52 protein-coding genes (2 of these 52 running past the window's edge) are annotated in these 56,455 nt (G+C 72.0%); 24 read left to right on the forward strand and 28 right to left on the reverse strand.

The features are described from left to right. Window positions 1–127, reverse strand: partial view of a hypothetical protein gene (locus tag PV419_RS16665; RefSeq protein ID WP_319689360.1) — the beginning only. It extends 164 nt beyond the left edge of the window; only the first 127 of its 291 coding nucleotides appear in the window; it begins with the start codon at window positions 125–127; its stop codon lies beyond the left edge, outside the window. A gap of 168 nt (window positions 128–295) precedes the next feature. Between PV419_RS16665 and PV419_RS16670 the strand changes: the two genes are divergently transcribed. Further along, a complete protein-coding gene (locus PV419_RS16670; RefSeq protein WP_319689362.1) occupies window positions 296–1,126 on the forward strand; it encodes a helix-turn-helix transcriptional regulator in 831 nt (276 codons plus the stop codon). Further along, window positions 1,123–1,347, forward strand: a complete 225-nt coding sequence (locus tag PV419_RS16675) for a DUF397 domain-containing protein (RefSeq protein ID WP_319689364.1) — start codon at window positions 1,123–1,125, stop codon at window positions 1,345–1,347. The genes PV419_RS16670 and PV419_RS16675 overlap by 4 nt, the downstream gene beginning before the upstream one ends. A gap of 33 nt (window positions 1,348–1,380) precedes the next feature. On the opposite strand, the gene PV419_RS16680 is transcribed toward PV419_RS16675, so the two are convergent. Continuing rightward, entirely contained in the window at window positions 1,381–2,379 is a 999-nt protein-coding gene (locus PV419_RS16680; protein WP_319689366.1) for a GlxA family transcriptional regulator, read from the reverse strand. 53 nt (window positions 2,380–2,432) lie between these two features. Here PV419_RS16680 and PV419_RS16685 point away from each other — a divergent pair, with 53 nt between their 5' ends. After that, a complete protein-coding gene (locus PV419_RS16685; RefSeq protein ID WP_319689368.1) occupies window positions 2,433–2,828 on the forward strand; it encodes a cupin domain-containing protein in 396 nt (131 codons plus the stop codon). A 61-nt stretch (window positions 2,829–2,889) separates the two neighbouring features. On the opposite strand, the gene PV419_RS16690 is transcribed toward PV419_RS16685, so the two are convergent. The 3 genes from PV419_RS16690 to PV419_RS16700 form a co-directional block, all read right to left on the reverse strand. Beyond that, window positions 2,890–3,063 (reverse strand): hypothetical protein, encoded by a 174-nt coding sequence (locus PV419_RS16690; protein WP_319689369.1) that lies wholly within the window; start codon window positions 3,061–3,063, stop codon window positions 2,890–2,892. 216 nt (window positions 3,064–3,279) lie between these two features. Further along, the gene (locus PV419_RS16695) at window positions 3,280–3,576 is read right to left on the reverse strand and encodes a hypothetical protein (protein WP_319689371.1); all 297 of its coding nucleotides are present in this window, start codon (window positions 3,574–3,576) and stop codon (window positions 3,280–3,282) included. A gap of 71 nt (window positions 3,577–3,647) precedes the next feature. Further along, complete coding sequence (locus tag PV419_RS16700) at window positions 3,648–4,313, reverse strand: hypothetical protein (protein WP_319689373.1); 666 nt, start codon at window positions 4,311–4,313, stop codon at window positions 3,648–3,650. Window positions 4,314–4,372: 59 nt separating this feature from the next. On the opposite strand from PV419_RS16700, the gene PV419_RS16705 reads away from it, so the two are divergent. Next, a complete protein-coding gene (locus PV419_RS16705) occupies window positions 4,373–5,092 on the forward strand; it encodes a copper homeostasis protein CutC (RefSeq protein ID WP_319689375.1) in 720 nt (239 codons plus the stop codon). Between the two features lie 57 nt (window positions 5,093–5,149). Here PV419_RS16705 and PV419_RS16710 read toward each other — a convergent pair whose 3' ends face one another. Beyond that, the gene (locus PV419_RS16710; RefSeq protein ID WP_319689377.1) at window positions 5,150–7,141 is read right to left on the reverse strand and encodes a hypothetical protein; all 1,992 of its coding nucleotides are present in this window, start codon (window positions 7,139–7,141) and stop codon (window positions 5,150–5,152) included. A gap of 344 nt (window positions 7,142–7,485) precedes the next feature. Further along, entirely contained in the window at window positions 7,486–8,790 is a 1,305-nt protein-coding gene (locus tag PV419_RS16715; RefSeq protein WP_319689379.1) for an MFS transporter, read from the reverse strand. Between the two features lie 58 nt (window positions 8,791–8,848). Here PV419_RS16715 and PV419_RS16720 point away from each other — a divergent pair, with 58 nt between their 5' ends. Beyond that, entirely contained in the window at window positions 8,849–9,271 is a 423-nt protein-coding gene (locus tag PV419_RS16720; protein WP_319689381.1) for a transcriptional regulator, read from the forward strand. Window positions 9,272–9,281: 10 nt separating this feature from the next. On the opposite strand, the gene PV419_RS16725 is transcribed toward PV419_RS16720, so the two are convergent. Further along, complete coding sequence (locus PV419_RS16725; protein WP_319689382.1) at window positions 9,282–11,339, reverse strand: HelD family protein; 2,058 nt, start codon at window positions 11,337–11,339, stop codon at window positions 9,282–9,284. A 244-nt stretch (window positions 11,340–11,583) separates the two neighbouring features. On the opposite strand from PV419_RS16725, the gene PV419_RS16730 reads away from it, so the two are divergent. Next, complete coding sequence (locus PV419_RS16730) at window positions 11,584–12,162, forward strand: TetR/AcrR family transcriptional regulator (RefSeq protein ID WP_319689383.1); 579 nt, start codon at window positions 11,584–11,586, stop codon at window positions 12,160–12,162. A 66-nt stretch (window positions 12,163–12,228) separates the two neighbouring features. Here PV419_RS16730 and PV419_RS16735 read toward each other — a convergent pair whose 3' ends face one another. Then, on the reverse strand, window positions 12,229–13,875 hold the full coding sequence (locus PV419_RS16735) for a DNA repair helicase XPB (protein WP_319689386.1): 1,647 nt from the start codon (window positions 13,873–13,875) through the stop codon (window positions 12,229–12,231). Between the two features lie 117 nt (window positions 13,876–13,992). Here PV419_RS16735 and PV419_RS16740 point away from each other — a divergent pair, with 117 nt between their 5' ends. Beyond that, on the forward strand, window positions 13,993–15,555 hold the full coding sequence (locus tag PV419_RS16740; RefSeq protein ID WP_319689388.1) for a recombinase family protein: 1,563 nt from the start codon (window positions 13,993–13,995) through the stop codon (window positions 15,553–15,555). A 214-nt stretch (window positions 15,556–15,769) separates the two neighbouring features. Here PV419_RS16740 and PV419_RS16745 read toward each other — a convergent pair whose 3' ends face one another. Further along, window positions 15,770–16,441 (reverse strand): alpha/beta hydrolase, encoded by a 672-nt coding sequence (locus tag PV419_RS16745; RefSeq protein WP_319689390.1) that lies wholly within the window; start codon window positions 16,439–16,441, stop codon window positions 15,770–15,772. 328 nt (window positions 16,442–16,769) lie between these two features. Between PV419_RS16745 and PV419_RS16750 the strand changes: the two genes are divergently transcribed. Both PV419_RS16750 and PV419_RS16755 read left to right on the forward strand, forming a co-directional pair. Further along, the gene (locus PV419_RS16750; protein WP_319689392.1) at window positions 16,770–17,336 is read left to right on the forward strand and encodes a hypothetical protein; all 567 of its coding nucleotides are present in this window, start codon (window positions 16,770–16,772) and stop codon (window positions 17,334–17,336) included. Between the two features lie 148 nt (window positions 17,337–17,484). Beyond that, window positions 17,485–17,838 carry a Uma2 family endonuclease gene (locus PV419_RS16755; RefSeq protein ID WP_319689394.1) on the forward strand — a complete coding sequence of 118 codons (354 nt, stop codon included), beginning with the start codon at window positions 17,485–17,487 and terminating at the stop codon, window positions 17,836–17,838. 23 nt (window positions 17,839–17,861) lie between these two features. Here the strand turns inward: PV419_RS16755 and PV419_RS16760 are convergent, their stop codons facing one another. After that, window positions 17,862–20,822 carry a helicase-associated domain-containing protein gene (locus PV419_RS16760; RefSeq protein ID WP_319689396.1) on the reverse strand — a complete coding sequence of 987 codons (2,961 nt, stop codon included), beginning with the start codon at window positions 20,820–20,822 and terminating at the stop codon, window positions 17,862–17,864. 115 nt (window positions 20,823–20,937) lie between these two features. Here PV419_RS16760 and PV419_RS16765 point away from each other — a divergent pair, with 115 nt between their 5' ends. Then, window positions 20,938–22,200 carry a hypothetical protein gene (locus PV419_RS16765; RefSeq protein ID WP_319689398.1) on the forward strand — a complete coding sequence of 421 codons (1,263 nt, stop codon included), beginning with the start codon at window positions 20,938–20,940 and terminating at the stop codon, window positions 22,198–22,200. A 47-nt stretch (window positions 22,201–22,247) separates the two neighbouring features. Here PV419_RS16765 and PV419_RS16770 read toward each other — a convergent pair whose 3' ends face one another. Next, window positions 22,248–23,930, reverse strand: coding sequence for a transposase (locus PV419_RS16770; RefSeq protein ID WP_319689973.1), 1,683 nt, complete (start codon window positions 23,928–23,930; stop codon window positions 22,248–22,250). Window positions 23,931–24,397: 467 nt separating this feature from the next. On the opposite strand from PV419_RS16770, the gene PV419_RS16775 reads away from it, so the two are divergent. Further along, a complete protein-coding gene (locus PV419_RS16775) occupies window positions 24,398–25,024 on the forward strand; it encodes an HAD family hydrolase (RefSeq protein ID WP_415925316.1) in 627 nt (208 codons plus the stop codon). A gap of 36 nt (window positions 25,025–25,060) precedes the next feature. Here the strand turns inward: PV419_RS16775 and PV419_RS16780 are convergent, their stop codons facing one another. Further along, window positions 25,061–25,426, reverse strand: coding sequence for a hypothetical protein (locus tag PV419_RS16780; protein WP_415925321.1), 366 nt, complete (start codon window positions 25,424–25,426; stop codon window positions 25,061–25,063). 127 nt (window positions 25,427–25,553) lie between these two features. On the opposite strand from PV419_RS16780, the gene PV419_RS16785 reads away from it, so the two are divergent. Next, window positions 25,554–25,937 carry a cold-shock protein gene (locus PV419_RS16785; protein WP_319689403.1) on the forward strand — a complete coding sequence of 128 codons (384 nt, stop codon included), beginning with the start codon at window positions 25,554–25,556 and terminating at the stop codon, window positions 25,935–25,937. On the opposite strand, the gene PV419_RS16790 is transcribed toward PV419_RS16785, so the two are convergent. The 4 genes from PV419_RS16790 to PV419_RS16805 form a co-directional block, all read right to left on the reverse strand. Continuing rightward, window positions 25,934–26,824 carry a 1,4-dihydroxy-6-naphthoate synthase gene (locus tag PV419_RS16790; RefSeq protein ID WP_319689405.1) on the reverse strand — a complete coding sequence of 297 codons (891 nt, stop codon included), beginning with the start codon at window positions 26,822–26,824 and terminating at the stop codon, window positions 25,934–25,936. The two genes, PV419_RS16785 and PV419_RS16790, sit on opposite strands and share 4 nt — an antisense overlap. Beyond that, window positions 26,821–27,561 carry a futalosine hydrolase gene (locus tag PV419_RS16795; protein ID WP_319689407.1) on the reverse strand — a complete coding sequence of 247 codons (741 nt, stop codon included), beginning with the start codon at window positions 27,559–27,561 and terminating at the stop codon, window positions 26,821–26,823. The genes PV419_RS16790 and PV419_RS16795 overlap by 4 nt, the downstream gene beginning before the upstream one ends. A gap of 66 nt (window positions 27,562–27,627) precedes the next feature. Next, window positions 27,628–28,140: a hypothetical protein gene (locus PV419_RS16800; protein WP_319689409.1), complete on the reverse strand. Its 513-nt coding sequence runs from the start codon at window positions 28,138–28,140 to the stop codon at window positions 27,628–27,630. Between the two features lie 26 nt (window positions 28,141–28,166). Continuing rightward, window positions 28,167–29,780: an MFS transporter gene (locus PV419_RS16805; RefSeq protein ID WP_319689411.1), complete on the reverse strand. Its 1,614-nt coding sequence runs from the start codon at window positions 29,778–29,780 to the stop codon at window positions 28,167–28,169. A 379-nt stretch (window positions 29,781–30,159) separates the two neighbouring features. Here PV419_RS16805 and PV419_RS16810 point away from each other — a divergent pair, with 379 nt between their 5' ends. Together PV419_RS16810 and PV419_RS16815 are read left to right on the forward strand one after the other, a co-directional pair. Beyond that, window positions 30,160–31,071 (forward strand): DUF3027 domain-containing protein, encoded by a 912-nt coding sequence (locus PV419_RS16810; RefSeq protein WP_415925317.1) that lies wholly within the window; start codon window positions 30,160–30,162, stop codon window positions 31,069–31,071. Between the two features lie 259 nt (window positions 31,072–31,330). Further along, window positions 31,331–34,759: a sacsin N-terminal ATP-binding-like domain-containing protein gene (locus tag PV419_RS16815; RefSeq protein ID WP_319689980.1), complete on the forward strand. Its 3,429-nt coding sequence runs from the start codon at window positions 31,331–31,333 to the stop codon at window positions 34,757–34,759. A 64-nt stretch (window positions 34,760–34,823) separates the two neighbouring features. Here PV419_RS16815 and PV419_RS16820 read toward each other — a convergent pair whose 3' ends face one another. Continuing rightward, complete coding sequence (locus tag PV419_RS16820) at window positions 34,824–35,642, reverse strand: SAM-dependent methyltransferase (protein WP_319689415.1); 819 nt, start codon at window positions 35,640–35,642, stop codon at window positions 34,824–34,826. 175 nt (window positions 35,643–35,817) lie between these two features. On the opposite strand from PV419_RS16820, the gene PV419_RS16825 reads away from it, so the two are divergent. Next, a complete protein-coding gene (locus PV419_RS16825) occupies window positions 35,818–36,579 on the forward strand; it encodes an Ig-like domain-containing protein (RefSeq protein ID WP_319689416.1) in 762 nt (253 codons plus the stop codon). A gap of 35 nt (window positions 36,580–36,614) precedes the next feature. Here the strand turns inward: PV419_RS16825 and PV419_RS16830 are convergent, their stop codons facing one another. Then, entirely contained in the window at window positions 36,615–36,863 is a 249-nt protein-coding gene (locus PV419_RS16830; RefSeq protein ID WP_319689418.1) for a DUF2530 domain-containing protein, read from the reverse strand. Between the two features lie 236 nt (window positions 36,864–37,099). Here PV419_RS16830 and PV419_RS16835 point away from each other — a divergent pair, with 236 nt between their 5' ends. The 4 genes from PV419_RS16835 to thpR all read left to right on the forward strand — a co-directional run bounded on the left by PV419_RS16835 (window position 37,100) and on the right by thpR (window position 41,248). Then, entirely contained in the window at window positions 37,100–38,566 is a 1,467-nt protein-coding gene (locus tag PV419_RS16835; protein WP_319689420.1) for an NCS2 family permease, read from the forward strand. 215 nt (window positions 38,567–38,781) lie between these two features. Further along, window positions 38,782–39,225, forward strand: coding sequence for a MarR family transcriptional regulator (locus tag PV419_RS16840; protein ID WP_319689422.1), 444 nt, complete (start codon window positions 38,782–38,784; stop codon window positions 39,223–39,225). Window positions 39,226–39,258: 33 nt separating this feature from the next. After that, the gene (locus PV419_RS16845; protein ID WP_319689424.1) at window positions 39,259–40,653 is read left to right on the forward strand and encodes an MFS transporter; all 1,395 of its coding nucleotides are present in this window, start codon (window positions 39,259–39,261) and stop codon (window positions 40,651–40,653) included. Window positions 40,654–40,684: 31 nt separating this feature from the next. Next, window positions 40,685–41,248 (forward strand): RNA 2',3'-cyclic phosphodiesterase, encoded by a 564-nt coding sequence (thpR, locus tag PV419_RS16850; RefSeq protein WP_319689426.1) that lies wholly within the window; start codon window positions 40,685–40,687, stop codon window positions 41,246–41,248. A 184-nt stretch (window positions 41,249–41,432) separates the two neighbouring features. Here the strand turns inward: thpR and PV419_RS16855 are convergent, their stop codons facing one another. The 3 genes from PV419_RS16855 to PV419_RS16865 form a co-directional block, all read right to left on the reverse strand. After that, on the reverse strand, window positions 41,433–42,428 hold the full coding sequence (locus PV419_RS16855) for an aldo/keto reductase (RefSeq protein WP_319689428.1): 996 nt from the start codon (window positions 42,426–42,428) through the stop codon (window positions 41,433–41,435). A gap of 56 nt (window positions 42,429–42,484) precedes the next feature. Further along, window positions 42,485–42,958, reverse strand: a complete 474-nt coding sequence (locus tag PV419_RS16860) for a hypothetical protein (RefSeq protein ID WP_319689429.1) — start codon at window positions 42,956–42,958, stop codon at window positions 42,485–42,487. A gap of 210 nt (window positions 42,959–43,168) precedes the next feature. Further along, window positions 43,169–43,702 carry a hypothetical protein gene (locus tag PV419_RS16865; protein WP_319689431.1) on the reverse strand — a complete coding sequence of 178 codons (534 nt, stop codon included), beginning with the start codon at window positions 43,700–43,702 and terminating at the stop codon, window positions 43,169–43,171. Window positions 43,703–43,974: 272 nt separating this feature from the next. Here PV419_RS16865 and PV419_RS16870 point away from each other — a divergent pair, with 272 nt between their 5' ends. Next, window positions 43,975–44,982, forward strand: coding sequence for a hypothetical protein (locus tag PV419_RS16870; protein WP_319689433.1), 1,008 nt, complete (start codon window positions 43,975–43,977; stop codon window positions 44,980–44,982). Between the two features lie 20 nt (window positions 44,983–45,002). Here the strand turns inward: PV419_RS16870 and PV419_RS16875 are convergent, their stop codons facing one another. Beyond that, window positions 45,003–45,770, reverse strand: a complete 768-nt coding sequence (locus PV419_RS16875) for a TetR/AcrR family transcriptional regulator (RefSeq protein ID WP_319689435.1) — start codon at window positions 45,768–45,770, stop codon at window positions 45,003–45,005. 141 nt (window positions 45,771–45,911) lie between these two features. On the opposite strand from PV419_RS16875, the gene PV419_RS16880 reads away from it, so the two are divergent. Then, window positions 45,912–46,994 carry an ATP-binding cassette domain-containing protein gene (locus PV419_RS16880; protein ID WP_319689437.1) on the forward strand — a complete coding sequence of 361 codons (1,083 nt, stop codon included), beginning with the start codon at window positions 45,912–45,914 and terminating at the stop codon, window positions 46,992–46,994. After that, the gene (locus PV419_RS16885; protein ID WP_319689439.1) at window positions 46,991–47,833 is read left to right on the forward strand and encodes an ABC transporter permease; all 843 of its coding nucleotides are present in this window, start codon (window positions 46,991–46,993) and stop codon (window positions 47,831–47,833) included. Before PV419_RS16880 ends, PV419_RS16885 begins: the two co-directional genes overlap by 4 nt. A gap of 15 nt (window positions 47,834–47,848) precedes the next feature. Here the strand turns inward: PV419_RS16885 and PV419_RS16890 are convergent, their stop codons facing one another. After that, complete coding sequence (locus tag PV419_RS16890; protein ID WP_319689441.1) at window positions 47,849–48,826, reverse strand: helix-turn-helix transcriptional regulator; 978 nt, start codon at window positions 48,824–48,826, stop codon at window positions 47,849–47,851. A gap of 132 nt (window positions 48,827–48,958) precedes the next feature. On the opposite strand from PV419_RS16890, the gene PV419_RS16895 reads away from it, so the two are divergent. Beyond that, complete coding sequence (locus tag PV419_RS16895; RefSeq protein WP_319689443.1) at window positions 48,959–49,693, forward strand: NIPSNAP family protein; 735 nt, start codon at window positions 48,959–48,961, stop codon at window positions 49,691–49,693. Window positions 49,694–49,774: 81 nt separating this feature from the next. On the opposite strand, the gene serC is transcribed toward PV419_RS16895, so the two are convergent. From serC to PV419_RS16910, 3 genes are all read right to left on the reverse strand, one after another. After that, entirely contained in the window at window positions 49,775–50,893 is a 1,119-nt protein-coding gene (gene serC / locus PV419_RS16900) for a phosphoserine transaminase (protein ID WP_319689445.1), read from the reverse strand. Window positions 50,894–51,229: 336 nt separating this feature from the next. Further along, window positions 51,230–52,906: a hypothetical protein gene (locus PV419_RS16905; protein WP_319689447.1), complete on the reverse strand. Its 1,677-nt coding sequence runs from the start codon at window positions 52,904–52,906 to the stop codon at window positions 51,230–51,232. Between the two features lie 120 nt (window positions 52,907–53,026). Further along, window positions 53,027–53,269 carry a hypothetical protein gene (locus PV419_RS16910; RefSeq protein ID WP_319689448.1) on the reverse strand — a complete coding sequence of 81 codons (243 nt, stop codon included), beginning with the start codon at window positions 53,267–53,269 and terminating at the stop codon, window positions 53,027–53,029. Between the two features lie 125 nt (window positions 53,270–53,394). Here PV419_RS16910 and PV419_RS16915 point away from each other — a divergent pair, with 125 nt between their 5' ends. Further along, complete coding sequence (locus PV419_RS16915; protein WP_319689450.1) at window positions 53,395–56,403, forward strand: FAD-binding and (Fe-S)-binding domain-containing protein; 3,009 nt, start codon at window positions 53,395–53,397, stop codon at window positions 56,401–56,403. Window positions 56,404–56,415: 12 nt separating this feature from the next. Here PV419_RS16915 and PV419_RS16920 read toward each other — a convergent pair whose 3' ends face one another. Beyond that, window positions 56,416–56,455, reverse strand: partial view of an SMP-30/gluconolactonase/LRE family protein gene (locus PV419_RS16920; protein ID WP_319689452.1) — the 3' end only. The gene runs 896 nt beyond the window's last position; only the last 40 of its 936 coding nucleotides appear in the window; its start codon lies beyond the right edge, outside the window; its stop codon occupies window positions 56,416–56,418.

The following is a 56,455-nucleotide window of genomic DNA, read 5'->3' on the forward strand; positions in this document are numbered from 1 at the left end:
CCATGTCGAGTTGCAGTGCCTCGATCTCGTCTGCTTTCCGGCTCAACGGGCTGTCGCCGCTGTCGGCCGCCAGGTAGCACGGTTTGCCGTCCGGGTCGGACCACGGCAGCAGGCGCAGGCCCCTCATCGCGTCACCTCTCTCATTCCGGTGCCCGCTAGACGTAGGCACCGTGTGTAGTCAATTGGTCACCCCGGCAACGCGGTTGCCAATAGAATGAGGTGGGTTGAACCGAAGCCTGCAAGTCGGCGACCTGCTGCAATGCGCACTGCGACCATTTGGCGAGAGGTCACGGCAATGGACGAGACGACCCCATCCGCGCACTTGAACCCCCTCCAGCGCTTCGGCCGCGACGTCAAGCAGGTCCGTCTCGCCCGCAAGCTCACGCAGAAGAACCTGGGCAGGGCCACCGGTTACTCCGAGGCGTACGTCAGCAGGGTGGAGGCCGGGAAGCTCCTGCCCAGGCCGAGTGACAGGTTCGCGAAGGGGTGCGATGTCGCCTTCGGCACGGGTGAGTTGTTCGCGGGCATGCTGCGGCGGATCGACGAGGGCGACCACCCGTCGTGGTTCGTGCCCTATCTCAATCTGGAGCGGAAGGCGTCGCGCGTACTGGGCTGTTCGACGACCGTCGTGATCGGCATTCTTCAGACAGAGGAGTACGCACGGGCCATCTTCCGCTCGTACTTCTCGCGGGAAGAGGATGAGGTGATCGAGGGAAAGGTCGCGGCTCGTCTGCGTCGGCGAGAGGTGTTCGAGCGGGACGCTCCGCCTTTCCTGTGGGTCATCCTGAACGAGTCGTGTCTGCGGACGGTCGTAGGCGGTGCGGAGGTCATGGCCGGGCAACTTGAGTACCTGCTGGCGGCAGCTGCGTCCCCGAATGTCACGCTTCAGGTGATGCCGTTCTCGGCGGGCGCTCCAGCCGCCTCCACGAAGCCATTCACTCTGCTGCATTTCCCGGACTCACCCACGGTGCTGTACACCGAGACCCGGGTAGGTGGCAGGATGCACGACTCCGCTCGGACGGTCGCCGCCGCCGTGGATGACTATGATCTGCTCAGGGCGCACGCGCTGTCCCCGGACCGGTCACTGATCCTGATCAAGTCTCTGGTGAAGGAGTACCGCGCATGAGTGCCGACTTGGATCTCACGGCTGCCGAGTGGGTCAGATCCCCCTACAGCGACGCCAATGGCGGCGAGTGCGTGGAGTTCTCCCGCGCTTTCACCCAGACCCACGGCGCCGTCCCGGTCCGTGACTCCAAGGACCCCCAGGGCCCGGCGCTGATCTTCTCGGCCGAGGGCTGGTCGTCGTTCGTCTCTGCCCTCATACGCGGGGAGTTCCCCGCCGTCTGACCCGAACGAGTCCTCTGCCTCGTGGCGGGCCGCTCAGCAAGCCACCGCCGGGCCGAACCGGCGCCGGTATGCCGACGGAGTGAGACCGATCTCGCGACGCATGAGCGCACGCAGATTGGCGGCGGTGCCGAGCCCGCTGCTCCGTGCGACCACCTCGAAGCGTGAGTCGCCCCGCTCGATCAGCCGGCACGCCAGGGTGAGCCGTTCCCCCGTGAGCCACGCCAGCGGTGTCGTGCCCAACTGCGTCCGGAAGCGCCGGTGCAAGGTTGCCGGGCTGACCGCGGCGCGCGCCGCGAGGTCGGACACCGTGAGTGGCGCGTCCAGCCGTTCCTGGGCCCAGGCCAGGACGGGCGCCAGGGACTCGTCCGGGAGGTCGGGCATCGGGCGTTCGATGAACTGCCGTTGCCCACCGTCCCGGTGTGCCGCGAAGACCAGCCGTCGGCTGACCGAATTGGCCACTTCCGCGCCGTGGTCGCGGCGGACGATGTGCAGCCCGAGATCGAGCGCGGCCGCGCTCCCGGCGGCGGTGAGGATGTCGCCGTCGTCCACGAACAGAACGCCCTCCTCGAGCCGGACGGAAGGGAAACGGGCCCGGAAGGAGCCCGCCCACTGCCAGTGCGCGGTGGCCCGGCGCCCATCGAGGACTCCGGCCTCGGCGAGGGTGAAGGCGCCGCTGCAGAAACCGACCAGCCGAGCCCCGCGCCGGTGCGCCCGCCGCACGGCGGCCAGTACGGCCGGGCGGCGCGCCACCTCGACATCGGGCCGGTTGGGGACGATCAGGGTGTCCGCCGTGTCGGCCGCGCCCAGTTCGGCGACCCCCGTGAGCGTGAAGAAGCCGTCCCGCATCAGCGTGCGGGGCTCGGGCGAGCACAGGCGGAAGTCGTAGAGATACCGGCCGATCTCGGGGCGATGCAGTCCGAAGACCTCGGTCGCGCAGCCGAGCTCGAAGGGGTTGGAGTTCTCGTCCACGATCACCACGACCCGGTGCGGGCCCACCGCTCCACGAGCCTCATGCGAGGAATCTTTCGCCATGCGCAATTCCTAGCACTCACGTCGGCCGTGCTCAACCGACGAGGATTCCCCTCATGAGCAACGAACCCATCGCCCTCAGCAAGGCCCTCGCGTCCTTCGACGCGCTGTGGAGCCCGCGCATCGTCACGCGCGTCAACGACTACGACGTACGCGTTGCCAAGGTCGAGGGCGAGCACATCTGGCACGTCCACGACGACACCGACGAGTTCTTCCTGGTGCTCGACGGCGAGCTGTACATCTCCCTGCGCGAGGCCGCCGGGGAACGTACGGTCCGGCTTCCTCGGGGTGCGGTCTTCACCGTCCCCCGTGGCACGGAACACAAGCCGTTCGCCCCGACCGGCGCCGCGATCCTCCTCTTCGAGCCCGCCGGGACACCGACGGTCGGCGACCGCCATGAGGAGATCCCCGACCATGTCGACGTGACGACGGGACACGCGCTCGACGCCTGAAGTATTCAGATGGCCACGTCGATGTCGTGGGTGGAGGCGCGGGTGAAACCGGAGCGCGCCATCAGACGTCGATGACTGCGACTCCGGGGCCGCAGAGCTGTTTGAGGTCTTCCGTGTCGGAGGTCATCGGGACGACCGGCGGGTGCGCGGCGCGGGCGGTCGCGGCGACGATGGCGTCAAGCGCGTACTTGTGGCCTCCGCGACTGTCGATGTTGCTCAGCAGGCCGACGGCCACCGCCGCGATCTCCTTCGTGACCGGCTCGGGGCCAGCGGGGAGAGCGCCCAGGAGGCACGGGCCTTGTGGGCTCCCTTCGGGTCGGCTTCCACGATCGTCACGGCGCTGACTGTGACCCGGACGTTGTCCTGTCGGGCTGCCTCCATGCGGGCCGCATGGCGCGGTCGCCCCGCAGGTAGAGGGAGAGGCCTTCGGAGTCGAGTACGAGGGTTCCGCTCACGCGGCCCGCTCAACGTCGGTGCTGCCCTGGGCGGCGCGGTGCCGGGCCTCGCGCAGCTCGGCGCGTGCGGCTTCGATCTCCTCGGAGGTCAGGGGGCCGTGGACCTCCTCGTTCGCCGCGACCAGTTCGGCAAGGTTGTCCCGCTCGATCTGGCGCTGTACGGCCTGCTCGACGTACGCGGAGAATCCGCGGGCGCCGACGCGGGCGTTGACGGCCTCGGACGTGCCGACATGGAAGGACACGGACCTGGTGTGTGTGGGCCCCTCGCCGGGGCTGTACGTCGTTTCGCTCACGTTCCAATTCCAACAGAATTTCCATTAGAGGCTGTTCTCGGTCCAAGCCCACGGCGCGGTCCGGTACGTGACTACGCCTCCAGCAGCGCCAGCTCCGTCGCGAGATTCCGGCGCGCCGCGTCCTCCCAGCGGTCGTGGGCCTCCGGCGTGCGGAACAGCCTCGGCAGGGCCAGCAGTTCGCGCAGTACGCCTGCCCGGCCCTCGCGGAAGGCGTCGTCCGGGACGAAGCCGTACTCCTCGCGGACGGCGGCGGCGTACGCGGCGTAGTCCTCGGGGGTGCTCGCCAGGATCGACAGGTCGGCGTCGCACAGCACTTCGCCGTTGGTGTCGCCGGGGGCGGGGTCGTGGGTGCGGGTGAGGCGGACCAGGCGGGCCACTTCGGTGGTGCGGGGTTCCGGTACGCCCGCTTCGGGGAGGGCGCGTTCGGCGAGGCGGGCGCTGCGGTCCTCGTTGGTGGAGCGCTCGGGGAGGTAGACGGCGTCGTGGAACCAGGCGGCGAGGCGGACGGCGGCGGGGTCGGCGGCGTGGGTGATCAGTTCGTCGACCCGGTCGAGGATGGCGAGGAGGTGGTCGGTGGTGTGGTAGCGGCGCTGGGGTTCGGCCCAGCGGGCGAGGAGGTCGTGGCCGTACGGCGCGGGGGAGGGGGCACGTACCGGCTCGCGGGCGCTGTTGAGGTGGATCGCCCAGCGGGTGAGGAGTGTGTCGTGGGCGGGGTGGCGGGGTGCGGGGTCGGCCATGGGGCCAATTGTGCGGGGTGAGGGTGTGGGGGCGTGCGGGGTGTGGCAAGCTGTTCAGCATGTCTAGACCAATTCTCGAGGTGATCGCCCTCGACGTGACGGACGCGGTCGCGGCGCAGGCCGGAGGGGCGGACCGGCTCGAACTGGTCACCGATATCGCCGCCGACGGGCTCAGCCCCTCCCGCGAGACCTTCGCCGCCATCCGCTCGGCCGTGGACATCCCACTGCGGGTGATGCTGCGCGCGTCCGACGGCTTCGGATGCGGTGGCGCCGCCGCGCTCGACGCGCTGTGCGCGCGGGCGGCTGCGCTGCGGGCCGAGGGGGCGGACGAGTTCGTCCTCGGCTTACTGGCCACCGACGGCCTGGCCGACCTGGCCGCCATCGGCGCGCTCATGGACGTCATCGGCGCGGGTCGCGGGCTCGACGAGAGCCGGTGGACCTTCCACCGGGCCATTGACCGGGCCGCCGACCGCGATGTGCTCCGGCGGCAGCTCGCGGGCCTTCCGGGGCTGGATACGTATCTCACCGCCGGGTCGGCCGCCGGGGTCGACGACGGGCTTCCGACCCTGGTGGACGAGGCAGCGGCCGGGGCGTCGGCGCCCCGGATCATGGTGGGCGGCGGGCTGCGGCTCGACCACCTGCCCGCGCTGCGCGCCGCCGGGATCGACGCCTTCCACATCGGCGGCGCGGCGCGGCCCTCGGGGTGGGACGGGCCGGTGGACATCGCATCGGTCGAGCAGTGGCGGGCCGCGCTGGACGAAGTGGTGCCGGTGGGGTGACGCTCCCAGACCCCGGCCCCGGCCCCGGCCCGAGGCCGGGGCCGGGCCGGGGACCGCTCAGTCGGTGGCGGCCAGGTCGGTGGCGGAGGAGCCGATGGTGGTCCATGTGGTGCCGTGGCCGCTCCAGAGGGACACGGTTTTGCGGTCGCTGGAGACGCGGTACACCTTGCGGTCGGTGACGACGAGATCCGCGCCGGCGGTGCCGATGAGGGTCCAGGAGAAGGGCTTCTCGTTGTACTTGAGGATCTGCCCGGTGGACTCGCGGACGATGAACATCCCGGCACCGCCCGCGTAGATCTTGTCGGCGGCGTCGCCGACCGGGAACCAATGACCGGGCTCCGCGGACCATTCGAAAACCATGTCGCGTTCGGGGTTGATGCCCCATACGCGCTCGCCGACCGCGAAATCCGCGCCCGGGCCGCCGACTTCGGTCCACTTCTCCGGGGTGCCGCTGTACTGCCAGATGTTCCCGGTGTCCGGGTTGATCGCGAACAGTCCGGCCGGGCCGGCGTAGAGCTTCGCATACGCGAGCCCGACGCGGGTCCATTTGTCCTTGTGAGGGTCCCAGCGCATGACCGCGTCGCGCTGCGGCTTGAGCGCGTAGAGCGTGCCGGCTTGCTGGATGAACTGGAAGCCGGAGGAGCCGATCGCTTTCCAGCTGCGCGAGGCCGGACGGTACTGGGAGATCCAGCCGTCGGATTCATTGATCCGGAACAGGCCGGCCCCTCCCGCGACGATGCTGTCGGCGTCGCCGCCGATGGACCGCCACGATGTGCCGGTTCCGCTCCATTGCAGCACCTTGCCGTCCTTGGAGACGGCGTAGACGCCGGCCGGGTCGGTGACGTCCGAGTCCTCGACGGCCTCCGAGGACTCGGTGTCGGGCCGGGTGTCCTTGTGCCGGGGTGAGGAGGCCGACGGGCTGGGGGTCGGGCCGCTGCTCCGCGAGGCGGAGGAGGGGCCGGGCGCGGCCGGACCGGAGGAGGGCGGCGGCTGCGGGGCCGAGGACAGAGCGCGAGCCGGGGCCCCGTCGTGGCGGTCGGTGGAGGCGTAGTGGATCACGCCCGCCGTGGCGGCCGCGACGGCGACCGCGACTCCGGCGGCCAGGATCGCCTGATTGCGGCGGCGGTGTGGACGGGCGACCACGGACTGGCTCGTGTCGGCAGGTGGGTTGGAGGCGGGATCGGCTTTGGTGCTGGTGCTGGTGCTGGTGCTGGTGCTGGTGTTGGTGGCGGGGTCGCTGTCGCTGGTCGACGGGGTGTCCCGGCGTTCCAGGACGATGCCCTGGATGATGTCCGACCCGGCCGGGTCGGGGGAAGCCGGGCGGATCTGCTGCCACAGGAGGGCGACTTCGGTTCGCTGCTCCTCCACCTCGTCGTGCACCCGAGCCGACTGGAGGATGAGCGCCCCGCGGGCCGACACGGCCGGCAGGCGGTCCTCATCGTGGCTCTCGTCGCGATTCTCGTCGCCGTCCTGGGCTTCCTCTTCTCCGGGTGCCCTGTCTTCAGGAGGTGGGGGCGCCTGGGTCTCGGCCAGGACCCGCTCCGCGGCCTGTTGGACCTGCCGTACGACGCCCAGCCGGTGGCGTGCCGCGGCCAAGTGCTGCTGCTCCAGCGCCGCGTCGGCTCCGGCGCCGACGGGCTCGTCCGGGTCCGTGAGAGCGGCGATGATCTGCAGCAGGGCCTTGACGAGCTTCTCGGATTCGTCGCGGTCCGCCTCGGCCTGACGGCGCGCCGCGTCGGGGTCGGCCGCCGTGTGGATGTTCTGCTCGGCCGTGTTGGCCGCCTCGTACAGGGCTCGTGCCTTCGCCAGCATCGTGGTCCGCCCGCGCTCGTCCCGGACGCGGTCCTTGACCACGGTGTTGAGCCGGCCCAGCGGGATGATCCGGGCGCCGGACCGGTACTCACTCCACAGGGTCTTGCTGGTGCCGTAACGCTCGGCCAGCTCACGTACGGTCATCCCGGCGGTGAGGTCCCGCAGGAACCCCGCCAGAGCATTCGCTTCTCCTGTGCCGCCCTTCGGCGCTCCCTGCGGCCGCCCGGCTCTCCCCACGCGTCCCCCTGTCCGCGGACAACCGCCGTTGTCCGCCTGGTCTCATCCGCCTGCCCTGTGGCGGTGCGCCGCGCCGCGGGCGGACAACTCCCAGCGCCCGCAGCGTACTGTCACCACCCGATCACACCACCTCGGAGGCCGCGGTGGCAGCCGCATCCGCGAAACGCCCGCCGATCGCACGGACATCAACCGACCGTGACGACCGGCGGCCTGACGGACGGACAGGCCGCCGGCTACCGGAACATGCAGGCCCGCTAACGCAAGGGAATGGTCACGCTGACCTTCCCCGACCACGAGACCGAGGGCGGGGCCCGGGTCGTCACCTGTACCCGGCTCGGCACGCGTCACAGGGACCGGCCTGCCTCTGCCGCGGCCTTCCCGTGGGCGGGGGGCGAGGGCGCCGGGGGCTCAGGCGCGCGCGGGGTGCGCGTCGTGGCGAGGACCGTGGCCGTGGCGAGCAGGGCCAGCAGCATCGCCGTCAGCGGGAACCACCGGTCGCCGAGGAGCGCGACGGACACGCTGCCCGCGCCGCCGCCCGCCGCCATCCCCAGATACAGCGCGCTGCTGTTGAGGGAGATCAGCAGGGGCGCGTTCGGCGGGTCGAGGGAGGCCAGCCGGTGGGGGAGGGCGACCGAGGCGGACCAGCCGGCGACCGGGGTGACCAGGGCGTAGAGCAGCGCGCCCGGCATGGTCCGGCCGAGCCAGGGGAGGGCCAGGAAGGCGAGGGCCGTGACCGCGCTCCCGGTGAGCAAGACGCTGCGTACGCCCCAGTGGTCCACCGCCCGGCCGCCCAGCCAGCTGCCCGCCACCGATGCGACGCCCATCACCAGCATCACCAGGCTCAGCCGCCCGGCCTCGCCGCCCGTGGCCGGGCGCACGGCCGTGGCGACGTAGATGTACACGGAGTTGAAGGCGAGGAAGAAGAGGAAGGTGGTGGCCGTGGCCCCGACGACGCGCCGGTCGCGCAGCGGTGCCAGCCGCTCGCGCAGCCCGGGCGGCGCGAGCGGGGTGGGTGGGGTGGTCGGGGCGCTTGGGGTGCCGGCCTCGGCACCGGCACCGGCCGCAGCACCGGCCGAGCCACCAGCGGCGGGCCGGCCCGGCAGGCCGGGCAGGTCGCGCAGCAGCAGGGCCTGGCCCGCGAGGGCCGCCGCGCCGAGGGCGACGACCAGCCACATCGTCAGCCGCCAGTCGGCGCGCCCGATCCAGGTGCCCAGCGGTACGCCGAGCGCGGTGGCCACCGTCATGCCGCCCAGCACGGTGGCCAGCGCCCGCCCGCGCCGCTCGGGTGGGACGAGCGAGGTGGCGACGGCGTTGGCGGTCGGGGTGTAGAGCGCGGCTCCGGCGGCGGCCAGCACACGGGTGGCGAGCAGCAGGGGGTACGTGGGGGCGAGCGCGCTCAGCGCGTTGGCCGCGGTGAAGAACGCGAGCGCGGTGAGCAGCAGCCGGCGGCGCGGCCAGCGGGCGGTGACGGTCGCGAGGACGGGCGCGAGCAGGGCGTACGCGAGCGCGAAGACGGTGACCATCTGCCCGGCCGTGGGGACGGATACGTCCAGGTCGCGGGAGATCAGGCCGAGAATTCCGGCCATCACCATGGAGTCGGTGCCCACCGCGAAGGTGCCGAGGGCGAGCAGGAGCAGGCGTAGCCGCACGGGTTTCCTCCCCGAGAGATTGTTTGACGTAAGCCCAACAATAGGGATGGTTGGACAGGTGTCAAACTGTCTCGCGTGGACGGATGTCAAACTGTTCCCGGGGGACGAGACGGGCGGGGAAGAGAAGACAGAGAGGGAGGAGGGCGTGGTGGACGAACGGCTGCCCCAGCCCGATGCCGAGGACATCGAGCTGGTCAAGGTCATGCACGCCCTCGGCGACCCGGTGCGCCTGTGGCTCCTCTGCGTCTACGGCGACGGCGAGGAGCACAGCTGCGCGCCCGAGGCGGTGAAGCTCGAGCATTTCCACAAGTCGACGGTCTCGCATCACATGCGGGTGATGCGCGAGGCCGGGATCACCACGACGCGGGTCGCCGGGCGCAACCGCTATGTGCGGCTGCGCCGCGACGAACTCGACGCCAGGTTCCCCGGACTCCTCGACGCGCTGCTCAAGTCCATGCCGTGGAGCAGGCCCGAGTCGTAAGCGGGCCCGCTCAGGCCAGCTGCTCCGGGAGCGGCGCCGCGTGGACCACCGTGAGTCCCGACACCGCCCGGGTCAGCGCCACGTACAGGCGGCGCAGGCCGGTGCGCTCGTCCGGCTCGCCGTCGACCACCGCGGCCGGCTCGTCCAGCACCACGTAGTCGTACTCCAGACCCTTGGCGAGCGTCGCCGGGACGAGCGTCAGCCGGGCCTCGGCGCTCGTCTCCTCGCCGGGGGAGAGATACGCCAGGCCCGCCGCGTCCAGGGCGGCCGCCAGCACCGGGATCCGCGCGTCGGCCGCGATCAGGCCGATCGAGCCCTCGTGGCCCAGCGCCTCGTGGCAGGCGGCGATCACGGCGGAGTCGAGGGCGGCGGGGTCCACCGCCCGTACGGAGAAGTCGCCCGCCGCCTCGCGGATCGAGGTGGCCTCCGACAGGCCGGGGGCGATCGCGGGCAGCAGCCGCGAGGCGTACGCGATCACCTCGCGCGGCACCCGGAAGCCCTGGGTCAGCTCCTCCACCGTGGCCCTGGACTTGCCGAGGTGGACGAGGGCCTCCTCCCAGGTCGCCGTCGCCCAGGGGGTGGTGCCCTGCGCGATGTCGCCGAGGATGGTCGCCGAGCCGGTGGTACAGCGGCGGCCCACCGCCCGGTACTGCATGGGGGACAGGTCCTGCGCCTCGTCCAGGACCACATGGCCGAGCGAGTGCGTCCGCTCGATCAGGTCGGTGGCCTCGTCGATGAGCACCGCGTCCGCCGGCGACCACTTCGCGGACTTCACGCTGCGCGGCGGCTTGGTCCACAGGATGGTCTTCTGCTCGTCGGCGTCGAGGATCCCGTCCGCCTGCTCGGCGAGGAAGTCGGGGTCGGAGAGCAGACGCAGCACCAGCTTGGCCGGGTCGACGGGCGGCCAGATCGCCTTGACGGCCGCTTTCACGGCGGGGTTGCGGGCCACCGCGTTCTGCACCCGGTCGTCGGGCGCCTCGCCGGCCTGTTCCATCCGTACGAGCACGGCGTGTGCGATCCGCTGCGGCAGCGCCTCGCGGGCCGCGCCGTACCGGATGTCGCGGTCCAGCAACTCGCGGACGATCTCCTCCAGTTCGTACGCGGGGACCCGCCAGCGCCGCGAGCCGCGCACCACCATGCACGGCTCGGTCGGCAGGGTCACATGCGAGCGCACGGCGCGGCGCAGCACCTCGGCCATCCGCGCGTCGCCCTTGAGGCCCGCCGCGTCGGCGCCGTCCGCGCCCCGCACCTCCACACGCGCGACGAGGTCGTCCACCGTGGCCTGGCCGACCTGCAACTCGCCGAGCGCGGGCAGGACTTGCTCGATGTAGTGGAGGAAGGAGCGGTTCGGGCCGATGACCAGGGTGCCGGAGCGGGCGAGCCGCTCCCGGTGCGCGTACAGCAGATACGCCACCCGGTGCAGGCCGACCGCCGTCTTCCCGGTGCCCGGCGCCCCCTGGACGCAGACCGTGCCGCCGATTCCGGCTCGTACGATCTCGTCCTGCTCGGGCTGGATCGTGGCGACGATGTCCCGCATCGGGCCCACGCGCGGCCGCTCGATCTCGGCCTGGAGCAGCTTGCTGGCGTGTTCTTCCTCCGTGGGGTCGGTGAGGCGCTCGTCCTCGTACGCGGTCAGCTCGCCGCCGGTGTAGCCGAAGCGGCGGCGCAGCCCGATGTCCATCGGCGCCTTCTTCGACGCCTGGTAGAAGGGCTGAGAGACGGGGGCGCGCCAGTCGATGACCATCGGGTCGCCGTCCGCGTCGTGGACATGCCGCCGCCCGATATAGAACTGCTCACCTTCCGCTCCTTCCGCCGTCTCCGCGCCCGGTGCGTGCAGATAGTTGAGGCGGCCGAAGAACAGCGGGGTGTGGGCCAGGTCGGCGAGGGCCTTGATGCGCTCGTCGACCTGGTGCTGAAGGGCCTCGGCGTTCACCCAGTTGGCGGTGACGTCCTTGATGTCGAGCGCTTCGACGTCGGCGCGCATGGCGCGGAGGGCGGCACGGGACGCGGCGAGGTGGGCGCGCTCCCGCTCGAGCGGATCGGGGTGGTCAGGGGCGTGCGAGGGCACGGCGTAGCCTCCGGCGTGTACACGAAGCAGACAGACAAGGTGCAGGGCTTGAGTGGCTCAAGTGAGAAGCCGGCCGGTTTCCGTCCGGGCGGCGGCTCTCCCCGGTGGTCGGGAGGCGGCAAGACGGGCGATTGTAGCCAGCGCTCCGCGGGACCGCGAATGGTTTTTCCCGCGAGTCGGCCTGGTTGGATGGCGTGGGTCCGGTGTGAAGCGGTTCTGGTGCCGAGGGAACGGGAGGTGGCGCATGCCCCGTGCGGGTCTGACGCCTGAGCGGGTGGCGGAGGCGGCGGCGGATCTGGCGGACGCCGTCGGCCTGGAGAACGTCACGATCTCCGCGCTGGCGCGGAGCTTCGGCGTGGCCGACGCGAGCCTGTACTCGCACGTCAAGAACATCCGCGACCTGCGCGAGCGGGTCGCGTTCCGCGCCGCGAGCGACTTCGCCGACCGCATCACGGCGGCCGTGGCCGGGCGGGCGGGGCGCGACGCCCTGATCGCCTTCGCCAACGCCTACCGGGACTTCGCGCTGGCGCACCCCGGCCGGTACGCGGCGACCCACATCGAGATCGACCCCGAGCTGGCCGCCCAGTCCTCGGGCGGCGCCCGCATCATCGCGGCCACATATGCCGTGTTCCACGCGTACGGGCTCGCCGAGCCGGACCTGACCGACGCCGTACGGCTGCTGCGCAGCACCTTCCACGGCTACGTCAGCCTGGAGGCGATCGGCGCCTTCCGGGACCCGCGCGAGGTCCAGGCGTCATGGGACCGGGGCGTGAACGCCCTGGCCACGCTGCTGGAGAACTGGCCGTCGGCCGCCGCCGACTAGCCGCGGATCAGGCGGATCAGCTGGACAGGCGGGGTCGGCTGGGGTCGGCCGGGGTCATACGTCTGGTCACACGTCCTCGCCCGCCAGCAGCGCGCTCGCGTCCACGATCCGGTAGGCGTACCCCTGCTCGGCGAGGAACCGCTGCCGGTGGGCGGCGAAGTCCTGGTCGATGGTGTCGCGGGCGACGACCGAGTAGAAGACCGCCTGGTGGCCGTCCGCCTTCGGCCGCAGGACGCGGCCGAGGCGCTGGGCCTCCTCCTGGCGGGACCCGAACGTCCCCGACACCTGGATGGCGACCGTGGCCTCCGGGAGGTCGATCGAGAAGTTGGCGACCTTGGAGACGACGAGGACGGAGATCTCGCCCTGCCGGAAGGCTTCGAAGAGCTTCTCGCGCTGTGCGTTGGTCGTCTCGCCCTTGATGACGGGCGCGTCCAGATGCTCGCCCAGCTCGTCCAGCTGGTCGATGTACTGGCCGATGACCAGGGTCTGCTGACCCTTGTGCCGCGCCACCAGCGCCTCGGTGACCTTGCGCTTGGAGTCGGTCGTCGCGCAGTAGCGGTACTTCTCGTCGGCCTCGGCCGTCGCGTACGTCAGGCGCTCGCTCTCCGTCAGGTTGACCCGCACCTCGACGCAGTCGGCGGGCGCGATGTAGCCCTGCGCCTCGATCTCCTTCCACGGCGCGTCGAAGCGCTTGGGGCCGATGAGGGAGAAGACATCGGACTCGCGGCCGTCCTCCCGTACCAGCGTCGCGGTCAGGCCGAGCCGGCGGCGCGCCTGCAGGTCGGCCGTGAACTTGAAGACGGGGGCGGGCAGCAGATGCACCTCGTCGTAGACGATCAGGCCCCAGTCGCGGGAGTCGAAGAGCTCCAGATGCGGGTAGATGCCCTTCCGCTTGGTCGTGAGCACCTGATACGTGGCGATGGTGACCGGGCGGATCTCCTTGCGCGTGCCGCTGTACTCGCCGATCTCCTCCTCGGTGAGGGAGGTGCGCCGCACCAGCTCGTGCTTCCACTGGCGGGCCGAGACGGTGTTGGTCACCAGAATCAGGGTGGTGGACTTGGCGGTGGCCATCGCCCCCGCGCCCACCAGCGTCTTCCCGGCGCCACAGGGGAGGACGACGACCCCCGACCCGCCGTGCCAGAACCCCTCGACGGCGTGCTTCTGGTACGGGCGCAGCGCCCAGCCGTCCTCGCACAGCTCGATCGGATGCGCCTCGCCGTCCACATACCCGGCCAGGTCCTCGGCGGGCCAGCCCAGCTTGAGCAGCACCTGCTTGATCTGCCCGCGCTCGGACGGGTGGACGACCACCGTGTCCGGGTCGATGCGCGCGCCGACCAGCGGCTGGATCTTCTTCGAGTGCAGCACCTCCTGGAGGACCGGGCGGTCGGAGGTCTCCAGGACGAGTCCGTGGGTGGGGTGCTTGAGCAGCCGCAGCCGCCCGTAGCGGGCCATGGTCTCGGCGATGTCGACGAGGAGGGCGTGGGGGACGGGATAGCGGGAGTACTGGACGAGCGCGTCGACGACCTGCTCGGCGTCGTGCCCGGCGGCGCGGGCGTTCCACAGGCCGAGCGGGGTCACCCGGTAGGTGTGGATGTGCTCGGGAGCCCGCTCCAGCTCGGCGAAGGGCGCGATGGCGCGGCGGCAGGCATCGGCCTGCTCGTGGTCGACCTCGAGCAGGAGCGTCTTGTCGCTTTGGACGATCAAGCAGGACACGCATACCTCCGTCGATAGGATCGTCTCGTGACAAGTGAAACACCTGCCGCACCCTCGACCGCTCGGGCTTTACCCCGTGCCCGGCGCCGGAGGGGTGTACCGGCCAGCGCGCCGGGGATGCGTGCCGCTATCTATGTTCGCCTATCGCGCGACACTGAGGAGAGTACTTCCCCGGAGCGCCAGCGCGCGGCCTGTGGGGCGCTGTGCGAGGCGCGCGGGTGGACAGTCATAGCCGTGGAAGAGGACATCGACGTGTCGGGCTTCTCACGTGGCCTGGACCGTCCGGGGCTTCAGCGGATCTTGACGCGCCTTGCTGAGTTCGACGTGATCGTCTTCTTCAAGATCGACCGGCTTGCGCGGTCAACGGTGGACTTCGCCGAGATCATGAAGCTTTCTGAGGCACAGGGGGTCGCGCTGGCGTCGGCGACGGAGCCGCTTGACCTCACGTCGTCCATGGGGCGCGCCATGGCGAAGGTGATCGCGGTCTTTGCCGAGCTTGAGTCGGACACGACCGGAATGCGAGTGTCCAGCGCTCACGAGCACCTGCGCCGTGAGGGCCGATACACGGGCGGGCGCGTTCCATACGGGTACCGAGTTGCCCCCAATCCTGACGGGGCGGGCAAGGTGCTGGAGATCAACCCGGAGGAAGCCAAGACGGTCCGCATGATTGTGGAGCGTGTCCTGGCGAAGGACTCGCTCATGAAGATCGCAACGGACCTGAGCAAAACCGATATCCCATCCCCGGGGCACACCTCGCGACAGACGACGGGTAAGCGCAGCGCCTCGAAGCAGTGGTACACGAACACGTTGAAAAAGCTGCTCACCAACCCGCAGTTACTCGGCCAGGTGATCGAAGACGGCAAGCCGATCCTGCGGACGGATGGGCTGCCGTTGGTCAACCGCTCGCCGATCCTCGACATGGACACGTGGAACGCGTTGCAAAACGAACTGAATCGGCGCGCCAACCCGGGAGGGAAGCGCCGAGAGGGCACGTCGTTGCTGCGGGGTGTCTTGTACTGCCAGGTGTGCGACTCGCGCATGTACACCTACACCGGAGCCAAGGGCCAGGTTCGCTATCGTTGTATTGGTCGCCTGAAGAACCGTCAGCGCACGGGCGAACAGGGCGCGTGCTATGGGCCATCCGTCCCTGGGAAGAACACAGAAGCTCACGTTACGGCCGATTTCCTCGACAAGTTCGGCGATCTCCCGGTAGTCCGGGTGGTGGAGCGCGTGGGGGAGGACTTCCGCCCCCAGATCCGGCAGGCGGAGGAAGCGCTGAGCGATCTTGAGAAGGACCGGTACGAACACGGCCTCTTCAAGGGTGACGACGGCGCCCTGCGGTACGCCATGCAGTACGCCAAGCTGGAGGAGCGACTGGCGTCCCTGAAGGAGAGGCAGCGCAACGCCAAGCCCGCTGGTGTGGAAGCCATGCCCACAGGCAAGACGCACGCGGAGCTGTGGGAGGAGGCGGACATCGCGGGGAAGCGCGACCTCCTGCTGAACGCAGGGGCGTTCGTTCATGTGGCACCCGCTCGGCGGGGCGGGCCGAAACTCGACACGTCACGCTTCTCGGTCTTCTTCGGGGAAGACGGCTTCATCCGGCGCGCTGACGCGGACGGCAAGGGCACCGCACCCGTCATCGACACGATGGCGGAGGAAATGGACGGCACCCTCTTCTGAGCTGAGCCGGCCCGACTGCAACTCCCGCCCCGCCGCTGGACTTGCTTCCTATGGCGGGCCGCTCGTGTGCGTGAGACCGGAGGCGAGAAGCGTGACGCCGAGTGACCGCACGCCAGCGACGTGGGGAGTACCCCTTGTCATCTGCGTTCCCGGCCGACAGCCGATCACCGCCAGTGACTGGACTTACGACTCGAAGTGCAGCGGAACCGGGCACTCAGGCAAAGCCCTGTGCGCCCACGGCGCCTCGCACAAATCGCCGAAGGTGCACACGCACAGTGTCGGGCTGCTCCAACCAGGGCTCGTGCCCTGCGCCCTCGATCCGGGTCAGCGGAACAGCGAGCCGAAGCGCGAGTGATTCAAGCGCCGACACAGGGCGGGGGTCGTCGACCCCACCGAGGACCTCCACCCGTGCGGGCAGGCGCGCACGCAGATCGCCAAGGTGCCCATCGAGCGGATCCGCGTGTCCTTCCTTGCCAAGCTCCCCGTTCATGGACCAGTTGACCGGGCGACGCCGCAGGGCACCCTGGGCTGCCCAGAGCCACCCGCGTTCAGGATCGGCGTGGTCGGTGAACCAGGCCAGCGTGAGCAGCTCGACTTCCTGCTCCTCTGTGCGGTGCGGCAGCTCCTGCAACTCGCGGAGCCGCTCCTGCTGCGCTGCGGACATGCGGCGCCCGCGCTCCGCTCGATCCCCGGTACGCCAATCACCGACGAATGGCCCGCACATCAGCAGCATTGCGGCAACCCGGTCAGAGTGCCTCAGGCAGAACCGGCTCCCCAGATCGGTGCCGTAGGAATGACCGATCAGCACGGCCTTGGGCACATCCCATGCGTCGAGCAGCTCGGCGAGATCGTCAACATGCCGGGCGAAGGAATGGGGGCCTGCCACGGGGATCGGCCCGTACCACGCTGGTCGTACCGGTACACAGGCACGAGGTCCGCGATCATGGGGGCGACATCACCCAGATAGTCCGGCAGACCCGGACCTCCATGGAGCAGGACCGCAGCCGGCTGCCGAGTCGTGTCCCCCAGCGCCGTCCAGCGCACCTGCGCCTCGTCGGTCATCGTCACGAGACCTTGCGTCTCCATCAAAGTCACCGCGCAGAATCTACCGGCGTCACAGAGGCTCCGCCAAAGGTTAAAGAACTTCCCAATGACGATGTCAAGCTGCCGCTGTAACGGTTGGTAGTACCTCGTAGCACTCTCCGTCGCGGATCATGGATTTTAAACGCTTCGACGGCTTCGACGCTGACGGCCAAGGCTTCCTTGCGACTCGCTCCGGAGAGGATCGACCCGAGGTGAGCGAGCGCCCTTCCTGCGCCGTGGCTGTCGTGTGCCTGTCGGAACCGGGCGATCGCACGCCGGAGGATCCCGATGGCCTCATCCGTCCGGCCGTGTTCATTAACAATTTCACGGAAGGCGCGGATTGCTGCAGTGTGCTGATCGATTCCGTCACCGAATCCACCCTCCCGTATCGCCGTTCCGAGATTGTTGAGGGCCATTCCTTCGCCGTGCCGGTCGCCGGGTTCGACGCAGATCTTGATGTCCTGCCGGAAAACGCTCACGGCTTCGTCTTACTGGCGCAGTTCGTCCAGTGCGCGCCCGAGATTGGCGAGCGCCGCACCTTCGCCTCGACGAGGAGGCGCGCTGGGGCGCAGCCGGTCCGCGTGTTGCAGGACTTCAACGGCTCCGGCCTTGTGGACGATCAGCGGTTCGTTCACGCGCCTGGGCCCTTCAAGACGGGGTTGGGGGCAAGCTCCGGTGTTACGCACTCGGGAGGGTGAACGGGAACGGAGCGGCCGACGGGGCGTGGATCGGGGCACCTGCTCCGGGAACGAAGCACCAGTGGGCTTCATCCCGTCTGTGGCGCTTGCTGGACGCTGCGGTCGAGGCGGCCGGTGCGCCGGTGGAGGTGTTCAGACGGTCAATGTGGTGCTGCCAGAGGGGCTGTTCATTCCGGACCTCGCCATCGTGGATGCCGCTGCCGCTGAGGAAGATCCGGTGACCCACGACGCCGAGGCGGTATTGCCTGTCGTCGAGATCGTCTCGCCATCGTCCTCCGGCCGTGGCATGGACCGCCTGCTCAAGCCACCGTTCTACGCGGATGCCGGGATCGAGCACCTGTGGCGGCTGGAGCTGGAGCCCGTGCCCGCGTTGATCGTCTCCCAGATGGGGAACGGCCGTTACGTCGAGCGGCTCGCGGCCGAGGCCGGACACACCACATCGATCGAGAAGCCCTTCCCGGTGGACGTGGACCCCGGAGCGCCGGTCCAGCAGAAGCGCTGACGCGCTGACGGGCTGAACGCCGCTCACACCGAGTCGTCCGCCAGCTCGGCGACCCCCGTGATCCGGTGCAGCGGGTACGTCCGCACCTCGTCGGCCGTGTGGTCGTACGCCGTCACGAAGCCGCCCTCGACGCGCACCGGGGCGATGACGCGCTGGCTCGCCGCGCCGTCCGCGTTGACATAGCCGATCCAGACGGCCGAGCCGGTGAGGGCCGCGGCCTGCATAGTGGCGAGGGTGTCGGCCGAGGTGGTACGGGGGAGCCGGCCGCCCGCGGCGGCGGTCGCCGGGACCGGCTTGTGGGGGGCCGTCGCGGCACGGTCACCGGCGCGGATGGCGCGCACCGCCGCGCCCAGCAGCGTCTCGTCGGGCACCGGCGGGCCCTCGGGCACGGGGACGGGGGCCGAGCGGGGCGGGGTGCGGTGGGCCTCGGCGCGGGTGACCAGCACATCGCCCTCGGCGGACTCGGCGGCCGGCGCGTACCCCATCGCCCGCAGGCCCTCCAGGAGCGCGTCCGGCGCCGCCTGCGCGGCCAGCACGGTCGGCGCGAGGCGCCGCAGCCGCAGGCCCGCCGAGCGGCGGTCGGCGAGGATCTCGGCCAGCAGGGCGTCGTCGTCGCAGCGCACATACGCGGAGGCCGCGCCGACGCGCAGACGGCCGTGTTTCCGGGCCACGTCGTCGATGAGGTAGGCGAGCGGCTGGGGCACGGGGGTGCGGGAGTGCTGCGCGAGGAACACGTGCAGGTCGGACGCCGCCCGCCCGGCGTCCAGCGCGCGGCGTACGGAGGCGGGCGTGAACCGGTAGACCGTGGCGCCGCCCTTGGACTCCACCTCGGCGAGCACTCCGAGCATCGCCGCGAGCGGACGCTCCAGCGGTCCGGGCGCGACGGCGGTCAGGTCGGCCTGCAGGAGGACGTGGTCCAGCGGCTGCGGCAGCAGCGGCGCGAGCAACCGCGCCGCCGCCGCCGCGGCGGCGGCAGCCTCAACCCCGGAAAGGGGTCGGCCGGGGGTGGGAGTGGGAGTGGGGGTGGGTCGGCTCGCGGTCTGGCTGCCGGCTTGGGCGGCTGTCCGGCCCCCGGTCTCGGCGGCCTGGCTCTCAGGCTCGGGGGTGGGCCGGCCCGCGGTCTGGCTCACGGTCCCGGTGGCTGTCCGGCCTCCGGCCTCCGTGGGTGTCCGGCCGGTGGCCCGGCCCTCGACCCCGGGGGCCTCGCCTTCGGCGGTCTGGGGTGCGGTGCTGCGGCTGCCGGTGCCTCGCCTCTTGGCGCCGCCCGTCTCACCGGTCGCGGGGCCCGCCGGGGACGGGACCTTGGGCGGGGGCGGGCCCAGGAGGGCGCGGCCGTGGGTGGAGAGGGCGCCGCGGCCGGTGACGCCGAGCAGTTCGGCCTCGGCCAGCGTCCACTGGGCCAGCCGGGACCGCAGGTCGTCGGCGGGCGCGCCGCGGTGGGCCGGGCGCTCCCAGCGCAGGCGGGCCAGCAGTGCTTCGGCGGTGATCGGGGCGCCGGGCGGGAGGGCGCCGAGGAGCTCGAGGACGCGGCGGCGCACCTCGGGGGCGGGGGAGCGGTCCAGCTCCGGGCCGAGGGTCGCGAGGGTGCGGCCCTTCGCGTCGCGGCCGCCGACCAGGCCCGCGGTGCGGGTCGCGGTCAGCCAGGCGGCGGCGAGCCGCGCCCAGCGCTCCTCGTCGGGCAGCCCCAGCCAGTCGTCGTAGGCGGGGGTGGGCGCGTAGCGCTCGCCCGTCTCGCCGTCCGAGGCGAGCAGCCCGGCCGCGTACGCCAGCTCGATCCAGAACGCGGCCACCGGCTCGGGCACGTCGAGTGCCACGGCGGTCCGCTTGAGGTCCCGTACGCTCAGGCCGCCCGCGCGCAGGACGGGCGGTCCGGCGGTCCCCCACTCGCCCAGCAGCTCCTCGACCGTGGACAGGGCGGTGAAGGCCTGGCCCGCCGCGGTCGCGTCCACAGTCTGTGGATCGTGCCGCGCCGCGGGCGGAAGGGGCGGCGGCAGCGGTTCGGGCGCGCGGTGCGCTCGGCCGCCGCGCAGATGCAGGGCCACCTCGCGGGGCAGCACCACATTGCGCGGCCCGGACGGCAGCAGCAGGCCGCGGGCCAGCAGCCACTCGACGGGCGGGCTGGGTGAGGCGACGGACGCCTCCCCGTACGGCGGGCCCCAGGTCAGCTTGGCCAGGACCGCGGTCGCGGCGGCGGGGGCCTCGGCGAGCAGCGCCGCCATACGGGAGCGGTCGCCGAAGAGCGCGGTGAGGGCGGCCACCGCGGTGACCGGGTCGTGGGTGGGCGGCAGCCCGGCCGTCGCGAGGATCTCCTGCAGCCGGCCGGGGGACATGCCGGCCGTGGCCTCCTGGACGGTGGGGCCCAGACCGGTCGGGGAGGGGGCCGTGGGCGAGGGGGTCAGCAGTTCGTGGGCGGTGCGGACCAGGCGCAGCCGGTCGTCGCCGCCCCAGGCGAGGGCCTGGGCGCGCAGGGCGGCCACGGCGCGGGGGAGCTCGGCGAGGATCTGCTCCCGGGTGGCCTGGGCGAGGTGGTCCGGGGCCTGCTCGTGGGTGGCCTGGGCGGGCTGGGCGGCCTGGGCAGCCTGATCCGGGGGCTGTTCGTCGTGCTCGTCGGCGGCGCCGGGGGCATGAGCACCCTCTGGGGATTCCGCGGCCTCCGGGGCGTCGCCGGCCATCAGGGCGCTCAGCGTCTCGTACGCACACGGGTCCGGCGCGACGGCCAGCGCCTCCGCGGTCTGCAGCGCGAACCGGTCGAGCCGCTCCACGGCTCGTACGACGGAGGCGCGGGTGCCCGCCCGGGTGGCGAGCTGGGTGAGGTCGGTGGGCACGGGGGACAGCAGGTCGGGACGGGCGCGCAGAAGGGTGGCGAGGGCGTCGTCGGGGCGGGTGCGCAGCTCTTCGGCGAGCGTGCGCGGCGCTCCGCGGCCGCTGTCCCGTGGGCCGGTCTCTGCAGGCACGTGTGCCTCCCGATTCCGCGAGCTGGTCATTCGATCCACAATACCGGGGGGCGGTGAGGAGCCGGAGGTGCGGCGGGCCGCCGGTCCGGCGCGGTACCGTCGGAACGATCTGATACGCCAGCGGTGCGCATGGTCAGGGGTCTTGGTGGGGATCGAGAGCGAGCAGCTCGTCTACGACTATCTGAGCCGTGTCGGCGATCTGGCACAGCAGCGGGGTCTGCCGTCCGGCGACCGGATGCGGCTGGTCGCCGGATTGCGCGCCGACATCGACCAGAGGCGGGCGTCCGTCGGTGCGGACAGCCCGGCGGGGGTGAAGCGGATCCTCGCGAAGCTGGGCTCGCCCGCGGAGGTGGTGGCCGCCGCGGACAACCGCCCGGCAGAGGGCGCCGCACCGGATGGTGGCGCGGCGGGTGCGGCAGGCGCGGGGAGCGCGAGCGGGGCGTACGGGAGTGGGGAGCCGCCGTCGCGCGGTGCGGGCGCGGCGGGGATGGCGCGCGCGGCCCGCGACAAGCTGTCCGGGTTCGCCGAGCGCAGCGGGCTGATCGGCAAGGTGCCCACCCCGCGCGACGGCGACTCCCCGGTTCGGCCCGAGTCCTCGTCCGGCGGGTCCTCGTCCGGCGAGGCGTCGGCAGACGGCCTCGGCAAGCCGGCGCACCGCCGGCGGTCGTCCGCCGCCGCGGCGCCGCCTCACCTCGCGGGCGAGGACGAGCTCGGCCCCCGCGAGTCCAACCCCGACTGGTGGCATGTCGAGCCGGGCCCGTTCGGCCGGCCCGAGCAGCGTGACTCGCCGCTCGGCCAGGTGGAGGGGTTCATCGGCGGGGTGGAGATCCCCGAACTGCTCGGCCTGCCGACCGAAGCCGACAAGGAGACCGAGGAAGCCGCCGCGGGAGCCGCGGGCACGGGCACGGAGCAGGGCGCCGACGCGGGCGCCGAGGGGGCGGAGGCCGACACCGGCGGCAAGGCGGCCCAGGCCCGGAAGCCCGGGCTGCTGCGCCGCGCGCTGCGGCGGCGCGGCGGGAAGGGCGACGGGGCCGGAGACGGAGACGGAGACGGGGACGGGGGCCGGCGGGCGGGCTCCCTCAGCCCGCTGGTCCTGCTGGCGGCCGCGCTGCTCGTGGCCGGTGCCGCGCTGGGCAATCTCCTCGTGATGGCCTTCGGCTGGGTGCTCGCCTACAGCACGCGGAAGCTGTCCCGCGCCGAGGTGAAGTGGGCCGTGCTGGGCATGCCCGGCCTGGTCGCGGCCGCGACCATGGCGTGGCTGTGGGGCCGGGCCTCCGGCAGATGGGGCGAGCCCATCCCCGAGAACGGCATGGGGGACGCGGTGCGGGGGGCCTGGCCGGTCGTCGTGCGCGCCGCGGCGATCGCGTCGGCTCTCTTCCTCGTATGGCGCGCGAGGCGCCGGCGCTGACCCGAGCGTTATGGAAGGGCGGGTCGTCGCCGGGGCTCCAACCGTTCCTAGAGACTGAGCGGGAGTGAGTCCTGGTGCCAGGACTCGTGCTCAGCCGTGTGCCCCGAACGGTTGTGGGCACTCCCCCAGCTACCGCTGGGAGGTACCCCCTGGTCCCCCGCTTTCGCTCTGCATCCAGCGCCGACGGATCGTGTCCGTGGTCCGGGAATGCGAGGGCGGCCCGCGGCCGGAGGCCGCTGATGGGCTGCGGCCTCACGCCCCGGGGTGCCCGATACGGCCTGGATGCTCCGATGCCCCACAGCATCGCTCCGGTGCTGTGGGGGCGGTTGCGTCCGTCGCCGGATCGGGCACCCCAGGGCGCGCCGTCCGATCGCCACGGCGGCTGCGTCGTGGCGGGTGGTTGTGCGTGTGTTGGTGGTCAGGGGCTTCTGCCAGTGCTGGGCGCCCCAGCGGGAGGTGTAGGCGGGGTCGACGGCCACGATGGTGATGCCGAGTTCGGCGGCCATGGACACCAGCCTGCTGCGCAGCTGGCTCACGGGCATGCCGGAGATCAGGCAGCGGAAGCGTTTGCGCCGCCCGTGTTTCTCGCGGGTCTTTTCCGCCTGGAAGTCGAGGTCTTCGATCGCGAGGGCCAGGTGGTGGCGTTGGGTCCAGTGCAGGAGGCGGATGAGGGCGTGCCGCACTTGCGCGTCCCGGTGCGGTGCGCTCCCGGACAGGTCGTAGCCGAACCTGCGAGGATTGCCGACGGGGTTGCCGTGGGCGTCCAGGCGCCAGGCGGCCAGATGGTCGGCGTTCATGTCCACACCCACCAGCCCGCCGGACCGTGCAACCTCCAGCGGCACCGTCCTTGCGGGCGGGGTCTGCCAGGAGGCGGTCAAGTACCAGCGGCCACGGCCTGCGTCGTAGTGGATGCGGTACGCCACGGCACGATTCGCCACGACACGGTCCGCCCACTGCTCGCCCCGATGCCCAAAGCGAACCCGGCAGGCCAGCACATACCGGCCATGGGGCGCGTTCGCCAGCGCGGCCAGCGGCGCCGGAAGCCTGACGCTCACCTCACCGTCCGGGGTGACGCGGATCGTCTCGTTTCCGCAACTCTTCCCGGACTCGCCATCGGCCTGGAGGAACCAGCGCTCGGCCTCCCACCGCTGGCGCCACTGCGCCTCGGAAAGCCGGGCGGCCTCAAGGTTGTGCCGGCTGCGCAGCAGCTTCCTGCCACCGCGCACCACCCGCACACGTCCGGCCGCACGGTCGGCCCGCTCCCGCTCCAGCCGGTCCTCGAGCAGGCGCAGACGCCGGGACTTGGCAAACCACTCTGACCGGGAACGGTAACCACCCGGCGCCCCCTTGGAACCCCTCGACCCCACCGGCAGCGACAGCCGGGACACGATCACGCCAATGGCTGCCTGGAGGCTTTGGATATGCGCGAGCTGACCACGCCGGGCCAGCGCCCACTGGTCATGCGTGGCCTTGGTCATACTGCCCGCCCAGCGCGAGGAGGAATCTGGCGTCAACACCCGCTTGCGCTGCGCCCACTGGCGGCTGTCGTGATCCAGCCCAGCCGCGCAACGCGCCTTCAGGTCCCGGGAGGCCAGGGAACCGAGCAGCCCGCCGACCAGGCGCAGGACCCTCTCGTCCGGCCCGGTCAGGCCCTTGAGACTGGTGCGAATCGCCACCCCGGTCGGTCCGGGCACCTCGAACGGCGCCGCCACCTCGCGCAGCTGGCCCATCCCCACCCCCGCCCGGCTCGAAGACCCCGTCACCACTCCCAACGAGCACCCCCCATAAAGGTCACGCATTCGACATAAGAACTCCCATTCCCTTCATTCCCAAGTCCCGTCGCACGGTCGTCGATGCTCACTCATGCACACCAAAACGCACCCAAGCGCTGTCAACCGGCAGCAGCTCACAACCCCTGGCGCTGACCCGCCCGAACGCTTGCGAACACAAAGCTGTCTCCTCCGGCGGTGGCGGGTCGTGGAGGGGAAACCCCACCGTGCGAGCCGGAGGGATTGGCCACCCGGTGGCGGCGGTCATGCCGCAGGTCAGGGGGGCTGATGAACGGTGGACGATGCCCTTTGTCCATGGACAGCTTCTCCGTCGACAGCTTCTCTGCCGACAGGGCGCGAACCGCTTACGGGCACATGCAGAACGTGTGCGGAAGGAAGCGTTCGGTAGCGGAGGCAGAATGTCGGGCATGCCTTCTACGCCTGCGCACCCCGTGACGGTCGGTTTCGACCTCGATATGACCCTGATCGACTCCCGCCCCGGCATCAAGGCCGCCTTCGAGGCGCTCTCCGCCGCCACCGGCACCTTCGTCGACGCCGACCTCGCCATCAGCCGCCTCGGCCCGCCGCTGGAGCAGGAGCTCGCGCACTGGTTTCCGAAGGGGCGGATCGACGAGGTGGGGGAGCTGTACCGGACGCTGTACCCGGAGTACGCGATAGCCCCCACGGCCGCCATGCCCGGCGCCCGGGAGTCCGTCGCCGCGGTGCAGGGGGCGGGTGGCCGTGCGGTCGTGGTGACGGCCAAGCACGAGCCGAACGCCAAGCTGCACCTGAGCCATCTGGGCATCGAGGCGGACGCGGTCGTCGGCTGGCTGTGGGCCGAGGCGAAGGCGGAGGCGCTGCGCGAGTACGGCGCATCGGTGTACGTCGGGGATCACACGGGCGACGTGCGCGGCGCACGCACGGCGGGCGCGCTGTCCGTCGCGGTCGCGACCGGGCCGTGCGGCGCGGAGGAGCTGCGTGCGGCAGGGGCCGACGTGGTGCTCGACGACCTGACCGCCTTCCCGGAGTGGCTGGCCCGCCACCTGGAGGGATGACCTCCGCTCAGGCGTGGGAGCCCTCGCGACCTCCCCCTAAGAGGGCGCTGAGGGCGACGCCGACGGGGACTCGGCCTGCCCGGTCCCGTCGGGGCGGTGCGCACCATCGGCCGCGGCCGCGCGCCGCTGCGCCGCGATCGAGCGCAGCAGGCCGGCCGCGGCGAGCGCGAAGCCGACGCCCATCAGCATGCACACGAAGTACGCGGCCGACGGCAGCGCGTGCAGGCCCAGGAAGAGCGGGGCTACAGTGATCAGAGTGGCCACGGCGCCCACGCCGAAGACGATCACCCCCAGGCGCACCAGTCGATCGCCGGGGGCCGTTGCGTCGTGTCGTGTTTCATTGCTCACCGCAACAGGGTAGGTCGGAGCAGAGCGCTCGTAGGAACCACCACCCGGAACCATCCGGGTACGTCTTGTCACCAGGCTCCGGACCATTAGCCTTGGTGCTGGCGGGTCTTACGACCCGCTGTAGTGCTATCCAGAGCAGTTTTTACGTGTTTTCCGACGAGTGACGAGGACGAGGACAGACGTGCCTACCGGCAAGGTCAAGTGGTTCAACAGCGAGAAGGGCTTCGGCTTTCTCTCCCGTGACGACGGCGGCGACGTCTTCGTGCACTCGTCGGTGCTCCCGGAAGGCGTGGACTCGCTGAAGCCGGGACAGCGGGTCGAGTTCGGCGTCGTGGCCGGCAACCGCGGTGACCAGGCACTTTCGGTGACGGTGCTGGAGCCGGCCCCCTCTGTCGCGGCCGCCCAGCGGCGCAAGCCCGACGAGCTGGCGTCCATCGTCCAGGACCTGACCACGCTGTTGGAGAACGTGACGCAGCAGCTGGAGCGCGGGCGCTACCCCGACAAGGCACAGGGCCACAAGATCGCGGGCATGCTGCGGGCGGTGGCCGACCAGCTCGACGTCTAGACGAAGTCCAGCGCGCCGTGGCCGAGGGGCGGTACCAGCCCCTCGGCCGCCGCGCGTGTGAGCAGCCCGCGCACCGCGGCGTAGCCGTCCTCGCCCAGGTCGGCGGTGAATTCGTTCACGTAGAGCCCGATGTGCTGGTCGGCGACCGCCGGGTCCATCTCCTGGGCGTGCTCCTGGACGTAGCCGCGCGAAGCCGTCGGGTCGTCCCAGGCTGCCCGTACGGACGTACGAGTGGCCTCGGCGATGGCTCGCAGCCGCTCGGCGCCCAGCGACCGCTTCGCGACGATCGCGCCGAGGGGGATGGGCAGGCCCGTGGTGAGCTCCCAGTGCTCGCCCATGTCGGCCAGGCGGTGCAGGCCGTAATTCTGATAGGTGAACCGGGCTTCGTGGATGACCAGCCCGGCGTCGACCCGGCCGTCCCGCACGGCGGGCATGATCTGGTCGAACGGCAGCACGATGACCCTGCCCACCCCGCCCGGCACCTCGCCGGCCGCCCACAGCCGGAAGAGCAGATACGCCGTCGAGCGCTCGCTCGGCACGGCGACCGTCTTGCCCGCGAGGTCCTTGGCCGCCCCCGGCTCCTTCGTGAGCACCAGCGGGCCGCAGCCGCGCCCGAGCGCCCCGCCGCAGGGCACCAGCGCGTAGTCGCGCAGGATCCACGGCAGGACGGCGTACGACACCTTCAGGACATCGCGCTCGCCGCGCTCCGCCATGCCGTTGGTGATGTCGATGTCGGCGAAGGTGATGTCGATCGCGGGCGCGTCCGGGACGCGCCCGTGTGCCCACGCGTGGAAGACGAACGTGTCGTTCGGGCAGGGTGAGTACGCGATGCTCAACGGCTGCGGCGTCGGCTGAGGGGTCGCCTGCGGAGGCGTCTGGGCGGTCATCTGCTGGGTCCCTTCCAGGTGGCGAGGGCGGGCGGGAGGTGGCGGAAGGCGCCCGCCAGGGCGTCGAGCGCCTCGCCGATCCGCCAGGCGGCCCGGTCGCGCGGGCCGACGGCGTTGGAGACCGCCCGTAGCTCCAGAACGGGCACGCCGGACACCCCGTGCGCGGCGGCCGCCTCGGCCACCCCGAAGCCCTCCATCGCCTCGGCGACGGCGCCCGGGTGCCGTCGGCGCAGCTCCGCGGCGCGCCCGGCACTGCCGGTCACGGTCGAGACGGTGAGCACGGTGCCGCGGACCGCCCCCGTCGCCTCGGCCAAGGCCCGTACGAGCGCGGGCGGCGGGAGGTGTTCGACGGTCCCGAAGCCGAGGTCGGTGACGGCGGCGAAGCCGTCGGGGGTCTCGGCGCCCAGGTCGGCGGCGATGATCGCCTCGCTGACGACGACGCGGCCGAGGGGCGTGGGGGCGAAGCCGCCGCCGATGCCGGCCGAGACGACGAGCCCGTACGGCGCGTGCCCGAGTTCGGCGGCGGTGAGGGCCGTGGCGGTCGCCGCCGCGGCGGCGGCGGGGCCGACCCCGGCGGCCAGCGCGTCCACGGTGAGCGGGGGCCGTACGACCCGGTGCAGCGTCCGTCCGCCGGGTACGGAGACCTCGGCCTCGGCGCCGGCCGCTGTCTCGCTTCTTACGCCACGCAGCACCGCGTCCCGTTCGGCGGGCACGGCGGTGACGACGAGTACGCGCATCAGCGGCTCCCGGATCTCCCGGCTGCGGCGGCCGGCGGCTGTCCCGGTCAGGTCAGACGGCGGGTGTCAGGCGTCGCGCGTGAGCTTGATCGGCCACGCGCCCTTGATCCCGTTGCCCTCGCCGGTCTCCACCACCACGATCGTCACGGTGTCGAGCGTGGTGGTCTGGCCGGTCTGCGGGTTCGTCTGCTCGAACAGCGTGTCGCTGTCGAGGCTGCGGTAGGTCTTCTTGGACTGGCCGTTTATGAGCCCGTGGGCCTCGCTTATCACGAGCCAGCCGGACTCGGCGATCTTCGGGTCCACACCGACCCGTACCTTCTCACCGGGGCTGACCGACAGCGTCTGCCCGGGCTTCTTGGTGAGGCACGCCGTGACCTTCTTCTCGGACTTGGCGACGACGTCGCCGTCCTTGTAGCAGCCCTTGGCGGCCTCGGTCGTCACGGTCTTCGAACCGACCGTGACTGTCGCCAGCGGGGTCGGCTTGTCGCAGGCGGAGAGGGCGACGAGCCCGAGGGACACGACACAGGCGGCGGTAGCGGCGCGGCGGCCCTTGCCCCTGGTAAACAGCGCAGCGGTCATGCGGGCAGGCTATCGGGCCCCTGTGATCACGCCACGCGGGGGTGCGCCGCTCCATGCCGGGCGGCCGCCAGCAGCCCCCGCACGCTCGCCGCCGCGCCCAGCGCGATCATCGCGCCGGCGGCGGACATGCCGAGCACGCCGCTGAGCGGGAGGACGATGCCCACGGCCCCGCCGACGACCCACCCCAGCTGCAGCGTGGTCTCCGAGCGGGAGAAGGCGGAGGTACGGACCCGCTCGGGCACATCGCGCTGGATCAGCGCGTCCAGCGACTGCTTGGCCAGTGCCAGCGCGATCCCGGCGGTCGCGGCCACGGCGGCGACCATGACCGCGCTGTAGAGGGCGGCCGACGCGACGAGCACCCCCAGGGCCGAGGTCAGCACCACCGCGATGATCCGCTCCGGCCCGCGCTCCCGCAGCCAGGCGCCGATCGCCGTCCCCAGCGCGTTGCCGCCGCCCGCCGCGACCGCGACCACGCCGAGCGAGATCTCGGGGCTCAGTCCGCCCAGCGGGTGCTCGCGGAGCAGGAAGGCGAGGAAGAGGGTCAGGAAGCCGGACAGCGCCTTGAGGGAGGTGCACGCCTGCAGGGCGTGCAGCACGGAGGGGCTGACCTTGCGCAGGCCGACGCGGCGCGGGGCCTTGTCGCCCGCCTTGTCGCCCGCCTTGTCGCCGTCGCCCGTGTCGCTCGCCGGGTCGCGGGAGGCGCGCGCGGACGCGCCTGCGGGCTCGTGGGCGGGCTCGGGCGTGGGTTCTGGCGTCGGCTCGGGCGTCGGCTCGGGCGCGGGTTCTGGCATGGGTTCGGGCGCGGGCTCTGGCGTGGGCTCGGGGGCGGGTTCCCGGGCGGGCTCGGGGGCGGGTTCCCGGGTGGGTTCGCGGTGCGTGGGCTTCGGCAGGTGCAGATGGTGCTCGCCGGAGGTGAGCTGCAGTTTGCCCTCGCCCTTCGCCGAGTCGACCTTGTGCGGCAGCGTGAAGGAGAGGAAGCCGCCCCCGGCGAACACCGCGCACGCCCCGTACAGCGGCCAGGTCGGCCCTATCTGGTGCAGCCCGGCCCCGATGGGGGCCGCCAGGCCGGTCGCCAGCAGCCCGGCGAGCGTGACCCGTGAGTTCGCCTTGACCAGCGAGAAGCGGGGCGGCAGCAGGCGTGGCACGACGGCGGACCGTACGACGCCGTACGACTTGGAGGCCACCAGCACCCCGAGCGCCGCCGGATACAGCTCCAGGCCGCCGCCCACCACCGCGCCCGCCATCGTGAGCGCGAGCACCGCGCGCGTGAGCATGGCGCTCGCCATCGCGGCGCGGCGGCCGTGCGGGAGGCGGTCGAGGAGCGGCCCGACGACGGGCGCGAGGAGGGCGAAGGGGGCCATGGTGATGGCCAGGTAGAGGGCGACGCGACCGCGCGCCTCGGCGGTCGGTACGGAGAAGAAGACGGTGGAGGCGAGGGCGACGGTGATCAGCATGTCGCCCGCGGAGTTCACGGCGTGCAGCTCGATCAGCTTGCCGAGGCCGGATTCGCCGGCGCCGTGGGCGTGGGTGGCCCGGCGGATGCCTCTGCCGGTCGCGGTGAAGGGGAGGTGCAGCGCCCGGCCGATTCGACGGCCGGACCGTCGGATCGGGCCGTCGCCGATGAACCTCGTGACTTCCACCCGACCATGGTGCAGCCAAGACGGCCGGTATGTGAGGCCCCCGACCGCCATCCGGAACTATAAGTTCCTCTTTGGTGGCTTCTTTGGCGGCTCCTGGATGGCTTCTTCCGCGGCTTCCGGGCGGACGGGGGTAGGGCCGAGTGGGCCGGACAGGGTAGCGTGCGTTACGCGCCACCGACGGTCGTTCTTGGCCACGCGCCGAGTCGCCATCCCGCAGAATGGGACGTACAAGGTGCGCCCGAGGCCGGATCGGGCGTGGACGTCGACGCGGCCCCATGGTCCGCTCCGTCCACGGTCCCGCGTCCCGGCCGTGCGGCTGGCGCACTCGTCAAACGGCTGCGACGGCGTGGAAGAGAGAATCGATCCTGTGAGTGCTGCGATGCGAAGCCGTACCCCCGACCGCCTGTGCGCCGAGGCGGTCGAACTCGCGCGTGAGGCGGCCGCGGAAGCCGCCCATCCGGGCACGGTCGGCGAGCATGTGCGCGCGGTCGCCGACGCGGACCGCGTCGTCACCCACCTCTTCGAGTGCCAGGAGCTGGGCTACCGAGGCTGGCGCTGGGCGGTGACCGTCACCCGTGCCTCCCGCGCGAAGGTCGTCACCGTCGACGAGACGGTGCTGCTGCCCGGCCCGGACTCGCTGCTGGCGCCGGAGTGGGTGCCCTGGAGCGAGCGGCTGCGCCCCGGCGACCTGGGCCCGGGCGACCTGCTCCCCAGCGAGGCCGAGGACCTGCGGCTGGAGCCCGGCTACTCGGGCGAGGACACCCCGCCGCCGAACTCCCTCGTCTCGGAGGAGATGCAGCAGCTCGCGGCGGTCGAGGACGCCGACGTGACGGCGGGCACGCCCGCCGCGCAGGAGAAGCCGCCCGCGATCGGGAGCATCGCGGCGGTCGCCGAAGAGCTGGGCATGCGCCGCGCCCGCGTGCTGTCCCGCTACGGGCTGCACGTCGCGGCGGACCGCTGGGACGATTCGTTCGGTGCGAAGACGCCGATGGCACAGGCCGCCCCCGCGGCCTGCGCGAGCTGCGGCTTCCTGATGCCGCTCGCGGGGTCGTTGCGGCAGGCGTTCGGGGTGTGCGCGAATGAGTTCAGCCCGGCGGACGGGCGAGTGGTGTCCCTGTCGTACGGCTGCGGGGCGCACTCCGAGGCCGCCGTCATGCCGAAGCCGCCGCGCCCGGCGCCGCCGGTGATCGACGAGACGATCGTCGAGCCGCTGGCGCTGCGGGGGCCCGCGGAGCGGACCGGGGGGTCGGTGGAGGCGGATACGCCGGCGGAGGAACTCGGCCACTCCTGATCGGCCCGTGCCTGATCGGTCGCTGCCTGGTCTGCCGGTGCCCGGTCTGTTCCCGTTCTCGCGGCGCGCTCACGCGCAGGATGGAAGAGGGCGGCGCGAGATCGGGAGCGAGGTGGCGGTACGTTCGGCGACACAGCAGTGGGGAAGGCGGGCCGCGGGGGAACTCAGTGACGCGGGACGCATTCCCAGGAACTGACACAGACGGACCCCACATGGCCCCAGACCAGGACCCCGGAGGCGACACGTGAGCAGCACGGCGATGGTGCGAGGCGCGACGGAGGACGCGGATCCGTTCGGGACCGCGCGGCTGCGGCGCGGCGTGCTGGACGCCTGGGCCGCTTCGCCCGCGAGGTTCCGGGAGGACGCCAACGCCGAGGAGGACCTGGCGCTGGGCGGCCACCGGGACCGCCTCGTGGTCGAGCTGGCGCAGAACGCCTCGGACGCCGCGGCCCGGGCCGGTGTGCCCGGCCGGCTGCGGCTGACCCTGCACCCGGCGCGGGACGGTGAGCCCGCCGTGCTGGCGGCGGCCAACACCGGGGCGTCGCTGGACGCGGCCGGCGTGGAGTCGCTGTCGACGCTGCGGGCGTCCGCGAAGCGGGACACCGCCGGGTGGGACGAGCCCGGCGCGGCGGTCGGCCGGTTCGGGGTGGGCTTCGCGGCGGTGCTCGCGGTCAGCGACGAGCCCGCGGTCGTGGGCCGCTCGGGCGGGGCGCGCTGGTCGCTGGCGGAGGCGCGCGAGCTGGCGTACGGGGTGGCTGCGGCGAGCCCCGGCCTCGGGGACGAGCTGCGCCGCCGGGACGGGCACGTACCGCTGCTGCGCCTGCCGCTGCCCGCCGAGGGCATCGCGCCGGAGGGGTACGACACCGTGGTCGTGCTGCCGCTGCGCGACGGTGCCGCGCAGGACGTGGTGGAGCGGCTGCTGGCCCGGATCGACGACGCGCTGCTGATCACGCTGCCGGGCCTGGCGGAGGTCGTGGTCGAGACGCCCGAGGGCGTACGGACGCTGCGTCGCCGCAAGCAGGGTCCGTACACGGTCGTGGAGGACAGCGGCTCCGCCGACGCCGACGGGGTCCGCCGGTGGCGGACCGAGACCGCGGGCGGCCCGCTGGACGCCGCGCTGCTCGCCGACCGCCCGGTGGAGGAGCGGCTGCGGCCGGTGTGGTCGGTGACCTGGGCGGTGCCGGTGGACGCGGAGGGCGCGCCGGCGCGGCCGGGCACGGCCCCGGTGGTGCATGCGCCGACGCCGACGGACGAGCCGCTGGGCGTGCCCGCGCTGCTCATCGCCTCCTTCCCGCTGGAGCCGACCCGCCGCCACACCGCCCCCGGGCCGCTGACGGACTTCCTGGTGGAGCGCGCGGCCGAGGCGTACGCGACGCTGCTGCGCGACTGGCACCCGGTGGGGGTGGGGACGATCGGCCTGGTCCCCGGCCCGCTGGGCAAGGGGGAGCTGGACGGCGAGCTGCGGCGGCGGATCCTGGAGCTGCTGCCGCGCGTGCCGTTCCTGCCCAGCGCCGCCGCTCCGGAGGGCGGCGGAGAGGCTGACGCCGGGGCTGTCGGGGCGGAGACGGGCTGGCTGGGCTCGCCGGACGCACTGGGCCCGGACGCCGCGCAGGGCGGGCCGGGGAACCCGGGCGGCGGTGCGCCGGCCGAGCGGCAGTGGGACGACGACATTCTGGTCGGCGGCTCGGACAGGGAGCCGTACGCGCTGCGGCCGCGGGACGCCGAGATCCTGGAGGGCGCGGGCGTCGAGACCGTCCAGGTGCTGGCCGAGCTGTTCCCGACGCTGCTGCCCGCCGGTCTCGAACGGCGGCAGGAGCTGCGGGTGCTGGGCGTGGCGCGGGCGCCGCTCGGCGAGGTGATCGACCGGCTCGCGGGAGTCGAGCGCGCCCCGGCGTGGTGGCGGCGGCTGTACGACTCGCTGGGCGGCACCGACCCGGACCGGCTCAGCGGGCTGCCGGTGCCGCTGGCGGACGGGCGGACAACGATCGGGCCCCGGCAGGTGCTGCTGCCGCTGCCGGGCGAGACGGGCGGCGGGGAAGCGGTCGGCGAGGCGGCCGGGGGCGAGGGGGCGGCCGACGACCGGCACCGCACGCTGGCGCGGCTGGGCCTGAAGGTCGCCCACCCGGACGCCGCCCATCCGCTGCTGGAGAAGCTCGGTGCGACCCCCGCGACCCCGCGGGCCGTGCTGACCACGCCTCAGGTGCGGGCCGCCGTCGCGAACTCGCTGGACGCGGAGGACGAGTACGACCCGTTCGCGGAGGACGAGGGCGCGCCCGCCGCCGCGCTCGACCCCGACACACTCGCCGAGACGGTCCTCGGCCTCGTCCAGCAGGCCCGGCTCGCGCCCGGCGACGAGCCGTGGCTGGGCGCGCTGGCGCTGCCCGACGAGGAGGGAGAGCCGGCCCCCGCCGGGGAGCTGGTCTTCCCCGGGAGCGATTTCGAACGGGTGATGCGGGAGGGCGAGCTGGCCGCGTGCGACGCCGAGCTCGCCGAGCGGTGGGGCGAGGAGACGCTGGCCGCGGTCGGCGTGCTGGCCGGCTTCACGCTGGTGCGGGCCACCGATGTGGTTTTGGACCCGGACGAGCTGGACCCGCGCGAAGGGGACTTCGCCGAGCCCGACGACGTGGGGCTGCTGGACGCGGTCGACGTGTGGTGCGAGGACGCCCTGGACCGGCTGCCCGAGACCCCGGTACCGCCGGTGGCCACCGAGATCGTCGCCGTACGGGACCTGGACCTGGTCGACGACGACGCCTGGCCCCAGGCGCTGGCGATGCTCGCCCGGCCACCGCTGCGCGACGCGCTCACCGCGCCGGTCCGGGTGCTGCTGCCGGACGGCACGACGGAGTCGGTGCGCTCGTACACCGCCTGGTGGCTGCGCGGCCACCCGGTGCTCGACGGGCGCCGGCCGGCCGGACTGCGCGCGGCCGGGGGCGACCCGCTGCTGGCCGGCCTGTACGAGGCGGTGGACGCGGCCGGGTTCGAGGACGAGCAGGTGCTGCGCGCGCTGGGCGTACGCACCTCGGTCGCCGCGCTGCTGGACGAGCCGGGCGGGGCGGCGGAGCTGCTGGCGCGGCTGGCCGACGAGGACCGCCCGGTGACCCCCGCTCAGCTGCACGCCATCTACGGGCTCCTGGCCGACCTGGACCCCGAGCAGGTGACCCTGCCGGACGAGCTGCGCGCCGTGGTCGATGGAGAGCCGTGCGTCGTCGACGCGGGGGACGCGCTGGTCGCGGACGCGCCGGACCTGATGCCGCTGGCCGAGGCGGACGGCCGGGCGCTGCTCCCGGTGGGCCCTGAGCGGTCGGCGGACGCGGCGGAGCTGTTCCAGGTCCGGCGGCTGAGCGAGGCGTACCCGGCCCCGGTCGTCTCCCAGGGCGAGCCGCACGAGGTCCCGACGGCGGTGCGCGAACTGCTGCCGGGCGCCCCGCTGTCGTACGTCGAGCACGAGGAGCTGCTGGTCGAGGGCGGCTCCCCCGGCTACCGCCGGGAGGTGCCCCCTGAGCCGGACGGGCGGGCTGAGCTGGATTGGCGGTACGTGGACGGCACGCTGCACGCCGCGACGCTGGAGGGCGTGGCGGCGGGCCTGGCCTGGGCAGCGGGCCAGTGGGCGCGCCGCTTCGAGGTGGCGGCCCTCCTGGAAGACCTGACCCGCACCGAAGAACTGGCCCGCGCCCGCTGGTTCGACTGACCGGCCTCTACCTCGCCGCCCTCTCCCGAGGCCTCGGGAGAGGGCGGCGAATACCGTTACCCCGTTACCCCTTGCGCCCCACGCCCGCGTAGATCCACAGATCCTCCGCCTCCGCTTCCGCACGCTCCCGCTCGCTCTCCGGCTTCCACCGGTGCGGCATCACCACGCCCGGCTCGACGAGCTCCAGTCCGTCGAAGAAGGCCGTGATCTCCTCGTGGGTGCGCCCCTGCACATGGATGCCGCTCGACCGGTAGAGGTTGGTGACCGCGTCGGAGAGGCCGGGGCGGGGGTCGATCGAGCCGTGGGAGAGGACGAGGTAGCTGCCCGGTGCCAGGGGGGCCAGCAGCCGCTGGACGATCTCGTACGGCTTCTGGTCGTCGCCGATGAAGTGCATGAGCGCGTTGAGGGAGAGCGCGACGGGCTTGCTGAGGTCCAGCGTGGCGTGCAGCTCGTCGGCGGCCAGGACGGACTCGGGATTCGCGACGTCGGCGTGGAGGTAGGCGGTGCGCCCCTGGGGGTGGGAGAGCATCAGCGCCTGCGCGTGGGCCAGGACGATGGGGTCGTTGTCGGCGTAGACGACCCGGGAGGCGGGGGCCGCCTGCTGGGCCACCTGGTGCAGATTGGGCTCGGTGGGGATGCCGGTGCCGATGTCGAGGAACTGCCGGATGCCCGCCTCGGTGGCCAGCCAGCGCGTGGTGCGGTGCATGAAGGACCGGTTGGCGCGGGTCCACGGGATGACGTCGGGCCAGACGGCCACGACCCGTTCGGCGGCCCGGGTATCGACGGAGTAGTGGGTCTTCCCGCCGAGGTAGTAGTCGTACATGCGAGCCGAGTGCGGCTTGCTGGTGTCGATTTGGTCCGCTCGAAAACCATGGCCGGTCATGGAGCCCACATTACTGGTCAGTTGGCGCCAGAGGTGAGCAACTCCTGTACCCAGAAAGAATCGTGGCACCACTGAAACGGTTGTGAACGATCAGTGAAGATCGTACAGTTGTTCCTCTTCGGGCTCCGCTGCCGCATGCCCGCGGCCGGGCCCTCTCAGTCCTGTGGGGGGACAGATGCGTAAGCGCACGATTTTCGCCATGCTCGCGGCCGCCACCGCCCTGGGCGGTCTGGCCGCTCCGGCGGCCCAGGCGGATGGGTACGGCGACACGACGATCACGAACGTGACGGTCGACGGCGGGGGGAAGGTCGCCATCGGGACGACGGGCGCCAAGACCTTCAAGGTCGCGGTGACCGCGTCGGACGACTCGGGCGTCAAGCGCGCCGAGTTCTACCTGGACGGGCCGTCGTACGGCTACCTCCAGCCGGACGCCAAGGTGAAGTGTGTCGCCTCGGCCACGGACGCCACCACCTCGACCTGCACGGGGACCTTCACCGTCGACCCGGCGGTCGACTTCGTCGACAACGCCCCGGCGGGCACCTGGTATGTCAGCGCCTGGATCGACGCCAAGGACGGTGACTACTTCACCTCCGGCAAGGCGGGCTCCTTCGCGATGCAGCGGCTGTCCAAGCTGACGGTCGACGCCTCGCCCGAGCCGGTGAAGAAGGGCAAGACCCTCACCGTGACCGGTGCGCTGACCCGCGCCAACTGGGAGACCAGCGCCTACGCGGGCTACACCAACCAGCCCGCGCAGCTCCAGTTCCGCAAGCGGGACAGCGATACGTACACCACGCTCAAGACGGTGAACACGGGCAGCCGCGGGGCCCTGAAGACGACCGTCACCGCCACGGAGGACGGCTGGTACCGCTGGACCTTCGCGGGCACCTCGACCACCCCGCCGGCCACGGCGGGCGGGGACTTCATCGACGTGCAGTAAGACGTGCAGTAAGACGTGCGGTCAGCGGGACCGGGTCAGGGCTCGGGGGAGCGGCGGATGGCCGCCTCGCGGGCGCGGACGTACCAGATGCCGAGCAGCCCCAGGCCGCCGCCGGCCAGGCAGGTCCACAGCCACCACAGATGGCCGTGGTCGTCGTACCAGCTGTAGAACGGCAGCTGGACCAGGAAGAGGACGAACCACACGATCGTGCCACCGGTGATCGTGGCGACGACATTGCCCTCCAGGGGCGCCGGGGCCTCGTGTTTGGGGGTCCACTTCGTCATGGGCACAGCTTACGGGCCGGGTGCGGGACGGCGAGAGCGCCGTCCCCGCACCCGGCCCGCTGCTTGTCGCCGCTGGTCATGCCCCTGTGGCCGGCCGTCCATGGGCCTCGGCGCACGGGATTGGCGTTTTTACGCTTCATCTATTCATACTGAAACCGTCCGGGTCTGGCTGGATTGTCTTGTCTGATCATCCAAAAAGACCCGTTGGTTATGTTCACGCACCTTTGAGGTACTTCATGTCCCCCTCGGTCACCGCGCCGGCCGACGCCGAGCAGCAGGCTCCGGCGCCCCCCAGGAACGGCCTGGACAGGTTCTTCCGGATCAGCGAGCGGGGGTCCTCCCTCTCCCGGGAGGTCCGTGGCGGTCTGGCGACCTTCTTCGCGATGGCGTACATCATCGTGCTGAACCCGATCATCCTCGTGGCCGGCGCGGACAAGTACCACCATCACCTGGACAACGGCCAGCTCGTCACCGCCACCGCCCTGATGGCCGGCCTCACCACCCTGCTGATGGGGGTCATCGGCAACGTCCCGATCGCGCTCGCCGCCGGACTCGGCATCAACGCCGTGGTCTCGCTGCAGCTCGCGCCCAAGATGAGCTGGCCGGACGCCATGGGCATGGTGGTCCTGGCGGGCCTGGTGCTGATGCTCCTGGTCGCCTCCGGGCTGCGGCAACGCGTGATGGACGCGATCCCGGGCGGGCTGCGCCGCGCCATCGCGATCGGCATCGGGCTGTTCATCGCCCTGATCGGCCTGGTCGACTCGGGCTTCGTCAGCCGTAACCCGGACAAGGCGCACACCACCGTGCCGATGGGCCTGGGCATCGACGGCAGGCTGCAGGGCTGGCCGGTGCTGGTCTTCGTGGCCGGGCTCGCGCTCACCTTCGTCCTGGTCGTCCGCAAGACGCGCGGCGCGATCCTCATCGGCATGGTGACCATGACGGTGGTCGCGGTGGCGATCAACGCCGTGGCCGACATCCCGGACGGCAGCTGGGGGCTGACCGTCCCCAACTTGCCGGACAAGGTGGTCGACACCCCCGACTTCGGCCTGATCGGCCACGTCAGCCTCTTCGGCGGCTTCCACGAGGTCGGCATCCTCACAGGCTGTCTGTTCGTCTTCACCGTGCTGCTGTCCGGCTTCTTCGACGCGATGGGCACGATCATCGGCGTCGGCGAGGAGGCCGGGCTCACCGACGAGCGGGGCCAGCTGCCGGGGATGGGCCGGATCCTGATGGTGGACGGCGTCGCCGTCGCGGGCGGCGGCTTCGGCTCGACCTCGGCCAACACCTGCTTCGTGGAGTCCACGGCGGGCGTCGGCGAGGGCGCCCGCACCGGCTTCGCGAACGTGGTGACCGGCGGGCTCTTCCTGCTCGCGCTGGTCTTCACTCCGCTGGCCAAGATCGTCCCGTCGCAGGCCGCGACCCCCGCGCTGGTCGTGGTGGGCTTCCTGATCATGGCCGCGAACGTCAAGGAGATCGACTGGAGCGACTTCACGGTCGCGGTCCCGGCCTTCCTGGCCATGGTCTCGATGCCGTTCACCTACAGCATCACCAACGGGATCGGCCTCGGCGTGCTGTCGTACCTGCTGCTGCGGATCGCGACCCGGCGGACGCGGGAGGTGCCCTGGCTGCTCAGCGTGGTCGGGCTGTGCTTCCTCGTCTACTTCCTGCTGGACCCGATCCAGCAGGCCCTCGGGTCCGGCTGACGCCGCCACACAGACACCTCGCGCATGAGCGAGCGTCCGGATGACATGGTCCCGGGCGCTCGTTCCGCGTTGTGGGGGACGCTTCCGGGCCGGTGCCCCGTCACATGCGTCTCCCTGCGTCACTTTCTGGAACGGACTCACTCGTATGGGTGAAAATGTTATCGGGTCGTCACACGGGTTTTCATTAGGCGAGGTAATGAGTTATGCTAAAGACCATGCCGGATCTGTCCCATGGTGGCAACGAGGACACAGCCGCTGTGAACGCACTGCGATCCGCCGTGATGCGTCTGTCGCGACGGCTCAAACACCAGCGTGTCGACGAGTCGCTCAGCCCCACCGAGATGTCCGTCCTGGGCACGCTGGCCCAGTGCGGCTCCGCCACCCCGGGTGAGCTCGCCCGCAAGGAGCATGTCCAGCCGCCCTCGATGACCCGCATCGTGGCGCTGCTCGAGGCCAAGGGACTGGTCAGGCTGGAGCCGCATCCGGAGGACCGGCGGCAGAAGGTCGTCTCGCCGACCGAGCGGGCAGAGGCCATGCTCGAAGAGAGCCGGCGCAGGCGGAACGCCTGGCTGGCCGAGCTGGTCCGCGGGCTGACCGAGGAGGAGCGGGCCACGCTTCGCGCCGCCGCGCCGGTCTTGGAGAAGCTCGCGCACATGTGAGAGGGAACGAGCCGCCTAGGAGGCGAACGCGCTTTGAGTACGGGACCCGGAGCAGACTCCGCACCCGCACCTGATTCCGATCCCATGACCGTTCCCACTGGTGACGCCGCAGCCGGGCGTACCAGGGGCGGGACCTTCAGCTCCCTGAAGGTCCGCAACTACCGGCTGTTCGCCACGGGTGCGGTGATATCCAACACCGGCACCTGGATGTCGCGTATCGCCCAGGACTGGCTCGTCCTCAGCCTCACCGGCTCCTCCACCGCGGTCGGCATCACCACCGCGCTGCAGTTTCTCCCGATGCTGCTCTTCGGCCTGTACGGCGGGGTCATCGCCGACCGCTACCCCAAGCGCCGGCTGCTCGTACTCAGCCAGGGCGCGCTCGGGCTGTGCGGGCTCGCGCTCGCCGCGCTCACCCTCAGCGGCCAGGTGCAGGTCTGGCATGTCTATCTGATCGCCTTCCTCCTCGGCATGGTCACCGTCGTCGACAACCCCACGCGGCAGGCGTTCGTCGTCGAGATGGTCGGCCCCAAGGACCTGCGGAACGCGGTCAGCCTGAACTCCGCGAACTTCCAGTCCGCCCGGCTCGTGGGCCCGGCGGTCGCCGGTGTGCTGATCACCGCCGTCGGCAGCGGCTGGGCCTTCCTGCTCAACGGGCTGTCGTTCGCCGCCCCGCTCGTCGGCCTGCTGATGATGCGCCCCGCCGAGCTGCACAAGGTCGAGCGCGCGCCGCGCGGCAAGGGACAGCTGCGCGAGGGGCTGCGCTACGTCGCCGGGCGCCCGGACCTCATCTGGCCCATCGTGCTGGTCGGCTTCATCGGCACCTTCGGCTTCAACTTCCCGATCTGGCTCAGCGCCTTCGCCGACGGCGTCTTCCACGCGGGGCCCGGCACCTACGGCCTGCTCAACTCGCTGATCGCGGTCGGCTCGGTGACCGGCGCGCTGCTGGCCGCCCGGCGCACCGCCACCCGGCAGCGGGTGCTGGTCGGCGCGGCGCTGATGTTCGGCCTGCTGGAGGTCGCGGCGGCGCTGTCCCCCACCTTCTGGCTGTTCGCCGGGCTCATGGTGCCGATCGGCATCTTCTCGCTGACCTTCAACGTGACGGCGAACTCCAGCGTCCAGCTGGCGACCGACCCCGCGATGCGCGGTCGCGTGATGAGCCTGTTCATGATGGTCTTCGTGGGCGGCACCCCGCTCGGTGGTCCCCTGGTGGGCTGGGTGACCGACACCTACGGCGCACGGGTCGGCTTCGCGGCGGGCGGCCTGGTCTCCGCGGCGGCCGCGGTGGCGGTGGGCCTGATCCTCGTACGGGCGGGCGGCCTGCGGATGAAGGTGGACCTGCGGCCGGGGCGCCCGCACCTCACCTTCGTACCGCGAACCCCTGAGAACGCGGAGAAAGCGCAGGAGGACCCGGTGCCCGCGGCGGCCTGACGCGGGCAGTGGCTTGCGCGAGACTGGGCGGGTGAGACTCTTCGCCGCTGTGCTGCCCCCCGAGGCGGCCATCGCCGAGCTCGCCGCCCGGGTGGGGGCGCTGCGCGGGCTCCCGGGCGCGGACGGGCTGCGCTGGACCGAGCGCGCGGGCTGGCACTTCACGCTTGCCTTCTTCGGCCAGGTCGACGAGGAGGTGCTGCCCGCGCTGCGCGAGCGGCTGGCCCGGGCGGCCCACCGCCACCCGCCCCACGAGGTGCGGCTCGCGGGCGGCGGCCGCTTCTCCGACAAGGTGGTGTGGGTCGGCGTCGAGGGCGACCGGGCGACCCTGGGGCACCTGGCCGACTCCGCCGAGGCGGGGGCCCGGCGGGCCGGCCTCCCCATGGACCGGCACCGCCCCTACCACCCTCATCTCACGCTCGCGCGCTGCCGCGGCGGCGCGGACCTGCGGCCGTATGTGGCGGGGCTGGCGGACTTCGAGGGCAGCGCCTGGACGGTGGCCGAGCTCAGTCTGGTGCGCAGCCATCCGCCGACGCCCGGGGTCGCGGGCGCGCAGCCCCGCTACGAGGTGGTGGCCGCCTGGCCGCTGGGGCATTGAGCGGTCCCGTTACCCTCAAGGAGTGGATCCCAAGACCAGGAACCTGATCATGAGCGGTGCGCTCGTGCTGATACTCGTCGTCGTCGCCGTGGCGGCCGCCTTCGGCTGAGGCCGATGTCGGGGCTGGGGCCAAGCCGAGCCGCTGCCGCCACGGCGTGACGTGGCCGTACGCCTACTACGCCTACTACCAGGCGAACGCCTCGGGCGAGGGGCCGGTGCCCGGGAAGATCTCGTCCAGCCCGGTCAGCAGCTCCTCGCTCAAGGTCAGCTCGCCGGCGCGGATCGCGGAGCTCAGCTGCTCGGCGGTGCGCGGGCCGACGATCGGGCCGGTCACCCCGGGCCGGGTCAGCAGCCAGGCCAGGGCCACCTCGCCGGGCTCCAGACCGTGCTTGTCGAGCAGGTCCTCGTACCTCTGGATCTGGTCCCGCACCGCGCTGTCCTTCAGCACGTCGGCGCTGCGCCCGGACGTGCTGCGCGCCCCGCCGCCTTCCCGCTCCTTGCGGATGGCCCCGCCCAGCAGCCCGCCGTGCAGCGGCGACCAGGGGATCACCCCGAGGCCGTACTCCCGCGCGGCCGGGATGACCTCCATCTCGGCGCGCCGCTCGAAGAGGTTGTACAGGCACTGCTCGCTGACCAGCCCCAGCGAGCCACGGCGGCGCGCGGCCTCGTTGGCCTGGGCGATGTGCCAGCCGGCGTGGTTGGAGGAGCCGGCGTAGAGGATCTTGCCCTGCTGCACCAGGACGTCGATGGCCTGCCAGATCTCGTCCCACGGGGTCGAGCGGTCGACGTGGTGGAACTGGTACAGGTCGATGTGGTCGGTGCCCAGCCGCTTCAGGCTGGCGTCGACGGCGCGGCGGATGTTGAGCGCGGAGAGCTTGTCGTCGTTGGGCCAGGGCTCGCCGTCGACGCCCATGTTGCCGTACACCTTCGTCGCCAGCACGGTCTTCTCCCGCCGGCCGCCGCCCAGCGCGAACCAGCTCCCGATGATCTCTTCGGTGCGGCCCTTGTTCTCGCCCCACCCGTAGACGTTGGCGGTGTCGAAGAAGTTGATGCCCGCGTCGAGCGCCGCGTCCATGATCGCGTGGCTGTCGGCCTCGTCGGTCTGCGGGCCGAAGTTCATGGTGCCGAGGACCAACCGGCTGACCTTGAGTCCCGTACGTCCGAGCTGCGTGTACTCCATGAACACCCAGCCAAGCCCTTTGAGTGCGCTCGAATCAAGGGCCCGCCGGGGGTGCGTCAGGGCCAATTCACTTCCCCGTCCGCGACCGACACCGGCGCGAACCTGTCGTCTTCGTAGAAGCGCACATGGCACTGGAAGGCGAGGGGGTCGACGGCCCGTTCGTGCAGCCAGACCAGGAGCTCGTCCACCCGGTCGAGCTCATCGGGGTGGAACTCCTGGCGGGACGTCAGGGCCCAGCCGCCGCGGGTCCCGGGCTCCATGGCCGACAGGAGCACCCCGCCGGCCCGGTCGGCGGGGCCCTTGGCGGCGAGGACGGGGTACGGCTCGTAGAGGGTCAGCCAGTTGCCCTGCTCGTCCTCTTCCGGCTTGCCGTCGTCACCGATCAGCGGCTCGGCGTAGCCGGTCACGAGGGTCAGGGCGGCGGGCTGCTGGGGGGTGAGGCCGAGGTGCCAGCGGAGCTCGGATATCTCGGCGTCCGAGAGGGTGTCGGGGAGGTTCACCGACAGGATCAGGTCATAGATATCGGCCACGCGGCGATCATAGCGCCGGGCGGCCCGAGGGAATTCGCCGGGCACTCCCGGGAAAACGGCGGAGGTCCGGGGAAATTGTCGGGCGGTCCCTGGAAAACGTTCGGGGCGATCCCCGAAAATCCGAATGCCCGCATTCTCGGCCGGGGTGCGGCCGAAAAGCGGGCTCTCGGGTGCGATCGTGGAATTTCGCGGTCGCCGAATTCTTTTGGATCAGTTGCTGCGGGACTTCTTGAAGGCGAGGAAGCTGAAGATCACCGTCAGCAGCGCGCCGATCAGCACCATGTAGAGGCCGGGGCCCGCGCCGATGTCGGCCGCCTTCACTACCGCGTCGGCGGCCTTTTCGGCCTCCTCCGCGGACGCCCCTGAATCGCTCTCCAGCTTCGCGGCGACCAGGCGCGCCGGGTCAGCCATGTTGATCACGGCGAAGACCACGGTGACCAGCGACAGGACCGCACCGCCCAGGAAGAGCTGCGCCTTCTTGGTGACAATGGCGCCGACCAGGGCCAGCGCGGCGACGATGGAGACGATCAGCGTGATGACGCCGTCGCCGTCCATGCCCTTGATGCCGCCCGTGTCGTCTCCGGAGCCGCCCACGACCCAGTTCACGAGGGAGCCGACGAGGGCGAGGGCCGCGCCGACGATCCCGATGATCGCGAACTTCTTGGACTGTGCGGAGTCCGCCGGAGCGCCCCCGGGGGCGGGCGGCGCGGGTTGTGCGTAAGAAGATCCACCGTATTGGCTCATGGGGCAGACCGTAGGCGGGTCGTATTCTTCGACGCAACGCCACGGTCCGCTTTGCCGTCAATGACCGATAAATTTCCGGAAATTAATCTCCGGATCAGATCAACTAATCGGGAGATTGTGAATTCGTGTGAAAGGTCGGTGGCGACCGCTGTCACATTCGTTATCTGCCCGTTCTCGACGAAGTCAATCAGACAGGTGTAGCAGCCCCGAGTCCGCCCCCCTGGCCGACTGCCGCCCCCTCGGACCCGGGCCCGGATGGCAGTCTTGGCCCCATGCGTTCGCTTCCGTCCGTCCTCGGCGCCGCCGCGCTGGCGGTCCTGCCCGCCGCCGCCCCGGCCGCCGCCGACGACCCCACGTCGCCCTCCTCGTTCACGATCGAGGACTCCAGGATCACCGAGTCCAGCGGCCTGGCGGCCAGCCGCGCCCACCCGGGCGTCTACTGGACGCACAACGACAGCGACGACGGCCCGTACGTCTACGCCGTCGACAGCAGGACCGGGCGTACGGTCGCGACCGTCACCATGCGCGGTGTCGGCAGCCCGCGCGATGTGGAGGCCATCTCGGTCGGGCCGGACGGCGACATTTATGTCGGCGATATCGGCGACAACCTGGGCGGTACCTGGTCGCATGTATGGATCTACCGTTTTCCCGAGCCGAAGACGCTGAAGAACACCACGGTCAGGGCGACGCAGTACACCGTGAAATACGAGGACGGTCCGCGCAACGCCGAGGCGATGATGATCGACCCCAAGACCGGCCGAGCCTATATCGCCAGCAAGAGTCAGGAGGACGGCGGGCTGTACGCCGGGCCGAAGACGCTGTCCCCTTCCGGGACGAATATCTTCCGACGGGTCGACGACATCGGCATGGAGGTGACGGACGGGGCGTTCGCCCCGGACGCCAGCAGGCTCGTGCTCCGCGGGTATTTCGAGGTCGCGGAGTTCAGATGGCGCGGCGGCAAGCTCGAAGACCTGAAGGAGGAGCCGGATCTGCCGCTGCAGCGGCAGGGCGAGTCGGTCACCTTCACGACCGACGGCGGCACGCTGATGTACGGCACGGAGGGCCCGGGCAGCAAGGTGACCGCGGTGAAGCTGGGCGGGGAGCTGCTGCCGGACGCGACGGCGAAGGAGCAGAAGAAGAACGGGGGCGGGGACTCCACAGGGGCCGGCGCGGCCTCGGAGAAGGAGAAGGACGGCAATCTCCTCAAGGGCGCGCTGACGTTCGCCGTCGCCGCGGCCCTGTTCTTCGGCCTGCGCTCGCTCTTCCGCCGCCGCGGTTGACGTCCCTCACGGCCTGAGACTTACTGCTCGGCGGCGTCGCGGGCGCGGGCCGCGATGAACGCCCCGATGCCGTCGAGCAGGCTCTTCAGGCCGAATTCGAAGATCTCTTCGCCCCGGCCCGTGAAGGCGTCCTCGCCGAGCGCCGCCTGCATCGGAAACCTGCCGCTGGCCAGCGCCTTCTCCATCGCGGGCGCGTGGGCCTTCCAGAACTCCTCGTCGCTGACGCCCGTGCGCTTCTCGGCCGTGACCGAGTTCAGATGGGTGCGGGCGACGCCGGTGGCGAACCCCTCGACGGTCACGATGACATGGACCCGCTCGCGGCCGGTGAGGCCGATGCCGTCGAGGCCGCGCAGCGCGAACTCCAGACCCGCCATCGCGTTCGGCCCGAGGATGGGGCGCGCCTGGTCGACCTGGAGCAGCCAGGGGTGGCGCCCGAGCAGCTGCCAGAAGCCGCGCGCCACCGTCTCCAGCGTCTCCCGCCACCCCAGGTCCGGGACGTGGGCGTCGGGGTCGAAAGCATGCACCTGATCCAGCATCAGGTCCAGTAGCTCGGCCTTGCCGGGGACGTAGCGGTACAGCGACATGGTGCCGGTGCCCAGTTCGGCCGACAGTCGCCGCATGGAGACGGCGGCGAGCCCTTCCGCGTCGGCGACGGCGATGGCGGCCGTCACGATTCGCTCCAGGGTCAGCCCGGGCTTGGGGCCGCGGCTGGGTCGCTCGCCGGTGCCCCACAGGAGCTCCAGGCTGCGGGAGATGTCTCCGCTGCCGCTGTGTTCGGTGGTCGTCATCGCGCGCTCATCCTAACGCCGCGCCGAAAAACTGAGTACGGCGTACCCAAAACTGGGTACGCTGTACTCGGAATTGAGTACGGTGTACCCAGAGGCGGCCCGACGGCCGCCGACCGGCATGGGGTTCCTGTGGGGGTTTCTTTGGACACGGAGCAATGGGCGGTCCTCACCGAAGGACTGCGGAAGCGATACGGAGACAAACACGCGCTCGACGGCCTCGACCTCGCCGTCGGCCGCGGCACCGTCCAGGGGCTGCTCGGCCCCAACGGCGCGGGCAAGACGACGGCCGTACGGATCCTGTCCACGCTGGCCCGGCCGAGCGGCGGCCGGGCCTTGGTCGGCGGGTTCGACGTCACGGAGCAGCCCCGCCAGGTGCGCCGCCGGATCGGGCTGACCGGCCAGTACGCGGCGGTGGCCGAGATGCTGAGTGGGCGGCAGAACCTGGTGATGTTCGGCCGCCTCTTCCATCTGGACAAGGCGCGGGCCGCGCGGCGGGCCGACGAGCTGCTGAGCACGTTCGGGTTGGCCGAGGCCGCCGACACGGTGGCCAAGGAGTACAGCGGCGGCATGCGGCGCCGGCTCGACCTGGCCGCGAGCATGATCCTCGCCCCGCAGGTGCTGTTCCTCGACGAGCCGACGACCGGGCTCGACCCGCGCGGTCGCAACGAGGTGTGGGAGGCGGTCCGCTCGCTGGTCGCGGGCGGTACGACGGTGCTGCTGACCACGCAGTACCTGGACGAGGCCGACCAACTCGCGGACCGCGTCGCCGTGATCGACCGGGGGCGGAAGATCGCCGACGACACCCCGGCCGAGCTCAAGCGGGCGATCGGCGGGGACCGGATCGAGGTGGTGGTGCGGGACACCGCCGACCTGCCCGCGGCCGTCGAGGCCGTGGCGCGGGTGATGGACCGTGGCGCGGGGGCGGCCGAGCCGGGGGCCGACCGGGAGGACCGGCGGGTGACGGCCCCGGTGCGCGACCGGGTCGCGGCGCTGACCGAGGTCGCGCGGACCCTCCAGGAGCGGGGCGTGGCCGTCGAGGACATCGGCCTCCGCCGCCCCACCCTCGACGAGGTCTTCCTGCGGCTGACCGGACACCGCACGGACGAACAGACGGACGAACAGACGGACGAACAGACGGATGAACAGAAGGCGGACGAGCGAGCAGTGACGAGGGAAGCCCGCGCGTTGGGGCGCGCCGAGACTGAGCGGGAGGACGGCGCGTGAGTACCGCTACAGGATCGGCAGAGACACGGGCCGTCGTGGACGGGCCGGAGCGGCGGGTGTACTGGGCGGTCGTGGACTGCCTGACCATCGTCCGCGCCGAGCTCATCACCCTTTTCCGCTATCCCGCCGCCATCGCCTGGCAGCTCGGCACCCCGGTGATGTTCGTGCTGCTGTTCGTCTACGTCTTCGGCAGCGCGATGGAGGTGGGCGGCGGGGCGGACTACCAGGACTACGCGCTGCCCGGCATGTTCGCGATGACGATGGCGAACGGGTTCATGGGCACCGCCGTCGCGATCGCAGTCGTGAAGGAGAAGGGCGTCATGGACCGCTACCGCTCCATGCCCATGGCTCCGTCGGCGGTGGTCAGCGGGCGCGGCGTCGCCGATGTCATTGGCGCCACGGTGGACCTGGCGGTGCTCGCGGCGATCGCCCTGGCCGTCGGCTGGCGGCCCGACGGCAGCCTGCCGGAGACCCTGAGCGCCTTCGCGCTGCTGATCCTGCTGCGGTCCGCGCTGATCTGGGTCGGGGTGTATCTGGGGCTGCTGGTGCCCAACCAGCAGACGGCGGGGAACCTCTTCGCGGTCGCCTTCCCCCTCGGGATGATCTCCAGCGTCTTCACCCCGCCCACGATGATGCCCGACTGGCTGGGCGCCATCGCGCTGTGGAACCCCGTCTCGTCGACCGCGAACGCGATCCGGGACCTGTTCGGCAATCCGGTCCCGGGCGGGGGCGGCTGGGTGGAGGAGCACGCGATCCTGATGGCGGTGGTCTGGCCGGTGGTCCTGACGGCGGTGTTCCTGCCGCTGGCCGTACGCCGCTTCCAGCGGCTGAGCAGCTGAACCAGGTGGCCGACGTCAGGGGAGTCCGTAGGCCTGGGCGAGTACGCCCACGGTGGCGGCCATGGCCTGGCGCAGTTCGGCCGGCGCGACGACCTCGACGTCGATACCGAGCCGCAGCAGCTCGCCGCACGCGTGGTCGGTGCTCTCGGTCGGGATGACGGCCTCGATCCATCCGTCGTCGCCGACGGCGGTCGCGGTGGAGTCGACTGCCCGCACCACTTCCGGGGGCACGTTGTCGGGCAGGCGTCGGCGTCCCCGCGGGGACAGGCGGACAGTGGCCGTGCCGGTGTAGCGGCGTGCCTGAAAATCGTCGAGGTAGGAGGTCCAGTACGCACCCAGGTCGAATCCTTGCGGCCGGTCGAACCGCTCGTCGCTCACCACCGCATCGACGACTTGGGCGACCCGGTAGGTCGCGATCCGGCTCTTCCCGGCGGCCGCGAGGTACCAGATGCCGGATTTGAGCACCAGGCCGTAGGGGCGTAGCCGGCGATTCACCTCGTGCGGCGCGCGCCAACGGCGATAGCGCACGTCCACCGCGCGCCGGGTGAGCACCGCGTCGACGAACAAGGGCAGGTGCGGTGTCGGTTCGGGTTCCCGGTACCAGCCGGGAGCGTCCAGGTGGAACACCGCCGCGGTCCGCGCGGCCTCCTCGCGCAGGCCCGTCGGCAGCGCGGCCAGGAGCTTCAGCCGTGCTGCCGTCACCTCCGCCGCGAGGCCCAGGTCGGCGGCGGGCCCGGGCAGGCCGGCGAAGAACAGTGCCCGCGCCTCGCCCTCACTCATCCCGGTGAGGCGGGTGCGGTAGCCGTCGAGCAGCTGATATCCGCCCCCGCGGCCCGGCTCCGCGTAGACCGGGACCCCGGCGGTCTGCAGACGTGCCAGGTCACGGTAGGCGGTCCGCACGGATATCCCCAGTTCGTCGGCGATCTGGCGCGCGGACATGCGGCCACGGGATTGCAGTAACAACAGCAGCGACAGCAATCGGCCTGCGGACATGGGCGCATTCTCCTCGGAAACCCTGACAGCACGTGGCACAGGGCTCCCCTAGCGTCGGTCCACGCCCGGCTCCGACCACCGAACCGGTCGGAAGCCCATGCCGGGAGAAGAGCACCGAACAGGAGTTCCCTCGTGTCCCCCACCGACCCCGTCGGCCGCCCCGCTGTGATCGAGCTTCGCCAGTACACCCTGCGTCCCGGTCGGCGTGACGAGCTCATCGACCTGTTCGACCGGGAGTTCGTCGAAACGCAGGAAGAGACCGGGATGGTCGTGCTCGGCCAGTTCCGGGACCTTGACGATCCGAACCGCTTCGTCTGGTTGCGCGGATTCCGGGACATGGCGATACGGCACCGTGCGCTGGCGGCCTTCTACGGCGGACCCGTCTGGGCCGAGCACGGGCCCCAGGCCAACGCCACCATGGTCGACTCCGACGATGTCCTGTTGCTGCGGCCCCTGTCGGCCGGGAGCGGCTTTGCCGTCCGCCCGTCCGAGCGGCCCCAGGCCGGTGCTCCGGCGCCGGACCGGTTCGTGTCCGCCACCGTGTGGTCCTTCCCTCCCGGACGGACCGACGGCATCGCACTCATCCGGGACGGCCTCCTCCCCGTGCTCCACAAGACGGGACCCGCGCCACTCGCCGTCCTGACCACCGAGACGGCGCACAACACATTCGCCAGGCTGCCGGTCCGCACCGGAGAGAACGTCGCCGCGGTCTTCACGTCCTACCCCGACGAGAGCGCGTACCGCCGGCACCTCGCCGGCGTACAGGCCCATCCCCTCACCCGGGAGATCCTGCCGGGCATCGGGAGGGAACAGACAGCAGCCCCCCGGACACTGAGGCTGGCACCCACAGGCCGCTCGCTCACCTGAGCGGCCCCCGTACGTACGCGAAGGGGCCCGCGGCCGTCGAGTCGGCCGCGGGCCCCTTCGAGGGATCTCGGGTCAGTCGGGTCAGAGGCGCTCGATGACGTAGTCCACGCAGGCGGTCAGCGCCGCCACGTCCGAGGGCTCGACGGCCGGGAACATGGCGACCCGCAGCTGGTTGCGGCCCAGCTTGCGGTACGGCTCGGTGTCCACGATGCCGTTGGCCCGCAGCGCCTTGGCGATTGCGGCGGCGTCGATCTCGTCGTTGAAGTCGATCGTCCCGACGACCTGCGACCGCTTGGCCGGGTCGGTGACGAACGGCGTGGCGAACTTCGACTCCTCCGCCCAGCCGTACAGCGCGCCCGAGGAGGCCGCGGTGCGGCGCACGGCCCAGTCCAGGCCGCCCTGCCCGTTGATCCACTCCAGCTGGTCGCCCAGCAGGAAGAGCGTCGCTAGGGCCGGGGTGTTGTAGGTCTGGTTCTTCAGGGAGTTGTCGATCGCCGTCGGAAGCGAGAAGAACTCCGGGATGTGCCGGCCCGAGGCGTGCACGCGCGCGGCGCGCTCCAGCGCGGCGGGGGAGAAGGCCGCGACCCACAGCCCGCCGTCGGCGGCGAAGGACTTCTGCGGCGCGAAGTAGTAGACGTCCGTCTGGGCGATGTCGACGGGCAGGCCGCCCGCGCCCGACGTCGCGTCCACCAGCACCAGCGCGCCCTCGTCGGCGCCCGCGACCCGCTCCAGCGGCATGGCGACACCGGTCGAGGTCTCGTTGTGGGTGAGGGCGTAGACGTCCGCGCCCGCCTCCGCCCGCGGCAGCGGGTGGGTGCCCGGGTCGGCGGAGATCACGGTCGGCTCGTCGAGCCAGGGCGCGAGCTTGGCGGCCTTGGCGAACTTGGACGAGAACTCGCCGAAGGACAGGTGCTGGGACTTGGTCTCGATCAGGCCGTGGGTCGCGATGTCCCAGAACGCGGTGGAGCCGCCGTTGCCCAGGATCACCTCGTATCCCTCGGGGAGCTGGAACAGCTCGCGCACGCCCTCGCGCACCTTGCCGACCAGGTTCTTCACCGGGGCCTGGCGGTGGGAGGTGCCCAGCAGGGAGCTTCCGGTGGCGGCCAGCGCACTGAGCGCTTCGGTGCGCACCTTGGAGGGGCCCGAGCCGAAGCGACCGTCGGCGGGCTTGATGTCAGCGGGAATCCGGATCTCAGCCACGGACGGAAGCCTAATCCGTCGGTATGCCCAGCCCGCCCTGGTGTCCATCCGGTGAGACACGGTGTCTCTTCTCCGGGATGGCCCAGGAGGCGCCGAGCGCGCCGCAGGCCACCAGCGCGAAGACGGCGAAAGCGCTGGTGAGCCGGATTCGGCGGGAAAGCCGGGGGTCTTGGCGGGGCCCGCGGCGTCGAGGACCGCGACGGCGATCTGGGCGCCCACGGCACCCCCGACGGTGCGTGCGATCGTGTTGACGCCGCCGGCCACCCCGATGTCCGCGGGCCCCGCCGTGTCCACGACCAGGTTTCCGAGCGCGGCGAACGACAGTCCGTACCGTTTCTAGCGCTGTTGGCCAGTGTCGGCCGGATCAACACATTCCGGGCCAGGCGTGAGGCGTCTGGCACCGGGTGCACCCCGAACGGTCCTGGGCGCGGGGAACAGCACGAGCTGGTCACTTCGGCTCCGGCAGGTCTTACCGCCCTTGTGGGGCGTGCCTGTGGTCCTGGGTGGGCTCGTGGCCCCATGCGGTCTGGGCGTGGATGCGGTCTGGCCGGTAGCTCTCCGCTGTCCGATCCTCTGGTCGGGAGCGGTCACACCTGGCCGACGCCGGATCCGTTGTCCCAGGCCGCGTCTGCCGATCGCCACCGCAGCAGCGTGATGCGCGGTGACGGTGGTCTTCGATTGTTCGCCGAGGGGTGTTCGCCAGTGCTGGGCGCCCCAGCGGGAGGTGTAGGCCGGGTCCACGGCGACCACCACCAGCCCCTGGTGACAGGCCATGCCGCGCAGCCGCTCCCGGAACCTTGCGGTCGGGATACCGGCCACCGTGCGACGGAATGCCTTGCCACGCCGGCCGCGTCCCATCGTCTCCCGGCCCGTGTGCCGGGCGTCGGTGAAGCCCAGGTTCTCCACCACGATCCCCATGCAGCCGTGCATCTCGGCGATCTTGATCAGTGTGGTGACGGCGGCCCGCAGTCTGCCGTCCCGCCGCGAGGCAGGGCCGGTCAACTGCAGGGGAACCGTGACAGGTTCGCCGACCGGGTTGCCATGCGGGTCGAGCACGTGCGCCGCGAGATGGGCGGCGTTCAAATCGACCCCAAGCATGCGCCTGCCCGCCGCCCGGATCTCCTGCGGTGACGGCAGCATGCTCTTCGCCGCCGACCACGAGGCGTCGAGGTACCAGCGGCCGCGCACCGGGTCGCGCACAATGTCGTACCGGACGGCCCGGTTCGCGGTCACGCGGTCCAGCCACTCTGGCCTGCGGTGATGGAAGGTGACGGTGCAGGCCAACCGGTAGCGGCCACGCGGCGCGTTCGCCAGATGCCTCAGCGGTTCGGGCAGCACGATCGTCACACTGCCGTCCGCCGGATCCACCGTGATGGTGTAGTTCCCGTGCGGGGCCCCGGATTCACCGTCCGCGGTGAGGAACAGCCGGGACGCCTCCCACCGCTCGCGCCACCCCTCGGCGGTGAGATGGGCCTGGTCCAGGTGGTGCCGCAGCTTCGCCAGACGACGCCCGCCCACGACCACGGACGGCCGCGCCTCGGCGATGCGGTGCTCGACCACGGCAAGACGGGCTTGGAGTACTTGGAGGCGGCGCTGTTTCTGGAAGCGTTCGCCCTGGTCCCGGTAGCCGCGCGTCCTGCCCTTGCGCCCTCCGCACGGCACCGCGAGGCGGCGGGCAATCTTCTTGATGGCGCGGCGCAGCCCGGCTCGCTCGTCGTACAGGCAGCGCATGCTGAGCTGGTACTGGTCCTCGCTGGCACGGGTCATCGCCCCCGCCCAGCGCGACGAAGACACCCCCGTCAGCTTCTTCTTCCGCTCCGCCCTCCGGCTCTCCTTCACCGGCACCAGGCCGATCGCGACGCGCTCAGCCAGATCCGCCCGCCGATGACGGCCCAGATGCTGCCCGACCAGGGTGAGGACCTTCTCGTCCGCGACATCGACACGCAGCCGGTCCCGAATCCGGGCACCCGACGGCGCGGACACAGTGAACGGCGGCGTGATCGCACGCAACACACGCTTCCCCCCACGCCGACGCGTCACCGCTCCCCGCTCTCCTCCGGGACACCACGAACTGAGCTGCCACCACCGATCATGCGTTCCCGGCACACACAGGACCCTGGAAACCGACCCCATTCACCCTGACGAGGGACACGACGGCCAGCCAAGGCCAACAGCCGAATCAACAGCTGCCGACCCGGCGCCGATCAGCACCCCGGCGGCGTAGAACTGCCACATATGGGCGTGCGTCACGGCCGGGAGCGCGAACGACAGCCCGCCGCACGCCACACCCAGCCGCAGCGGCGCCCGGGCCCCGAACCGGTCCCGCAGCCGGGTGGTGAGCGGGCTGACCGCCAGCATCATGACCGCGACCGGCACCAGCGCCAGACCCTCGCCCGCCGAGGCTGCGAAGCCGTACCCGGCCGAGGGCGGCGGTCGCCCTGGCCCGCAGGGAAGGCATGGTGACATTCTCATCAGGGCCCTCGCCGGGGACTATGGGGAACATGGTTGATCACGAATCAGAAGGGGCAGGCGCGGCACAAGAGCTGGAGCGGGCCCTGCGCCGAGCCGTCCGCGGCGAGGTCTCCTTCGACACCGCGAGCCGCGCGCTGATGACGATGGACGCGTCGAACTACCGGCGGGTGCCCGCCGGGGTCGTCGCCCCGTACGACGCCGACGACGTCGCGGCCGCACTGGCCGTGTGCCGCGAGCGCGCGGTGCCCGTCGTGGCGCGCGGGGCCGGCACCTCGATCGCCGGACAGGCCACCGGGCTCGGCGTCGTCCTCGACTTCACCCGCCACATGCGCTCCATCGTCTCCCTCGACCCCGACGCGCGCACCGCCGTCGTCCAGCCCGGCGTGATCCTCGACGATCTGCGGGCGGCGGCCGGCACCCACGGGCTGACCTTCGGCCCCGACCCGTCCACCCACAGCCGCTGCACCCTCGGCGGCATGATCGGCAACAACTCGTGCGGCTCCCACTCCGTCGCCTGGGGCACCACCGCCGACAACGTACGGGAGCTGGACGTCGTGACGTACGGCGGCGAACGGCTGCGCGCCGGACGCGGCCTGGACGGGCTGCCCCCGCGGCTGAGGGAGGCCCTGCGCGCCCTGGTCGACGCCAACCTCGCCCCGCTGCGCACCGGCTTCCCCGACCTGCCCCGCCGCATCTCCGGCTACGCCCTCGACGCGCTGCTGCCCGAGAAGGGCGCCGACGTGGCCCGCGCGCTCACCGGCAGCGAGGGCACCCTCGGCGTGCTGACCGAGGCGACCGTACGCCTCGTGGACGCGCCCGCCGCCCGCGCCCTCGCCGTCCTCGGCTACCCCGACGAGAGCGCCGCCGCCGAGGCCGCCCACACCCTGCTGCCCCACGGCCCGCTCACCGTCGAGGGCATGGCCGCCGACCTGGTCGCGGGCGCGACCGGGCTGCCCAAGGGCGGCGCCTGGCTGTTCGCCGAGGTCGGCGGCGCGACCCGGGAGGAGGCCCGCTCCCGCGCCGAAGCCCTCGCCCGCGCCGCCGCCGACGCCACCACCGACCACACCGTCGTCGCCGACCCGGCCGGCCAGCGCGCCCTGTGGCGGATCCGCGAGGACGCTTCCGGCACCGCCACGCGCATGCCGGACGGCAGCGAGGCCTGGCCCGGCTGGGAGGACTGCGCCGTACCGCCCGCCCGCCTCGGCGCGTATCTGCGCGACTTCCGCGCGCTGATGGGCCGGCACGGGCTGCGCGGCACGCCGTACGGGCACTTCGGCGACGGCTGCATCCACGTACGCATCGACTTCGACCTGCTGAGCGACGCCGGGATCCAGGTCTTCCGCCGCTTCTCCACCGACCTCGCCGACCTCGTCGTCGCCCACGGCGGCTCGCTCTCCGGCGAACACGGCGACGGCCTGGCGCGTGCCGAACTGCTGCCCAAGATGTACGGCGACGAGATGGTCCGGCTCTTCTCCCGCTTCAAGGACCTCTGGGACCCGGCCGGCGGCCTCAACCCCGGTGCCCTCGCCCGCCCGCAGCGCATGGAGGAGAACCTGCGCTTCGCCGTGCTGCCCGGGCGCCCGGTGGACGTGGAGTTCGGCTACCCGCACGACAACGGCGACTTCTCGGCGGCGGTACGCCGGTGCGTGGGCGTCGCCAAGTGCCGCAACGAATCCGTCTCCGGCGCCGCGGTGATGTGCCCCTCCTACCGCGCCACCGGCGAGGAACAACACTCCACGCGCGGCCGCGCCCGCCTGCTGCACGAGATGCTCGCGGGCGAGGTCGTACGCGACGGCTGGCGCTCGGAAGAGGTGCGCGGAGCGCTCGACCTGTGCCTGTCCTGCAAGGGATGCCGCAGCGACTGCCCGGTCGGGGTGGACATGGCCACCTACAAGGCGGAGTTCCTCCACCACCACTACAAGGGCCGGACGCGCCCCGCCGCGCACTACTCCATGGGCTGGCTGCCCCTGTGGCTACGGGCCATCGCCACTCTCCGAGCGGCACCGGTCGCGAACGCGGCGGCGGGCGTCCGCCCGCTGGCCCTGCTCGCCAAGCGCGCGGGCGGCATCGCGCCGCTGCGCGCCATCCCGGAGCTGGCCCCGGAGCCCTTCACCCGGTGGTGGCGCAAGCGGGCGCGGGCCGCCGCGCGGGGCGGTGGCGAGGGGGGCGGCGCGGCGGCCGGGCCGGCCGCCACCGACCCGGGCGTTGCCCCCGGCGGCGGTGGCGCGTCCGCGCCGGGGCAGCCCGCCGCGGGGGCCTCCGGCCCGCGGGCGGACGCGGCGGCGCGGTCCGGTGGCCGCGCGCAGGCCCCCACGGTCGTGCTGTGGCCCGACACGTTCACCAACTACCTCTCCCCGTCCGTCGGCAGGTCGGCCGTGGCCGTGCTGGAGGCGGCCGGGCTGCGGGTGGTCGTGCCGCCCGAGCCGGTGTGCTGCGGGCTGACGTGGGTGTCGACGGGGCAGCTCGACCGGGCCCGGTCCGTCATGCGGCGGACCCTGGACGTCATGGCCCCGGCCCTGGACGCCGGGCTGCCGGTGGTCGGCCTGGAACCCAGCTGCACCGCCGCCCTCCGCACCGACCTGCCTGAACTCCTCGGCCCCGCCGACCCCCGCGCCGCCTGCCTCGCCGACGCCGTCACCACCTTCGCCCAGGCCCTCGAGGACCACGCCCCCGACTGGCAGCCCCCGAAGGTCGACCGCCCCGTCGTCGGCCAGACCCACTGCCACCAGCACGCGGTCCTGGGCGACGCGGCGGAGCGCCGCCTGCGCGCCCGCGCGGGCCTCACGGGCGAGCTGAGCGGCGGCTGCTGCGGGCTCGCGGGCAACTTCGGCTTCGAGCAGGGACATTACGAGGTGTCCGTCGCCTGCGCGGAGGAGCAGCTGCTGCCGTCCGTACGGGGCGCCGACCCCGCCGCCGAACTCCTCGCGGACGGCTTCTCCTGCCGTACGCAGCTGGAGCAGCTGGCGGACCGCCGGGCCCGCCACCTCGCGGAGGTCCTGGCGGAACGGCTGCCCCGAGACCCGGCCGGTGAGCGGTGAGGGACCGCGCGGTCAGGCGTGGCTCTGACGTGCGGTCGGCAGCGCTGGGGTG

Origin of the sequence: Streptomyces sp. ME19-01-6, assembly GCF_033793745.1 — a bacterium.
In the GTDB taxonomy this organism is placed as follows: domain Bacteria; phylum Actinomycetota; class Actinomycetes; order Streptomycetales; family Streptomycetaceae; genus Streptomyces.

What these genes read in the sequence shown, in the direction of transcription:
- PV419_RS16670 (WP_319689362.1), top strand. Translation starts at nt 296, where the DNA reads ATGGACGAGACGACCCCATCCGCGCACTTGAACCCCCTCCAGCGCTTC.
- PV419_RS16675 (WP_319689364.1), top strand. Translation starts at nt 1,123, where the DNA reads ATGAGTGCCGACTTGGATCTCACGGCTGCCGAGTGGGTCAGATCCCCC.
- PV419_RS16680 (WP_319689366.1), bottom strand. Translation starts at nt 2,379, where the DNA reads ATGGCGAAAGATTCCTCGCATGAGGCTCGTGGAGCGGTGGGCCCGCAC.
- PV419_RS16685 (WP_319689368.1), top strand. Translation starts at nt 2,433, where the DNA reads ATGAGCAACGAACCCATCGCCCTCAGCAAGGCCCTCGCGTCCTTCGAC.
- PV419_RS16700 (WP_319689373.1), bottom strand. Translation starts at nt 4,313, where the DNA reads ATGGCCGACCCCGCACCCCGCCACCCCGCCCACGACACACTCCTCACC.
- PV419_RS16705 (WP_319689375.1), top strand. Translation starts at nt 4,373, where the DNA reads ATGTCTAGACCAATTCTCGAGGTGATCGCCCTCGACGTGACGGACGCG.
- PV419_RS16730 (WP_319689383.1), top strand. Translation starts at nt 11,584, where the DNA reads ATGCCCCGTGCGGGTCTGACGCCTGAGCGGGTGGCGGAGGCGGCGGCG.
- PV419_RS16740 (WP_319689388.1), top strand. Translation starts at nt 13,993, where the DNA reads ATGCGTGCCGCTATCTATGTTCGCCTATCGCGCGACACTGAGGAGAGT.
- PV419_RS16750 (WP_319689392.1), top strand. Translation starts at nt 16,770, where the DNA reads ATGGATTTTAAACGCTTCGACGGCTTCGACGCTGACGGCCAAGGCTTC.
- PV419_RS16760 (WP_319689396.1), bottom strand. Translation starts at nt 20,822, where the DNA reads ATGACCAGCTCGCGGAATCGGGAGGCACACGTGCCTGCAGAGACCGGC.
- PV419_RS16770 (WP_319689973.1), bottom strand. Translation starts at nt 23,930, where the DNA reads ATGGGCCAGCTGCGCGAGGTGGCGGCGCCGTTCGAGGTGCCCGGACCG.
- PV419_RS16775 (WP_415925316.1), top strand. Translation starts at nt 24,398, where the DNA reads ATGCCTTCTACGCCTGCGCACCCCGTGACGGTCGGTTTCGACCTCGAT.
- PV419_RS16780 (WP_415925321.1), bottom strand. Translation starts at nt 25,426, where the DNA reads ATGGTTCCGGGTGGTGGTTCCTACGAGCGCTCTGCTCCGACCTACCCT.
- PV419_RS16790 (WP_319689405.1), bottom strand. Translation starts at nt 26,824, where the DNA reads ATGACCGCCCAGACGCCTCCGCAGGCGACCCCTCAGCCGACGCCGCAG.
- PV419_RS16795 (WP_319689407.1), bottom strand. Translation starts at nt 27,561, where the DNA reads ATGCGCGTACTCGTCGTCACCGCCGTGCCCGCCGAACGGGACGCGGTG.
- PV419_RS16800 (WP_319689409.1), bottom strand. Translation starts at nt 28,140, where the DNA reads ATGACCGCTGCGCTGTTTACCAGGGGCAAGGGCCGCCGCGCCGCTACC.
- PV419_RS16810 (WP_415925317.1), top strand. Translation starts at nt 30,160, where the DNA reads ATGCGAAGCCGTACCCCCGACCGCCTGTGCGCCGAGGCGGTCGAACTC.
- PV419_RS16815 (WP_319689980.1), top strand. Translation starts at nt 31,331, where the DNA reads ATGGTGCGAGGCGCGACGGAGGACGCGGATCCGTTCGGGACCGCGCGG.
- PV419_RS16820 (WP_319689415.1), bottom strand. Translation starts at nt 35,642, where the DNA reads ATGACCGGCCATGGTTTTCGAGCGGACCAAATCGACACCAGCAAGCCG.
- PV419_RS16825 (WP_319689416.1), top strand. Translation starts at nt 35,818, where the DNA reads ATGCGTAAGCGCACGATTTTCGCCATGCTCGCGGCCGCCACCGCCCTG.
- PV419_RS16830 (WP_319689418.1), bottom strand. Translation starts at nt 36,863, where the DNA reads ATGACGAAGTGGACCCCCAAACACGAGGCCCCGGCGCCCCTGGAGGGC.
- PV419_RS16835 (WP_319689420.1), top strand. Translation starts at nt 37,100, where the DNA reads ATGTCCCCCTCGGTCACCGCGCCGGCCGACGCCGAGCAGCAGGCTCCG.
- PV419_RS16840 (WP_319689422.1), top strand. Translation starts at nt 38,782, where the DNA reads ATGCCGGATCTGTCCCATGGTGGCAACGAGGACACAGCCGCTGTGAAC.
- PV419_RS16855 (WP_319689428.1), bottom strand. Translation starts at nt 42,428, where the DNA reads ATGGAGTACACGCAGCTCGGACGTACGGGACTCAAGGTCAGCCGGTTG.
- PV419_RS16865 (WP_319689431.1), bottom strand. Translation starts at nt 43,702, where the DNA reads ATGAGCCAATACGGTGGATCTTCTTACGCACAACCCGCGCCGCCCGCC.
- PV419_RS16870 (WP_319689433.1), top strand. Translation starts at nt 43,975, where the DNA reads ATGCGTTCGCTTCCGTCCGTCCTCGGCGCCGCCGCGCTGGCGGTCCTG.
- PV419_RS16875 (WP_319689435.1), bottom strand. Translation starts at nt 45,770, where the DNA reads ATGACGACCACCGAACACAGCGGCAGCGGAGACATCTCCCGCAGCCTG.
- PV419_RS16890 (WP_319689441.1), bottom strand. Translation starts at nt 48,826, where the DNA reads ATGTCCGCAGGCCGATTGCTGTCGCTGCTGTTGTTACTGCAATCCCGT.
- PV419_RS16915 (WP_319689450.1), top strand. Translation starts at nt 53,395, where the DNA reads ATGGTTGATCACGAATCAGAAGGGGCAGGCGCGGCACAAGAGCTGGAG.